Source organism: uncultured Maribacter sp., from assembly GCF_963974015.1.
Classification (GTDB): Bacteria; Bacteroidota; Bacteroidia; order Flavobacteriales; family Flavobacteriaceae; genus Maribacter.
Map to the genome: position 1 here is coordinate 57,672 of NZ_CAXBBZ010000008.1, position 57,671 is coordinate 115,342.

Annotated in this window: 48 protein-coding genes (2 of these 48 cut by a window edge); 29 read left to right on the plus strand and 19 right to left on the minus strand. The window is 33.8% G+C overall.

The window, feature by feature from the left end:
- The 8 genes from AACZ41_RS12065 to AACZ41_RS12100 all read left to right on the plus strand — a co-directional run.
- Window positions 1-595: the 3' portion of a chorismate-binding protein gene (locus AACZ41_RS12065; protein WP_339628736.1), read on the plus strand. It extends 518 nt beyond the left edge of the window; the window shows 595 of its 1,113 coding nt (coding positions 519-1,113); its start codon lies off the left edge, out of view; the stop codon is at window positions 593-595.
- Between the two features lie 49 nt (window positions 596-644).
- Window positions 645-2,396, plus strand: coding sequence for a 2-succinyl-5-enolpyruvyl-6-hydroxy-3-cyclohexene-1-carboxylic-acid synthase (menD, locus tag AACZ41_RS12070; RefSeq protein WP_339628737.1), 1,752 nt, complete (start codon window positions 645-647; stop codon window positions 2,394-2,396).
- Window positions 2,397-2,430: 34 nt separating this feature from the next.
- Window positions 2,431-2,775, plus strand: a complete 345-nt coding sequence (locus AACZ41_RS12075; RefSeq protein ID WP_339628738.1) for a DUF2853 family protein — start codon at window positions 2,431-2,433, stop codon at window positions 2,773-2,775.
- Window positions 2,776-2,868: 93 nt separating this feature from the next.
- Window positions 2,869-3,705: a S1-like domain-containing RNA-binding protein gene (locus AACZ41_RS12080; RefSeq protein WP_339628739.1), complete on the plus strand. Its 837-nt coding sequence runs from the start codon at window positions 2,869-2,871 to the stop codon at window positions 3,703-3,705.
- Between the two features lie 170 nt (window positions 3,706-3,875).
- Window positions 3,876-4,484 (plus strand): SPOR domain-containing protein, encoded by a 609-nt coding sequence (locus tag AACZ41_RS12085; protein ID WP_079512071.1) that lies wholly within the window; start codon window positions 3,876-3,878, stop codon window positions 4,482-4,484.
- Window positions 4,484-5,392 carry a 1,4-dihydroxy-2-naphthoate octaprenyltransferase gene (gene menA, locus AACZ41_RS12090; protein WP_339628740.1) on the plus strand — a complete coding sequence of 303 codons (909 nt, stop codon included), beginning with the start codon at window positions 4,484-4,486 and terminating at the stop codon, window positions 5,390-5,392. The genes AACZ41_RS12085 and menA overlap by 1 nt, the downstream gene beginning before the upstream one ends.
- Window positions 5,393-5,425: 33 nt before the next feature.
- Window positions 5,426-6,187, plus strand: coding sequence for a response regulator (locus AACZ41_RS12095; RefSeq protein ID WP_339628741.1), 762 nt, complete (start codon window positions 5,426-5,428; stop codon window positions 6,185-6,187).
- Between the two features lie 407 nt (window positions 6,188-6,594).
- A complete protein-coding gene (locus AACZ41_RS12100; protein ID WP_339628742.1) occupies window positions 6,595-8,565 on the plus strand; it encodes a histidine kinase dimerization/phosphoacceptor domain -containing protein in 1,971 nt (656 codons plus the stop codon).
- A 1-nt stretch (window position 8,566) separates the two neighbouring features.
- Here AACZ41_RS12100 and AACZ41_RS12105 read toward each other — a convergent pair whose 3' ends face one another.
- On the minus strand, window positions 8,567-9,370 hold the full coding sequence (locus tag AACZ41_RS12105) for an SDR family oxidoreductase (protein WP_339628743.1): 804 nt from the start codon (window positions 9,368-9,370) through the stop codon (window positions 8,567-8,569).
- A 36-nt stretch (window positions 9,371-9,406) separates the two neighbouring features.
- Here AACZ41_RS12105 and AACZ41_RS12110 point away from each other — a divergent pair, with 36 nt between their 5' ends.
- The 6 genes from AACZ41_RS12110 (at window position 9,407) to AACZ41_RS12135 (ending at window position 18,741) form a co-directional block, all read left to right on the plus strand.
- Window positions 9,407-10,459: an o-succinylbenzoate synthase gene (locus AACZ41_RS12110; protein ID WP_339628744.1), complete on the plus strand. Its 1,053-nt coding sequence runs from the start codon at window positions 9,407-9,409 to the stop codon at window positions 10,457-10,459.
- Window positions 10,450-11,382, plus strand: a complete 933-nt coding sequence (locus tag AACZ41_RS12115; protein WP_339628745.1) for a type II CAAX endopeptidase family protein — start codon at window positions 10,450-10,452, stop codon at window positions 11,380-11,382. The genes AACZ41_RS12110 and AACZ41_RS12115 overlap by 10 nt, the downstream gene beginning before the upstream one ends.
- The gene (locus tag AACZ41_RS12120) at window positions 11,375-12,445 is read left to right on the plus strand and encodes an AMP-binding protein (RefSeq protein ID WP_339628747.1); all 1,071 of its coding nucleotides are present in this window, start codon (window positions 11,375-11,377) and stop codon (window positions 12,443-12,445) included. The genes AACZ41_RS12115 and AACZ41_RS12120 overlap by 8 nt, the downstream gene beginning before the upstream one ends.
- Before the next feature lie 93 nt (window positions 12,446-12,538).
- Window positions 12,539-14,626, plus strand: coding sequence for a von Willebrand factor type A domain-containing protein (locus AACZ41_RS12125; RefSeq protein WP_339628748.1), 2,088 nt, complete (start codon window positions 12,539-12,541; stop codon window positions 14,624-14,626).
- A 94-nt stretch (window positions 14,627-14,720) separates the two neighbouring features.
- The gene (locus AACZ41_RS12130) at window positions 14,721-16,067 is read left to right on the plus strand and encodes a M24 family metallopeptidase (RefSeq protein WP_339628749.1); all 1,347 of its coding nucleotides are present in this window, start codon (window positions 14,721-14,723) and stop codon (window positions 16,065-16,067) included.
- 49 nt (window positions 16,068-16,116) lie between these two features.
- Entirely contained in the window at window positions 16,117-18,741 is a 2,625-nt protein-coding gene (locus tag AACZ41_RS12135) for a carboxypeptidase-like regulatory domain-containing protein (RefSeq protein ID WP_339628750.1), read from the plus strand.
- An 11-nt stretch (window positions 18,742-18,752) separates the two neighbouring features.
- On the opposite strand, the gene AACZ41_RS12140 is transcribed toward AACZ41_RS12135, so the two are convergent.
- Window positions 18,753-20,381, minus strand: a complete 1,629-nt coding sequence (locus tag AACZ41_RS12140; protein WP_339628751.1) for a carboxyl transferase domain-containing protein — start codon at window positions 20,379-20,381, stop codon at window positions 18,753-18,755.
- A gap of 72 nt (window positions 20,382-20,453) precedes the next feature.
- Between AACZ41_RS12140 and AACZ41_RS12145 the strand changes: the two genes are divergently transcribed.
- The 3 genes from AACZ41_RS12145 (at window position 20,454) to ettA (ending at window position 23,446) form a co-directional block, all read left to right on the plus strand.
- Window positions 20,454-21,425 carry a Gfo/Idh/MocA family oxidoreductase gene (locus AACZ41_RS12145; RefSeq protein ID WP_339628753.1) on the plus strand — a complete coding sequence of 324 codons (972 nt, stop codon included), beginning with the start codon at window positions 20,454-20,456 and terminating at the stop codon, window positions 21,423-21,425.
- 76 nt (window positions 21,426-21,501) lie between these two features.
- Window positions 21,502-21,678, plus strand: a complete 177-nt coding sequence (locus AACZ41_RS12150) for a CAL67264 family membrane protein (RefSeq protein WP_200811599.1) — start codon at window positions 21,502-21,504, stop codon at window positions 21,676-21,678.
- A gap of 76 nt (window positions 21,679-21,754) precedes the next feature.
- A complete protein-coding gene (ettA, locus tag AACZ41_RS12155) occupies window positions 21,755-23,446 on the plus strand; it encodes an energy-dependent translational throttle protein EttA (RefSeq protein WP_339628754.1) in 1,692 nt (563 codons plus the stop codon).
- Between the two features lie 47 nt (window positions 23,447-23,493).
- Here the strand turns inward: ettA and AACZ41_RS12160 are convergent, their stop codons facing one another.
- Window positions 23,494-24,315: an MBL fold metallo-hydrolase gene (locus tag AACZ41_RS12160; RefSeq protein WP_339628755.1), complete on the minus strand. Its 822-nt coding sequence runs from the start codon at window positions 24,313-24,315 to the stop codon at window positions 23,494-23,496.
- Window positions 24,316-24,325: 10 nt separating this feature from the next.
- Window positions 24,326-24,784, minus strand: coding sequence for a GNAT family N-acetyltransferase (locus AACZ41_RS12165; RefSeq protein WP_339628756.1), 459 nt, complete (start codon window positions 24,782-24,784; stop codon window positions 24,326-24,328).
- Window positions 24,785-24,934: 150 nt separating this feature from the next.
- On the opposite strand from AACZ41_RS12165, the gene AACZ41_RS12170 reads away from it, so the two are divergent.
- Window positions 24,935-25,822 carry a hypothetical protein gene (locus AACZ41_RS12170; RefSeq protein WP_339628757.1) on the plus strand — a complete coding sequence of 296 codons (888 nt, stop codon included), beginning with the start codon at window positions 24,935-24,937 and terminating at the stop codon, window positions 25,820-25,822.
- A 62-nt stretch (window positions 25,823-25,884) separates the two neighbouring features.
- On the opposite strand, the gene fumC is transcribed toward AACZ41_RS12170, so the two are convergent.
- Window positions 25,885-27,285 (minus strand): class II fumarate hydratase, encoded by a 1,401-nt coding sequence (fumC, locus tag AACZ41_RS12175; protein ID WP_339628758.1) that lies wholly within the window; start codon window positions 27,283-27,285, stop codon window positions 25,885-25,887.
- Between the two features lie 170 nt (window positions 27,286-27,455).
- Here fumC and AACZ41_RS12180 point away from each other — a divergent pair, with 170 nt between their 5' ends.
- On the plus strand, window positions 27,456-27,632 hold the full coding sequence (locus AACZ41_RS12180; RefSeq protein WP_339628759.1) for a hypothetical protein: 177 nt from the start codon (window positions 27,456-27,458) through the stop codon (window positions 27,630-27,632).
- Between the two features lie 49 nt (window positions 27,633-27,681).
- On the opposite strand, the gene AACZ41_RS12185 is transcribed toward AACZ41_RS12180, so the two are convergent.
- From AACZ41_RS12185 to AACZ41_RS12215, 7 genes are all read right to left on the minus strand, one after another.
- Window positions 27,682-30,192 (minus strand): TonB-dependent receptor, encoded by a 2,511-nt coding sequence (locus tag AACZ41_RS12185; RefSeq protein WP_339628761.1) that lies wholly within the window; start codon window positions 30,190-30,192, stop codon window positions 27,682-27,684.
- Window positions 30,193-30,196: 4 nt separating this feature from the next.
- Window positions 30,197-30,709, minus strand: a complete 513-nt coding sequence (locus AACZ41_RS12190) for a hypothetical protein (protein WP_339628762.1) — start codon at window positions 30,707-30,709, stop codon at window positions 30,197-30,199.
- Between the two features lie 92 nt (window positions 30,710-30,801).
- Window positions 30,802-31,146: an arsenate reductase (glutaredoxin) gene (arsC, locus tag AACZ41_RS12195; RefSeq protein WP_339628764.1), complete on the minus strand. Its 345-nt coding sequence runs from the start codon at window positions 31,144-31,146 to the stop codon at window positions 30,802-30,804.
- Window positions 31,147-31,217: 71 nt separating this feature from the next.
- Window positions 31,218-32,319, minus strand: a protein-coding gene (gene prfB, locus AACZ41_RS12200) for a peptide chain release factor 2 (protein ID WP_339628766.1) whose coding sequence is annotated in 2 segments (ribosomal slippage) — window positions 31,218-32,252 and window positions 32,254-32,319 — 1,101 coding nt in all. Because the reading frame shifts where the segments join, the coding sequence is not laid out codon by codon here.
- A gap of 56 nt (window positions 32,320-32,375) precedes the next feature.
- Window positions 32,376-33,227 (minus strand): transglutaminase family protein, encoded by an 852-nt coding sequence (locus AACZ41_RS12205; protein WP_091624706.1) that lies wholly within the window; start codon window positions 33,225-33,227, stop codon window positions 32,376-32,378.
- Between the two features lie 29 nt (window positions 33,228-33,256).
- Window positions 33,257-34,204, minus strand: coding sequence for an alpha-E domain-containing protein (locus AACZ41_RS12210; protein WP_091624709.1), 948 nt, complete (start codon window positions 34,202-34,204; stop codon window positions 33,257-33,259).
- Window positions 34,205-34,212: 8 nt separating this feature from the next.
- A complete protein-coding gene (locus AACZ41_RS12215; RefSeq protein WP_339628767.1) occupies window positions 34,213-35,679 on the minus strand; it encodes a circularly permuted type 2 ATP-grasp protein in 1,467 nt (488 codons plus the stop codon).
- A 194-nt stretch (window positions 35,680-35,873) separates the two neighbouring features.
- Between AACZ41_RS12215 and AACZ41_RS12220 the strand changes: the two genes are divergently transcribed.
- Window positions 35,874-38,279: a zinc-dependent metalloprotease gene (locus AACZ41_RS12220; protein ID WP_339628768.1), complete on the plus strand. Its 2,406-nt coding sequence runs from the start codon at window positions 35,874-35,876 to the stop codon at window positions 38,277-38,279.
- Between the two features lie 20 nt (window positions 38,280-38,299).
- The gene (locus tag AACZ41_RS12225) at window positions 38,300-39,322 is read left to right on the plus strand and encodes a GntG family PLP-dependent aldolase (protein WP_339628770.1); all 1,023 of its coding nucleotides are present in this window, start codon (window positions 38,300-38,302) and stop codon (window positions 39,320-39,322) included.
- Window positions 39,323-39,324: 2 nt separating this feature from the next.
- Here the strand turns inward: AACZ41_RS12225 and AACZ41_RS12230 are convergent, their stop codons facing one another.
- Entirely contained in the window at window positions 39,325-39,639 is a 315-nt protein-coding gene (locus AACZ41_RS12230; protein ID WP_339628772.1) for a YegP family protein, read from the minus strand.
- Window positions 39,640-40,312: 673 nt separating this feature from the next.
- Complete coding sequence (locus AACZ41_RS12235; protein WP_339628773.1) at window positions 40,313-40,639, minus strand: YbaB/EbfC family nucleoid-associated protein; 327 nt, start codon at window positions 40,637-40,639, stop codon at window positions 40,313-40,315.
- Window positions 40,640-40,765: 126 nt separating this feature from the next.
- Between AACZ41_RS12235 and AACZ41_RS12240 the strand changes: the two genes are divergently transcribed.
- From AACZ41_RS12240 to AACZ41_RS12250, 3 genes are all read left to right on the plus strand, one after another.
- The gene (locus tag AACZ41_RS12240; RefSeq protein ID WP_339628774.1) at window positions 40,766-42,823 is read left to right on the plus strand and encodes a S9 family peptidase; all 2,058 of its coding nucleotides are present in this window, start codon (window positions 40,766-40,768) and stop codon (window positions 42,821-42,823) included.
- Between the two features lie 78 nt (window positions 42,824-42,901).
- Window positions 42,902-43,942: a cysteine synthase family protein gene (locus tag AACZ41_RS12245; RefSeq protein ID WP_339628775.1), complete on the plus strand. Its 1,041-nt coding sequence runs from the start codon at window positions 42,902-42,904 to the stop codon at window positions 43,940-43,942.
- 114 nt (window positions 43,943-44,056) lie between these two features.
- Window positions 44,057-45,316: an aminotransferase class I/II-fold pyridoxal phosphate-dependent enzyme gene (locus AACZ41_RS12250; RefSeq protein WP_339628776.1), complete on the plus strand. Its 1,260-nt coding sequence runs from the start codon at window positions 44,057-44,059 to the stop codon at window positions 45,314-45,316.
- A gap of 62 nt (window positions 45,317-45,378) precedes the next feature.
- On the opposite strand, the gene AACZ41_RS12255 is transcribed toward AACZ41_RS12250, so the two are convergent.
- Entirely contained in the window at window positions 45,379-46,500 is a 1,122-nt protein-coding gene (locus AACZ41_RS12255; RefSeq protein ID WP_339628777.1) for a GTP cyclohydrolase, read from the minus strand.
- Between the two features lie 86 nt (window positions 46,501-46,586).
- A complete protein-coding gene (locus tag AACZ41_RS12260; protein WP_339628778.1) occupies window positions 46,587-47,669 on the minus strand; it encodes a transporter in 1,083 nt (360 codons plus the stop codon).
- An 87-nt stretch (window positions 47,670-47,756) separates the two neighbouring features.
- Between AACZ41_RS12260 and AACZ41_RS12265 the strand changes: the two genes are divergently transcribed.
- Genes AACZ41_RS12265 through AACZ41_RS12280 form a run of 4 tightly spaced genes read left to right on the plus strand, consistent with a single transcriptional unit; the run spans window position 47,757 to window position 53,204 of the window.
- On the plus strand, window positions 47,757-48,011 hold the full coding sequence (locus AACZ41_RS12265; protein ID WP_339628780.1) for a DUF4834 domain-containing protein: 255 nt from the start codon (window positions 47,757-47,759) through the stop codon (window positions 48,009-48,011).
- Window positions 48,012-48,043: 32 nt separating this feature from the next.
- Window positions 48,044-50,479 (plus strand): YfhO family protein, encoded by a 2,436-nt coding sequence (locus AACZ41_RS12270; RefSeq protein ID WP_339628781.1) that lies wholly within the window; start codon window positions 48,044-48,046, stop codon window positions 50,477-50,479.
- Window positions 50,479-51,750: a glycosyltransferase family 4 protein gene (locus AACZ41_RS12275; protein ID WP_339628782.1), complete on the plus strand. Its 1,272-nt coding sequence runs from the start codon at window positions 50,479-50,481 to the stop codon at window positions 51,748-51,750. The genes AACZ41_RS12270 and AACZ41_RS12275 overlap by 1 nt, the downstream gene beginning before the upstream one ends.
- On the plus strand, window positions 51,750-53,204 hold the full coding sequence (locus tag AACZ41_RS12280) for a lipopolysaccharide biosynthesis protein (RefSeq protein ID WP_339628783.1): 1,455 nt from the start codon (window positions 51,750-51,752) through the stop codon (window positions 53,202-53,204). Before AACZ41_RS12275 ends, AACZ41_RS12280 begins: the two co-directional genes overlap by 1 nt.
- Here the strand turns inward: AACZ41_RS12280 and AACZ41_RS12285 are convergent, their stop codons facing one another.
- Complete coding sequence (locus tag AACZ41_RS12285; RefSeq protein WP_339628784.1) at window positions 53,205-54,242, minus strand: AI-2E family transporter; 1,038 nt, start codon at window positions 54,240-54,242, stop codon at window positions 53,205-53,207. It abuts the gene before it with no gap.
- Window positions 54,243-54,387: 145 nt separating this feature from the next.
- Here AACZ41_RS12285 and AACZ41_RS12290 point away from each other — a divergent pair, with 145 nt between their 5' ends.
- Complete coding sequence (locus AACZ41_RS12290) at window positions 54,388-55,269, plus strand: RluA family pseudouridine synthase (RefSeq protein ID WP_339628785.1); 882 nt, start codon at window positions 54,388-54,390, stop codon at window positions 55,267-55,269.
- A gap of 66 nt (window positions 55,270-55,335) precedes the next feature.
- Here AACZ41_RS12290 and AACZ41_RS12295 read toward each other — a convergent pair whose 3' ends face one another.
- On the minus strand, window positions 55,336-56,523 hold the full coding sequence (locus AACZ41_RS12295; RefSeq protein WP_339628786.1) for a hypothetical protein: 1,188 nt from the start codon (window positions 56,521-56,523) through the stop codon (window positions 55,336-55,338).
- A 134-nt stretch (window positions 56,524-56,657) separates the two neighbouring features.
- Window positions 56,658-57,671 carry part of the coding region annotated (gene uvrA / locus AACZ41_RS12300; RefSeq protein ID WP_339628787.1) for an excinuclease ABC subunit UvrA on the minus strand (this coding region is incomplete at its 5' end). The annotated region continues 1,739 nt past the right edge of the window, so 1,014 of the 2,753 annotated nt are shown.

A 57,671-nucleotide genomic window follows, 5' to 3' on the forward strand; every position in this document is an offset into this window, starting at 1 on the left:
ACAGTTTACTACGATGTCCTTAGCGGGAACGCAAAGTTCGAAAGAATTTTCAAAACCAAAATGGACTACGAAAGAATTAAATGAACAACAGGTAGTTACCAATTACATACTTGAAACCTTAAAAAACCAGGTGGTTTCATTAAAGGCTTCTGGAGTAGTATCTGTTGAAGCAGGTCAACTTTGGCATTTACGAACAGAAATTAAAGGAGTATTTAAACCTGGTAAATTTGGTGAAGTATTAAGAGCATTACATCCAACACCAGCAGTATGTGGAACGCCTTTGTCAAATGCTAAAAGATTCATTGTTGAAAATGAAAATTATGACCGGTCTTTTTATACTGGTTTTTTAGGGGAGTTGAACTTTTCTACTGAGTTGGCGAGAAATAAGAATAGGCGAAATCAAGAAAATAGTGCCTATAGAAGTGTAGTTAAAAAATCTGAACTTTTTGTGAACTTAAGGTGTATGCAAATATGTAAAACCGTTATTAGCATTTATGTTGGTGGCGGTATTACTAGTGATTCAATACCTGAAAGTGAATGGAATGAAACTGTATTGAAAAGCAATACCATGTTTCGTGTTCTGAATCATAAATAGCTTTAAGACATTTGGGTAATAAGCTGCTTAGGTTGTATTTTTGAAGTACATGAATTACTCTCTCATACCTACTGCACAAACTATCGTTCAGCATTGTCAGGCAAACGATATTAATAATATTGTAATTTCCCCTGGTTCTAGAAATGCTCCTTTAACCATTTCCTTTGCAGAGAATCCTTTTTTTTCTTGTTTTAGCATAGTCGATGAGCGTTGTGCGGCTTTTTTTGCATTAGGTATGGCACAGCAATTACAGAAACCGGTAGTAGTGATTTGTACATCGGGTAGTGCACTTTTAAATTATTATCCTGCAGTAGCAGAGGCTTATTATAGTAATATTCCATTAATAGTTATTTCTGCTGATAGACCGATTTATAAAGTTGGAATAGGGGATGGGCAAACTATTAATCAGAAAAACGTATTTGAAAATCAAATAGGGTATTCGGTTAATCTCAGGCAAGATGTGAGTCATGCTACCGATAAAATTCTGCATTACAAGAAAGAATGGATTAAGGGTGGAAATGTAGATAAGATTCAAAATGAAGTTCAAGCATATAACGATGCCGAATTAAATGCAGCTTTTAATATAGCCTTTTCTTCTCAGAGCCCTGTTCATATAAATGCGCCTTTCGAGGAGCCGCTATATAATACAACAACAGAAATTGTTGTAAAAGCTAGAATAGGATCGATTTCTAGTCAAGAAACGAATCCATCTTCATTTCAAAGAGAGAAGGATATTTGGAACAGATCAAAACGTAAAATAGTTTTAGTTGGAGTTAACAAACCAAATAGTATTCAAGAAAAAGTACTTCAGAGTTTAGCCAATGACCCTAGTGTATTGGTTTTGACTGAAACTACTTCAAACTTAAATCATCCTGTTTTTTTCAATAGTATAGATTCAATTATCGCACCTATTGAAATGAATGTTGATAGAGATATGTTGTTTGAAAATTTAAAGCCAGAGGTACTAGTGACTTTCGGTGGACTTATTGTCTCAAAAAAAGTAAAAGCTTTTCTAAGAACTTTTTCTCCTGAACATCATTGGCATATTGGAGGCGTGAAAGCAAATGATACTTTTTTTTGTTTAGAAAAACATATTAAAGTTCCAGTAAATAGATTTTTTCAAGAAATGTACTCGGATGCTAAAACTGTAGAAAGCGACTATTTTAGTTTTTGGCATCAAGTAAAGAAGGAATATGTTTTAAAAAGGTCTGCTTATTTAGCTAAAATACCTTTTTCGGATTTTTCAGTCTTTGGTCAACTGATGCAATCGATACCAAATAATTATCTTTTACAACTTGCTAATAGTTCTACGATAAGATATACTCAATTGTTCGACATGAACCCTACGCTAAGCGTGTATTGCAATAGAGGAACTAGTGGAATTGATGGTAGTACTTCGACAGCTATCGGTGCTTCTATAGTTAGTGAAACTCCTACTTTGTTAATCACAGGAGATCTTAGTTTTTTCTATGATAGTAATGCCTTGTGGAATAATTCAATTAAAAATAATTTTAGAATCATTATAATCAACAATAAAGGCGGTGGCATATTTAGAATTCTACCTGGTAAAGAAAATACAGATGTTTTTGAAACTTATTTTGAGACACGTCATAATTTAAGTGCAGAACACCTTTGCAAAATGTTTGGTTTTGAATATAGAACGGCTAACTCCACAAAGGTTCTTGAAGAGGTATTAAGTGACTTTTATAGAGAATCGATTCGTCCCATATTACTGGAAATTGCTACACCTGCATTAATAAACGATAAAATTTTGATTGATTATTTTCGTTTTATATCTTAGAGGTGTATTAACCATTAATTATAACACATTTAAGATGAGTAAAAGAGACGATTTAATTGAAAAGTATGCTGAAGACATCAAAGATAAATTTGGTGAAAGTGCAGATATGGATTTACTTAAAAAAGTAACTGTTGGTTTAGGACCTTCTATTTACAATATCGATGCTTCAAAAGTATCAGGTACTGATCAGAAAGAATTGGATACTGTTAAGAACAATTACCTAATCAAAAAATTAGGTCTTGCAGATGATTCTAAATTAGACGATGCTATTAAAACTGTAATGGACAAGTATGGTTCATCTAACAGAAATAAGTATAGAGCCGTAATCTATTATAAGCTATGTCAACATTTCAAGAAAGAATCCGTTTATAATAAATAAACATTTTCGAACTTATAGTATAGACCGTTACCAATTTGGTAACGGTCTTTTTTTTTACCCTCATTTTCTAAATTTTAAATGTAATTTTGTAGCATGATAGAATTGGGACGTATAAACAATTTAGAAATTTTAAGAGATACCAGTGTTGGGCTATTTTTGGGTGATGACGAAGGCAATGACGTGTTGTTACCTAATAAATATGTGCCTGCCAATTATGAAATTGGTGAGAGTGTAAAGGTTTTTTGTTATTTGGATTATGATGAGCGACCTGTGGCAACTACCTTAGAGCCAGACATCATGTTAGGAGAGTTTAGATTATTGCAGGTAGCTGAAGTAAATGAATTTGGGGCGTTTATGCAATGGGGTCTTGAAAAACACCTATTAGTTCCATTTAGGGAGCAGCGTGACAAAATGAAAGAAGGCCAATGGTATGTGGTACATTGTTATTTAGATGAGCGTTCTGGTAGATTGGTCGCTTCGAATAAAATAGATAAGTTTTTAAGTAATGATAGTGTAGAACTTAAAGAATGGGAGCAAGTCCAGTTAGTAGTCACTAGACAAACCGATTTGGGATGGGAAGTAATTGTGAATGAAAGACATAAAGGCCTGGTATATTTTAATGAAGTTTTTAAGCCAATAAATATTGGTGATGTAATACCTGGTTGTATTAAAACAATAAGAAAAGATAACAAACTTGATATTTCTCTTCAACCGTTAGGAGCGAAAGTGTTGGAACCAGCTGCTAAAAAGATTTATGAAGTGCTAAAGGAAAATAGCGGATTTTTAGGACTGCATGATAAATCTGCACCTGAAGAAATTAGAGATGTTTTTCAAATGAGCAAGAAAACGTTCAAGAAAGGATTAGGGACATTATACAAAGAGAGAAAAATAAAAATTGAAACAGACGGAATCACTTTAATAGAAGAATAAGGCGGTAATGTCAGAAAATTCTTAAAATATTGATTTGCAGAATTATATCTCAATTTAAGAGGCGTATTTTTGGAGCCCTACTCAATTAATTCTATTTTTGTATGAAATAAAAAGTTATTAATATTTTTTATCTTACATTTAGATTTTAAGCATCATAATTATATTTAAGTATGCCTTTTATAGAAGAGAGTGATTTATTAGAATTACATAAAGATGTAGATAAAGCTCAGATTATTAATGAGCGTCTTCTGGATCAGATAAAATATAAAAACAAGGAATTAAAAAAAAGTAAGATTCAGCGAAACATATTTGCTGGTATAACAACCCTATTTTTAATAGGTGGTTTAGCTTTTACTTCATTTACGGCAGGTTTATCAAGTTCAGGCGGATTCAATAGAAAGGCATCAAATGATTTAGTCTTGACTTCTATTGATAGTGTAGATGCTATAAGAACCCGATTGGAAAGTTTAAAAGAACAGAATGAAGAATTAAGTCTTGTAAAAGAGTTTTACTTGGCCAAAGAGTTCTTGCAGAAAGAGAAGATTTATTCCGTTCAAGTAAAGTCGTTCGTAGATAATAATGTAACCTTGGCTTCTGAAGCACTTACGAACACACTTTTTGTTAAAACAAACCCATTTTACTCATATTCTCTAGGCAATTTTGAGACCTTACAAGAAGCTCAGTCGTTTAGAAAGCAATTGGTAGATATCGGTTTTGGAGATGCTTTCGTCGCATCTTACCAAGATGGTAAAAGAATTCAAATAGAAGATCCTTATTAGTGACTAAAGTTAATGCATGGCTAAATGCAGCAAGGCTTAGAACACTTCCCCTATCTATTTCCGGCATACTTGTAGGCACAGCAATTGCGTCCTTTTATGGAGTAACAAATACACTGATTTTTATATTAGCGTTATGTACTACCGTAGGGCTTCAAATTACTTCTAATTTCGCCAATGATTATGGTGACGGCGTAAAAGGAACGGATAATGATTCAAGATTAGGCCCGAAAAGAGCTTTACAAAGCGGAATTCTAACAGCAAAAGAGTTAAAGCGGGGAATCTATATTAGCATTGGTATTAATAGTGTTCTAATCGTATTATTAATAATAACCTCCTTTGGATTAAAAGAAATTCTATTTCCAGTAGTATTTTTAATTTTGGGAGCCTTCGCTATTTGGGCAGCTATCAAATATACCATAGGTAAATCAGCTTATGGGTATAATGGGTTTGGTGATATTTTCGTTTTTATTTTCTTTGGATTGGTTAGTGTTCTTGGTTCAATGTTTTTGTATCTGAAGGCTATATATTTTATCACTTTTCTACCGGCTATAACAATTGGGTTGTTAAGTGTTGGCGTTCTTAACCTGAATAATATGCGAGATATTAAATCAGATAAATCGGTAGGTAAAAATACTTTGGTCGTTAAATTAGGACTACAAAAAGCTAAGATGTATCATTACACCTTACTATCAATTTCATTTCTATGCTTGTTTTATTACTTGTCTACAACAAATGGATCACTAATTCGTTATGTAAGTCTTATTGGGTTCGTGCCTGTATTTATTCATATACGTAAAGTGGCAGTGACGATCAATGAGGCAGAACTTGATCCTGAGCTAAAAAAATTGGCCTTAAGTACCTTTTTTACTGCTCTTGTGTTTTTTATTAGTTATTATTATTTTTTGTAATTTTGAATGTAACCTTCTAAACCATTTTACATCTTGGAACAACCCATTAAAATTCTTATTGTAGAGGACAACGTGATTATCGCTGATGACATGCAGTCTATGTTAGAGGAAATAGGATATGAAATTGTTGATAATGTTATTGTCTATGAACAGGCAGTTGAAGTGCTAAAAACACAACAAGTTGATTTAGTTCTTATCGATATTATTTTAGCGTCTGATAAGACTGGAATAGATTTAGGGAAGCACATAAGAGAGAATTACGATATTCCTTTCATTTTTGTTACTTCCAACTCGGATCGTGCAACTGTTGAAAATGCAAAAACGGTAAAGCCAAACGGTTATTTGGTTAAGCCATTTGAACAACAAGATTTATACACATCTATAGAAATTGCACTTTCAAATTTCATTTACGGAAAGCAAAATGTTGCTAAAGGTATTTCTAGCGAAGATGTAAATGAAGATGTGCCATTGTCAAATTCAATTTTAAAGGATTCGATATTTGTTAAAAAACAACATTTATATTATAGAATACAGTTTGGTGATATTCAATTTATAAAAGCGGATAACGTTTATTTAGAAGTGAACACAATCGATAAGAAGTTTTTGGTTCGTTCGCCTTTAAAAGATTATTTAGAGAAATTACCTCAGAACAAGTTTTATAGGGCTCATAAATCTTATATTGTGAATGTAGATCATATCGATGCTATAAATTCAAAAGATATAATGATTAATAATACCCTAATACCGATATCTAAAGATTTCAAAGATTTTATAATTTCAGCTATGAATTCATAATTCAATGCTTCAAAAATTAAGAACACCTTTTTTTAAGGTGTTTTTTTTGATTTAAGCCTAGATGAAAGGTAAATATTAATCGATAAAGTGAATGGTGTTTTCGATGTAATACACTGTTTAGGTTTTAGAAATGCTTTCACAACAACTATTGGGGTTTACACAACAATTTATGCGAAGCCGTATGGCTAATTTTTAAATTTGTTTAATTAGAAATTTATACTATTCTAAGTGATAGAGTGTTCTATGAATACGAAATAGAGTACGTTTTCTAATTGTTTTATAAAAAGTGCGTAGAACACGCTTTTAGAGTTTCAAGGTATTTGATGATCTTAACTTACCTAGCTCGCAACAAAAGTTTAGTAGAATCGGTTTTTAGTTCTAAGTTTGATTCTGTTTTTAAATATGTTATGAAAAAAATAGTTGTTTTGAGATTCATATGTTTTTTCTTCATAGGTGCATTTTCATGCCTTCTTGTTGCACAGGACAGTTTGCCATCTCAAGATGAAGATTATTATAAGCAGTTTCAAGATTTAGAGAACGGAGAACTTCGTTCTTTCTTCTTTTTCAATACTCCTAACCGATACAATCAGAACTCTCCTTACGATTGGTTAGATACCGTCAACGTTTATTTAAATAGTTCTGAGAAGACAAAAGATTCAACCTCCATAAGAAATTATCAATTAATTCAGGCTCAAATTTATTATGATTTAGGCAACTACGAAAAGAGTTTGGCTATATCTAGGTCTGTCTATGATTATATGGACACATTGGATAAAGATGTAAAAAAGACCATTTTAGAGTTGATGGATGTTAATTACGCAATGCTACAATTGTATGATAAGCAAATAGAGATAAGAAGGGTTAAACGTGAATTAGGTTTTAATCAAAACGTAGCTTTCTATGATATTTATGCAAGTCTAGGTCAATATCGAAAGGCTATGCGTGATTATATGACCGAAGAAAAGAAAGAATTAAAGGATGACGATTATTATGGTCAGGCCATATATAACAATACTATTGGTGATTATTTAAGACTTGATAAATCGACACCAACTGCACTTAGTTATTTTAAAAAGGCCGAAGGCCTAATAAAGGTGTTTTTAAGTGACGTTACCAATCAGAGAACGGATAAAGAAATAGCTGATGGTAGAATTTTAAACGGAATTATCATAGGTAATATTGGTAAATGCCATGTTCAATTAAATGAATATCAAAAGGCCATTCCCTTTCTTGAAGAGAGTAGAGATCTCATTAAGAAATACAATAAAAGTAAGTTTTCATCAGATTTGATAGAAAACACGTTAGCGCTTGCAGAGTGTTATCTAAAATTGGATAATTATAAAAAGGCGACCGATTATTTGAGCGATGATTTAAACCCGATCAAGCCTGATAATATTCTAAAACGTAATAGGATTTATGCAGATTACTATTATAAAACAGGAGATTTCAAAAACTCTACCGCGTATTTAAAGAAGAATATAAAAATAAGAGATTCTATAGATGCTCAAGCATCGAATATTAAAAATCAACAATTGACTTCTGTTGTTACTCAAGATTTGGAGAATTCCAGAAAAATGATGGAGAAGCAGAAGGCTCAATTAGAAGAGTCTAGAAAAGATATTAAAGCTAGAGATGATAAGATTAGTTTGGTGTTTATATCGTTAATATTTACATTAATGGGATTCGCTGGTTTGGTTTATGCTTATTTAAAGAGTATAAAGAACCAGAGGCTTATTGCAGAACAGAAGTTTATCATTGAAAACTCATTGGTCGAAAAAGATTCTTTGCTAAAAGAAATACATCATAGGGTTAAGAATAATCTTCAGATGGTTTCTAGCCTATTAAGTCTTCAAACTAAAAACACACGTAGTAAAGCCGCAATAGAGGCTTTAGAGGAAGGTAAGAGTAGGGTGAAAGCAATGGCTTTAATTCATCAAAAATTGTATCAGAACGATGATTTGTCGGTTATTGAAATGCAAAGTTATATAGAGAGCTTAATTAATAGTATACAGTCTGTTTACAAAAAAGGGGGGCATAATATTACGATTACAATTGATGCCGAAGGCGTTGAATTAGATATTGACAGAGCGATACCTTTCGGATTAATATTAAACGAATTGGTTTCTAATTCCTTTAAATATGCATTTCCACAAGATGATGGTAATGGTAAAATTTATATTCATTTGCGTAAAATAGCTGGTCAAGAAGGATTTTTTGAATATACTGATAATGGCATTGGTTTACCTGAAGATTCAGAAGAACGGGCAAATTCTTCTATGGGAATTCGCCTTATGAATAGATTGGCAAATCAATTGCAGACTTCTTTGAATACAGATAGAACTACTGAAGGGGTACGTTTTTGGTTTAATTTTAAATAGTCTACCTAACCTTACTTTTAAGAACAATTTTATGTAATAATTTCGGAAAAAATCGTTTTATATAAATTCCATATTTTTCTTTTCCGCCAATATAAGTTTCTAATTTTTTCTTTTTAATAGCAGTAATAATTTTCTCAGAACATTGGTTTACTGGCATACCATTTTCGGTAGCATTATCTTCTTTCATTAACGCACTGCCATCTCCTGTTAATGCATTTTTAGCTACGTTGGTTTGAATAAACCCGGGGCAAATTAATGAGACATCAATATTATCTTTTTCATGCTCCATTCGTAGGGCATCGAAGAAGCCATGTAGCGCATGTTTTGCCCCACAATATCCAGAACGATAAGGTGATGAAAATTTCCCCATTAAACTAGTGATAGTGACAAAATGGCCGCTTTTTTGAGCAATAAAAAAAGGGAGTAAGTGTTTGGTTAATTTTATAGTGCCCAGATAATTAACATCAATCATTTGTTGGTAAACTTCAAACTTGGTGTCGATTATCAATGAACGTTGGCTGAGCCCACCATTATTGATTAAAATATCGATTTTACCATATAAGGATATGGCATTTTTGGTAATACTTTCCAATGATTCGAAATCAGTTAAATTTAATGGAAGAACCAGCGCATTTTCTGAAAATTCACATTTGTTTTTGACTTTTGTTAGTGCCTCTTTTCGACGAGCTGAGAGTATTACTTTATCACCTTGTGCATTCAATTGGTATGCTAATGCTTCACCAATACCTGATGATGCTCCCGTAATCCAAATCACTCTATTTCCCATACTTTCTAATCCGTTCATATTAAAGTGAAAATATAACTAAATTTGAAGGATTATATGAAAGCAACTTTTAAAAAGTATCTACTCAATTTTAAAAATCCCAGTGGTACGTCTAGAGGAATTCTACGAACCAAAGAGACTTGGTTTTTGATTTTAGAGGATGAAGGGAAGTGGGGAATTGGCGAGTGCGGACTTTTTAGAGGATTAAGTTATGATGATGTTCCTGAATATGAGGAAAAGTGTTCTTGGGTTGCTAGGCATATAGATTTAGGGGAATTGGAATTATTGAACCAGTTAACGGATTATCCTAGTATCCAATTCGGATTGGAACAGGCATTTTTATCGCTTCGCTCTCATCATCCTTTCGAACTTATTGGGTCTTCATTTTTAAATGAACACCAACCCATTTCAATTAATGGTTTGGTTTGGATGGGAGATAAGGATTTTATGCACCGTCAAATAGAGGACAAGCTTAACGATGACTTCACTTGTATTAAAATGAAAATTGGGGCTATAGATTTCGACACCGAAATAGAACTGTTAAAATCGATTCGTAAACGGTATTCAAAGAATGAAATTGAATTGCGTGTCGATGCCAACGGTGCTTTTGCACCAAGTGAAGCTCTGGATAAATTAGAACGACTTTCAAAATTAGATTTACATTCTATTGAACAACCAATTAAGCCAGGTCAAACGACAGAAATGTATAAGCTATGTCGAAATACACCTTTGCCAATTGCCCTTGATGAAGAATTAATAGGTATAGTAGATGTAACGAAAAAGAAAGAATTACTACAAACTATACAACCACAATATATTATCTTGAAACCAAGCTTAGTAGGTGGCTTTGCAGGAAGTATGCAGTGGATTGGTTTAGCGGATACGAATGGAATAGGATGGTGGATTACCAGCGCATTAGAAAGCAACATAGGGTTGAATGCCATAGCGCAATGGACTGCCACCTTAGGTAGTAAAATGCCTCAAGGCTTGGGCACTGGTTCATTGTTTGCCAATAATATTGAAAGTCCATTAGAAGTGGCTAAAGGCGGCTTATTTTATGGCAAGTCAAAAAAATGGAAAAATAATTTAATTGAAAGTTTATGTATATAGAACAAGGGTATAAAGGAGATTTAGGTTTATGGAAATATTTGATTATCCCCGGATGTTTTATTGGTTTAATGATTGTTAATTATATAGCAATACTTTATTCACCAGTAAGTGTAGAAGATACGATGGCGCAAATGGTTAAGGCCTTAGGGTCTAATGTGGTACTGATAATATTACTTGCCCCACTTGCTGCAGGGCTGTTTATGGTACTTGGTTGGACCAAATTAGTTCATTCTCAATCTATAACATCTTTGACGACCTCTCGAAAAAAAATAGATTGGAAAAGAGTGTTTTTTGCGTTCTTTATTTGGGGACTTGTTACTGTAGTCTTAACTTTTGTTAGTATTTACTTTTCACCAGAAGATTTTAAATTTAATTTTAAGTTAATACCATTTCTATCATTAGCGGTTATTGGGATTTTGCTTATTCCTTTGCAAACAAGTTTCGAAGAATATTTATTTAGAGGATATATGATGCAAGGCCTAGGTATTTTTGCGAAGAATAGGTGGTTTCCTTTATTGGTAACTTCTGTATTATTTGGATTGATGCATTTGGGTAACCCTGAAGTTGAAAAACTAGGGCATGGTATAATGGTATATTATATAGGTACTGGTTTTTTCTTAGGTATTTTAACTTTAATGGATGAAGGTCTTGAGTTAGCTCTAGGATTTCATGCTGCTAATAATTTATTTGGAGCTTTATTAGTTACTGCAGATTGGCAAGCATTTAGTGTAGAATCTTTATATAGGGATGTTTCACGACCTGTTCTTGGATGGGATGTTTTGGTGCCTATTTTTGTTGTGTTTCCAATCCTATTAATTGTATTCTCAAAAAAATATGGTTGGACCAATTGGAAAGACAAGCTAACGGGTAAGGTGTTAAGTAAAGAAGAGTTCTTGGCTACCCAAAAAGAAGAAATTGAATAAAGTCAATATACATCCAAGCTTTTGTATTAATGGGAAAGGACTTTTAGTGGATGACCTTTTAGAATTCGGTTACAGCTATATTAAGGAAGGTGAGGAGTTTGAAAAATACATAGGGGAATTCATTTTAGATTGGATTGATAATTCGTCAACAGTTACTGTACATACTTCTGGATCGACTGGTACTCCTAAAACGATTACACTAAAAAAAGAACTGATGGTGAATAGTGCCATGGCAACAGGGAGCTATTTTAATATTTCCTCTGGAGATTCTGCATTACTTTGTTTACCTACAACATATATTGCAGGTAAGATGATGCTGGTAAGGGCTATGGTGTTAGGGCTTGACCTTTATATTGTTCCGCCAACTTCAACTCAATTAAAAGGCATCAATAGAACATTTGATTTTGGTGCCATGGTGCCTCTTCAGGCTTTGAACTCCTTATCATCTTTACATCAAGTTAAAATCTTAATTATAGGTGGAGCTTCCATTTCGAGCGATTTAATAGATAAATTGAAAGCTATTGACAATAATAGTTTTGAAACTTATGGTATGACCGAGACGATAACTCATATTGCGGTTAAACCATTGAATAAGCTGAATACGTCAAATGTTCCTTTTAAAACCTTACCAGATGTTGAAATATCAAAAGATGATAGGGATTGTTTAGTGATTAATTCCCCAAAAATATCTGAGGAAATCGTAATAACCAATGATGTTATTGAGTTAGTTTCTGACAATGAATTTAGATGGTTGGGGCGATATGATAATATGATAAATTCCGGTGGTATTAAATTAAACCCAGAGCTAATAGAATCCAAACTTTCAGATATACTACATGAAAGTTTTTTTATTGGTTCCTTACCAGACCCGAAACTAGGCGAGCAAGTTGTGTTGATTTTAGAAGGTGAGGTTGATAAGGGGAATATAATGAAACAACTTATCTCAAGTAATGCCATGAAAAAGTATGAGCTGCCCCGACTTATAAAAGCTATTCCAGAGTTCTTACGGACAGATAGCGGTAAGATAAAAAGAAAAGAAACTATAGACTTATTAAAATCATAGTTTCCCTAACCAAAACGTAAGTTTCCCTAATTCCTCATTTTTTTCATACTACTTCTTTTTTAGGTTTATCACTCAAACTTAAAACCGACAGTTATGAAAAATGCAACATTTCTATTTCTTCTTTTCAGTAGTTTCTTTTTATCCGCCCAACAAATGATGATAAACGGTACGGTTACAGATCCCGATGGTTTTCCATTACCAGGCGCTAATGTTTTAATAAAAGGTACTTCGAATGGCACGCAAACCGATTTTGATGGTAACTATTCTATCATGGCTTATAAAGGAGCCAAATTGGTATATAATTACATTGGTTTTAAAACCAAAGAAATTGAAATTCAAGATTTGGCAATTATACATGTATCTCTAGAGGAAGATTATGAAGCCTTAGAGGAAATTGTTGTAATGGGTTATGGTATTAGCTCAAGTGCATATGCAGTTGGGACAGTGTCTAGGCTTAATAAAAGAGAATCTCAAAAAAACAATTTACAACTCGGTATTAGTAGACAATTACAAGGCAAAGTGAGTGGTGTAGCTATAGGAGTAATAGATAAAAAAAATAACGAAACTAAAGTTGAAAGGCCTCTATATATTGTTGATGGAATTCCTATTGAAAAGGAATATAACACAATTGTCGAGAGCTTGGATAGCGATGATATTGCAGATAAAAAAATATTTAAAGGTGGCAAAGCTAAAAATATATACGGCAATGTAGCTCAACACGGTTGTGTTGTCATTACGACGGTAAACGGTAATTATACTGTTTCGAAAGATGAAAACTATGCAAGAATCACTGAAAATCAATTTCAAAAAGTTGAAATTAATCCATTATCTACTTTTTCTATCGATGTAGATAAAGCGGCGTATAGTAATATTAGAAAATTCATAAACAATGGGCAGGAAGTTCCAGTAGATGCGGTCAAAATAGAAGAAATGATTAATTATTTTGACTATGACTACCCTCAACCAACAGGTGATCATCCCTTTTCTGTAAATACGGAAGTTGCTCAAACACCTTGGAATACTGACACCAAATTGGTTCGAATAGGTTTACAGGGCAAAGAATATAAAAATGAAGAACTACCAGCCTCCAATCTTACTTTTTTAATCGATGTTTCCGGGTCAATGTCAGACAGCAATAAATTGCCCTTACTGAAGTCTGCTTTTAAACTTTTGGTAAATCAATTACGAGAAAAGGATAAGGTGTCGATAGTCGTTTATGCCGGTGCGGCAGGTGTAGTGTTAGAGCCCACTTCAGGTAATAATAAAATGAAAATTATGAATGCGTTGAACAAGTTAGAGGCAGGTGGTTCAACGGCAGGTGGTCAAGGTATTGAATTGGCCTATAAATTGGCTGAGAAACACTTTAGAAAGAATGGTAATAACAGGGTTGTACTTGCAACCGATGGGGATTTTAATGTAGGGTTATCTAATGATAAAGACATGGAAGATCTTATAACTGAAAAAAAAGAGTCTGGTGTTTTTCTTTCCGTCTTAGGTTTTGGCATGGGTAATTATAAGGACTCAAAATTGGAAACTTTAGCAGATAAAGGCAATGGTAACCATGGTTACATCGATACCATGCAAGAAGCGCAGAAATTATTTGGTGAGGAATTCGGTGGTACATTATTTACCATAGCAAAAGACGTTAAAATACAGATTGAATTTAATCCTAATAAAGTAAAGTCTTATAGATTAATTGGATATGAAAATAGATTGTTGGCAGATGAGGATTTTATTGATGATACAAAAGATGCCGGTGAATTAGGTAGCGGACATAAAGTTACCGCGTTATATGAGATTATAGAAGTTGGTGTAGACTCAGAATACGAAAAAGAAGTGGCTGATTTGAAATACACGAATAGTGAAGCAAAGGTTGGGTTTTCTGATGAATTATTTACAGTAAAATTCAGATATAAAAAACCTGATGGTTCTAAAAGTATCGAATTGGTTCATGTTCAAAAAAATGTTACTAAAGAAATGTCAGTAGATTTTCAGTTTGCTTCTGCAGCTGCGTTATTTGGCCAACAATTAAGAAAATCAGCTTTTACAAATAAAACTTCCTTTATTGATGTCATTGTATTGGCAGAAAAGGGTAGAGGTGAAGATGATAATGGTTATAGGGCAGAATTTATACGATTGGTTAAAAGTGCGAATGAGAAATTAGTAACAGTTAGATATTAAATAAATATAGACTTCAAATTGTAGTTTTTTTTAAGGAATAGGTTATTTCAAATGTTGGTTATTTTGTATTTTCAAGCAATATAATTTAACACTCATGAGAAAACTATTCCTTTTAGTGTGCTTGCTATTTATTGGTAAAACATATGCACAGCAAATTCTTTCAGAAAAAGAACGTGCCATTGTAATCGATGAAATCTTAGATGACCGATTTAATAATCTTTTACCTGACCTTATGGATTCAGCTGGTTTAGATATGTGGGTGATTATTTCAAGAGAGTATAATGAAGATCCAGTTATTAAGACAATGTTACCTGCTACTTGGCTAAATGCTAGAAGACGAACAATTCTGCTGTTTTATAGAAATAAGGAGAAAAACACTATAGAGAAACTAGCAGTTGCCCGTTACAATGTGGGTAAAAATATAGTGTCTGCTTGGGATAAGGAACAAGAGCCAGATCAGTGGAAGCGTTTAGTGCAATTGATATCAGAAAGAAATCCGAATAAAATAGGACTTAACTTTTCTAAAGATCACAACATTGCTGATGGCTTGGTAAAAACCGATTATGAGGAATTCATGGAGAATCTTCCAAAAAAATACACATCTAAAGTAGTTTCTGCGCAGCAACTTGCTGTTCGATGGATTGAGACTAGATCAGAGCGTGAAATGGTTATCTATGACCAACTAGTAGATATTACCCATGATATTATCGCAGAAGCTTTTTCTGAAAAAGTAATTACTCCGGGAGTAACAAGAACATCAGATGTTGTTTGGTGGATGCGCCAAAAGGTAACCGATTTGGGGTTGGATACTTGGTTTCACCCCACGGTTGATGTTCAAAGAAGTGAAAAGGATAATGCTAGTAAATTCTACTCCTTTGCAGATAAACCAGATGACATGGTAATTCTTCCCGGTGACTTAATGCATTGCGATTTCGGAATTACTTATTTGCGTCTAAATACAGACTGCCAAGAATTAGCATATGTTTTAAAACCTGAGGAAACTTCAGCACCTGATTTTTTAATCGACGGACTTAAAGACGGTAATAGGGTTCAAGATTTTTTAACGACAAATATGAAAAAAGGCAAGAGTGGAAATGATATTTTGGCGAAGTCATTAAGTGAAGCAAAGGCAGCTGGTTTAAAACCTTCAATCTACACTCATCCTTTAGGTATGTATGGGCATTCTGCAGGTACCACAATTGGTATGTGGGATTCTCAAGGTGGTGTTATGCGCGATGATGGTGAAAACTATTTGTTAAACCCCAATACAGTTTATGCTATAGAATTGAATACCACAGTCAATATTCCTGAATGGAACAGAGATATTCGTATTATGCTTGAAGAAGCTGGTTTTTATGGTGAAGATGGCTTTAGATATGTAAATGGTCGCCAAACAGAACTTTTATTGATACCCAGGGTCAAAGGTCATCAGGGTAATTAAATTCTTAGCTATTATCGGTGCTTTAATAACATAGATGTAAACCAGCTTTATGACAATAAATTTAAATTTTCTTTTGAATAGAAGCCTATTAATAATTGTATGGGTTGGTTTGCTGTTTTTGTCAAAAAGTGTGTTTTCTCAAACAATCTTTAAAGGGGTAGTATTAGATGCAGATACGGGCCTCTCATTGCCTTATGTCAATATCGGTTTTATAGATAAGGGTCTCGGTACAGTTTCAGAAGAAAATGGGGTCTTTAATTTTTCATTTGATACTGCTAGATTATCTTCTTTAGATACGTTAAAAGTTTCTTCAATAGGTTATAAAGAATTTAAAATGTCATTTTCTAACGTTTTAGATCAAGGTCCAAGATCTATTGAGATTATGTTAGAACCCGAAATTGTAAGCTTAAATGAAGTTGTCTTGACCAGTAGTAAAAGAAAGAGGAAAAGCAAGACCGAAAAAATGGTCGGGTATTCTTTTGTGGGCCAGTTGAAGAACGGTTCTTGGGAAGGCGATGGTGCATTAGGTGGTGAGTTGGTTACTAAGATAAATGTTAGCAAGAAAAAAAGGCAGCTCAACGCATTTTACTTTTATGTGTTAAAGAATACATCGGATAGTCTCTTGCTACGTGTGAACATTTATGACGGAACTACCAAGTTTCCTGAGAAAAAATTAACGAGCAAGAATATAAAGTATACTCTTAAGACCAAGATAGGTAAGGTCGGTATTGATTTAGCACCTTTTAATATTACAGTAGAGGATGATTTTAGTATAGGTATAGAATTATTGAAAGTATACGGAGACCAAATAGATCTTGTTGTAGCAGGAGACGATACCCCAGGGGTATCTTACCGTAGATATGTAAGTCAAGGGGAATGGAAAAGATACTCAAAAGATGCCTTGACCTATTTTGTGAGCACCACTTTGTTGGAGGAAGAGGATGAAGAAGATGTTGTTTTGTTAGATGAAAAACTAATTACCCATTATACTAACGAGCAATTGTTGCAAAGCATGGGCAGAAATATTGGGGTAGTTAGCGGTTTTGTATTTAAGGAAGGAGAAAGGGTACAAGGTGTTCAAGTTCAAAATTTAACTACTGGAGAAGTTAACACAAGCGATGATAGTGGTAGATATAGTATAAAAGCTACAGTGAATGATGAATTAGAATTTAGTTATTCAAATTTGGACACTGAAGTGAGAACCGTATTGGAAACTACGTTTGCCATTAATGTAGCGCTAGTAGAAAAAGTTGTTGAATTAGAGGAAGTTACCGTAACAAGTCTAGGAAAGAAAAAAAGAACACAAGAAGAACTTTATGAACAGTATAATGAGGATAAGGGGATTATAAAAACGTCATTTGGCATTTATGACAAGGAAACATCTGGCATTTCTTTAAAGATTCTTGATGAATCGGAATTTGGGAGTGGGGCGTCTTCATTAGGGAATTTGTTGCGCGGTAAGATGCCTGGTTTAAGTATGTTGTCCACAGATAATACTGATGGTTCAACGACGGTCTTTTTGAGACAACAAGGCACCAGAAACCCTATTCCCGCTACTTTTGAGGTTGATGGACTTATTGTATCAGGTTTTCCGACTTTTCTAGACGTTTCCCAAATTAAACGTATTGCCGTTCTCTCGGGTTTGGCATCTGTTGCAAAATATGGTACAATTGGTGCTGGTGGTGTTATCATTATTAACACTAAACCAGCTAATTTTTCAGGAAAAATTTCAGGTTCATCTAAGAAGGGGATGGCGTATACCCAAGAAATGGATAAGGGAGTGATAACGGAAGAAGAGGCTCGTCGTAATTGGCCAGATTTTTTACAGGAACTATATGTTAGTAAAAATTTAGTGGCCGCTCAGACAATATATAATACTTACGAACCAAAATACGGTACAAACCCTAATTTTAATATCGATGCCAGTAATTATTTTCTTGAGTTTTGGGCCAATGAATCGTTTACAAAAGAGTTGATATCTAAGAATTTAAATCGTTTCAATAGCAATGTAGAATATCTAAAGGCATTGGCTTTTGTACTGGATAAAAATAAAAAATACGACCAATCTGTAGATTTATATAAGCAAATACTACTATTGAAATCGAATTCTGTAGAATCTTATAGAGATCTTGCGAATGCCTACGTAAAGAATGGAAAGAGCGACCGAGGGGAGAATCTATATGCTAGATATTTCAATTTATTGAAAGAAGGTTTCTTTTCAAAACAACCTGAAGCGCTTCAAAATGTAATAAATTCAGAAGTGAAAACCTTACTTGATATTTCAGAAAATGAACTAGATAGTTCTTTATCGAATTTCATTTCTGAAGATAATGTAAAGACTAGAATTTTATTGGAATGGAGCGATGATGCGGCAGAATTAAATTTTCAGTTCATCTCACCGGACAAAACTGTAAACAGTTGGTCTAACAGTCAAGATAGCGAGTTGAAGGAGAGTCTTATTTCTAAAGGTGTTACCAGTAAAGATTTTTTCATTTATGACAACCAAGGTACTTGGCAAATAAATGCAGATTATAAAGGGAATAAGTCTGGTTTGGCCACCTATTTAAAAGTGACCATTAGTACAGATTACGGTTCTGAAAAGCAAAAGGACAGTATAGAACTATTTCGAATGGATGTTAAGAATGTGAATAGAAAACTTATTCAAGTGCCTTAAAAACTTAAATTCTAAACTTGCAAAATCCCCATATTGAACTGTTTCTCAATAGGAGCATGGTTCGCAGCCTCTATACCTATTGAAATCCATTTACGGGTATCTTTTGGGTCTATAATAGCATCGGTCCATAAGCGTGAAGCGGCATAATAAGGAGATACTTGGTTATCGTATCGTTGCTTTATCTTATCGAACATTTCCTTTTCCTTTTTATCGGTAATGGTTTCGCCTTTCTTTTTAAGAGATGATTTTTCAATTTGTAAAAGCACTTTTGCTGCAGAATTACCACTCATTACTGCAAGTTCTGCACTTGGCCAAGCAACGATTAATCTTGGGTCGTAAGCCTTTCCGCACATAGCATAATTTCCTGCACCATAACTATTACCGATTATGATAGTGAATTTTGGTACAACTGAGTTACTAACTGCATTTACCATTTTGGCACCATCTTTTATAATACCACCGTGTTCACTTTTACTGCCAACCATAAAGCCGGTAACATCTTGTAAAAAGACTAACGGTATCTTTTTTTGGTTGCAATTGGCTATAAATCGGGTGGCTTTATCAGCTGAATCGGAATAGATAACCCCCCCAAATTGCATTTCACCTTTCGCAGTCTTCACTACTTTTCTTTGATTGGCAACGATACCAACCGCCCAACCGTCAATTCGGGCATATCCAGTTAGTATGGTTTGTCCGTAACCGGCCTTGTATTCCTCAAATTCAGAATCATCTACCAATCGTTTAATAATTTCCATCATATCATATTGCTCCGATCTACTTCCGGGAAGTATACCATAGATATCCTCAGGATTTTCTTTCGGTTTAATGCTTTTCTTGCGATTGAATCCCGCTTTAGGGAAATTACCGATCTTGTCCATAATGGTCTTAATGGTATCCAAAGCTGCAGCATCGTCTTTTGCTTTGTAATCGGTAACACCACTAATTTCGCAGTGCGTAGTTGCCCCGCCTAAGGTTTCGTTATCAATACTTTCACCAATAGCAGCTTTTACTAAATAACTGCCTGCTAAAAATATACTTCCGGTTTTATCAACGATTAATGCTTCATCGCTCATAATGGGTAGATAAGCTCCACCTGCAACACAGCTACCCATAACAGCAGATATTTGTGTAATTCCCATGCTGCTCATTATGGCATTGTTTCTAAATATGCGTCCGAAATGCTCTTTGTCCGGAAAAATTTCATCCTGTAGCGGCAAATAAACTCCGGCACTATCCACTAAATAGATAATCGGTAATTTGTTTTCAATGGCAATTTCTTGGGCTCTTAAATTTTTCTTTGCAGTGATAGGAAACCAAGCTCCGGCTTTAACTGTAGCATCATTAGCAACAACAATGCATTGTTTCCCTTGTACATAGCCTATTTTAATGACAACACCTCCAGATGGGCACCCACCATGTTCTTCATACATACCGTCACCTACAAATGCGCCTACTTCTATTCGTTCTGAATTTGTATCCAAAAGGTAATCAATACGTTCTCTTGCGGTCATTTTACCTTGGTCATGCTGCTTAGCAATTTTTGCTTTACCGCCACCTAAAGAAACCTCGGTAAGTTTGCGCCTAAGGTCTGATAATAATAACTTATTCCTATCTTCGTTTTGATTGAATTTCAAATCCATTCCTTCTATTTTCTTATCTACGGATAAAGATAAGAAGTTAATTTTGGTGTTCGTGCAACAAAAATAAAAAGTATGATTAAGTGGGGTATAGTAGGGGCAGGTAACATTGCCCATAGTTTTTCAAAAGATTTGTCCTTAGTAACTGGCGGTAAATTAACCGCTGTAGCGTCTAGAGATTTAGAAAAGGCACGGTCTTTTGCTAATGAGTATGATGCGCCAATTGCATTCGGTAGTTATGAAGAATTGTTTGCGAGTGATGCTGTCGATGTAATTTATATTGCTACACCACATACCACTCATGCAGAGTTGAGTATTGCTGCAATGAAGGCAGGTAAAAAAGTACTTTGTGAAAAACCAGTGGGAGTCAATAAGGGTGAGGTAGAAGCGATGATTAAGGTGGCCAAAGAAAACAATGTTTTTTTTATGGAAGCCTTATGGACGCGTTTTAACCCGACAATTAAAAAGGTGAAAGAACTTGTAGATAATGGTACTATCGGCGATATAGGTTATTTACATGCAGATTTTGCTTTTTATGCTTTAGATCGTGACGAAAGTGGAAGACTTTTAAATCCCGCTCTTGCAGGTGGTTCATTGTTAGATATCGGTATCTATCCTATATTCTTATCCTATTTAATGTTGGGTATGCCAAAAGATATTAAGGCAACTGCAAATTTTCATAAGACAGGAGTTGAGTTGCAGATAAGTATGATTTTCAATTATGAAAAGGCACAGGCAATTTTGTATAGTGGTTTAAATTCTAATTCAGAAATGAAAGCTGAAATAGCGGGCAGTAAGGGTTCAATTTTTGTGCATCCTAGATGGCATGAAACTTCAGGCTACACTTTGGAGATAGAAGGTGATTCTAGTGTCGTTGAGGTTGGTAAACTTGGTAAGGGCTATACCTATGAAATTGAAGAAGTGCATAAATGTATAAATGCAGGGAAAACAGAAAGTGATTTATGGAGCCATCAAAATAGTAGGGATTTAATTGAAATTATGGATACTGTGCGAAATAAGGTCGGAATTGTGTTTCCCTTTGAATAATAGCCGTATTAAAGTTGGACAAATGTTTTAAAATTTCCGATATTTGAAATTCGCTAAAATTTTAATTGATTCGAAAATGAACAAGAACACAGTGCTCGCATGGGCCACTTTTATTATGATTTTTGTAGGTCTTGCACTAATTGCTTTAGGTGCTTTTCGTTATGATGATGTTGCCGGATGGGGTTTTGCCTCTGTAGGTGTTGGTTTCTTTGCAATTGCATGGGTTTTCAATGCGCTAAAAGGAAGGGTCTAAATAACTCAGAACAAAAACCTAAAACGAATTCTGCACTTAGGTTTAATTATTATTTTTTATTTAATATTATAATTATATGTCAGATGATAAGAAGGTAATCTTCTCCATGTCAGGAGTTACGAAAACCTATAAAAATGCTAATACGCCTGTTTTAAAGAATATTTATCTTAGTTTTTTTTACGGTGCAAAAATCGGAATCTTAGGATTAAATGGTTCGGGTAAATCTACCTTATTAAAGATTATTGCCGGGGTTGATAAGGATTTTCAAGGTGATGTAGTTTTTTCTCCAGGCTATAATGTTGGCTATTTAGAACAAGAGCCAAAATTAGATGAAAACAAAACGGTTTTAGAAATTGTAAAAGAAGGGGTGGCTGAAACAGTTGCTATTCTAGATGAATACAATAAGATAAACGATATGTTCGGTCTTCCTGAGGTCTATGAGGATGCCGATAAAATGCAGAAGTTAATGGATCAACAAGCTGTATTACAAGATAAGATTGATGCAGCAAATGCTTGGGAATTGGATACCAAGTTAGAAATAGCAATGGATGCTTTGCGAACACCAGAACCAGATAAGAAAATTGGTGTACTATCAGGTGGTGAAAGAAGAAGGGTTGCATTGTGTAGATTGTTGCTGCAAGAACCTGAAATTCTTTTGTTAGATGAGCCAACCAACCACTTAGACGCTGAATCTGTACATTGGTTAGAACATCATTTAGCGCAATATAAAGGAACTGTAATAGCGGTAACGCACGATAGATATTTCTTGGATAATGTTGCCGGCTGGATTTTAGAATTAGATAGGGGTGAGGGTATACCTTGGAAAGGGAACTATTCTTCTTGGCTAGATCAGAAATCTAAACGTTTGGCCCAAGAAAATAAAACGGCTTCTAAAAGACAAAAAACATTAGAACGAGAATTAGAATGGGTGCGTCAGGGTGCCAAAGGCAGACAGGCGAAGCAAAAAGCTCGTCTTAATAATTATGATAAGTTAATGAGTCAAGACCAAAAGCAACTTGATGAAAAACTTGAAATTTACATACCTAACGGGCCACGTTTGGGTACTAATGTAATAGAAGCCAGAGGTGTTAGTAAAGCATATGGTGATAAGTTGCTTTATGAAAATTTAAATTTTAAACTTCCGCAAGCTGGTATTGTTGGTATTATAGGACCGAACGGTGCTGGTAAGACAACTATATTTAGAATGATTATGGGAGAAGAAACTCCTGATAAAGGGGAATTTGAAATTGGTGAAACAGCTAAAATAGCTTACGTGGATCAAACGCATTCAAATATCGATTTGGAGAAAACGATATGGCAGAATTTCAGTGATGAGCAAGAACTCATCATGATGGGAGGTAGGCAAGTGAATTCTAGAGCTTATTTGAGTAGATTTAATTTCTCAGGCAGTGAGCAAAATAAAAAAGTTAGTATGTTATCTGGTGGTGAACGAAACCGTTTGCATTTGGCCATGACCTTAAAAGAAGAGGGTAACGTACTTTTATTGGATGAGCCTACCAACGATTTAGATGTAAATACGTTAAGAGCATTAGAAGAAGGTTTAGAGAATTTTGCAGGTTGTGCTGTGGTAATTTCTCACGATAGATGGTTCTTAGATCGTGTTTGTACACATATATTAGCTTTTGAAGGAAATTCAGAAGTTTATTTCTTTGAAGGTTCGTTCTCAGAATATGAGGAAAATAAAAAGAAACGACTTGGCGGAGATTTAATGCCAAAGCGAATTAAGTATAAAAAACTTATTAGATAATAAAAAGCCCGCAATTGCGGGCTTTTTAATTTTATGTTAATTACTATTTAGTACTCTTCATTTGGGTACCAATCTAATTGAACTACTTCAATATCTTGATTACCTGCATCGACCAATTTTTTAAACATTTCAACATCACTTACATCTGGTCGGCCTCTATAGTGATATGGATATACTTTTTTAGGCTTAAAATCTAAAACTGCAGATGCAGCACTTTCAACAGTCATTGTATAGGGTAGGTTCATGCAAATAAATGCCTTATCAATATTTTTTAAAGAACGCATTTCTGGTATATCTTCAGTATCACCAGAAAAATAGATGCGTTGATTATCAATTGTTAATATATAGCCATTGCCACGACCTTTTACATGAAAATCTTTAGCTTCTTCCCTTAAATTGTACATAGGTATTGCCTCAATTAGAATTCCATTAAGTTCTTTACTTGATCCATTGCTTAGAATTTCTAATTTCCCAGCAAATTCATCTGGCATTTCGTCAGCTACTGCTTTCGGTACTACAAACTTAGCTTTAGAAACATCAAGGGCTTCTAATGTTTCTTTATTGAAATGGTCTCCATGAATATCGGTAATCAAAACTAAATCTGGTTTTTTCTGATTTTTAAAGGCGGTTGGTCCACCTGTTGGGTCAATGTAAATGGTAATATCACCCCATTCAATTACTGCGGTGGCATGTTCAATTGGTATGATTTTTATTTCATCGCCTTTCGTTTTTAAAATTTTATTGGCATCGGCTATTTCTTCAACATTCTCAGAAGCTGAATCTATTTTTTTTTCAGATTCCTTTGTATCCTTACACGCAATCGAAAGCGAAAATGTCAATAACAATACGAATAATTTTTTCTTTTTCATCATCTTTTTTTTAAAGTGTTAATTCCATTTTAATATCCGATCTAAGATAGAAATTATTATTCTCTAATGATACCTCTTTAAATCCTAATTTCTTATATATATGCAGCGCCGTTTCTAGTTTAGTGCTTGAATACAATATAATTTTCTTCCAATTTTCATTTCTTGCAAAATCAATGGCAAAAACTAATAATTCTTGTCCGATTTTAAGACCTTGGTGCGATTGGCTTACGGCCATTTTCCCTAGCTCAAAATTAAATTCAGATATTTTCAGGAGAGCAAAGCATCCAACGGGCACATTGTTCCATAAACCTATAAAAATATATCCGCCTTTTTCGATTATTGAAGATTCACAATTGTCTAATAGTTCTCTGTCTTTTTCTTCTACGAAAAAATATTCGGTAATCCAAGCTAGGTTAAGCTCCTTAAAGTTTTGGGCATATTTAGGCTGGTAAGGAACTATAGTTAGCATGGTCAATTTTTAAACAATTGATGGTTCTAAGTTATACTATTCTGAATAATGAAAAATCGATGTTAAAATTAATTTAACAGTAAAAAATCTAAAAGTTAAAACTTAACGTATATACACTGAACAAACAGACACTTTATTAAATTTTACATTATGACTGAAACAAAAAATAACAATGGTTTAAAGGTTTTGACCGCACTTTTAGGGGTTGTACTTTTAGGTACTATCATTTACACCGTTAGTCTTTATCAAGATAAGAAGAAGACTGAAGTTGTACTTACCAAAGAAAAAGAATTAGTAGTTGAAGATTTAAATAGCTTAAAATCAGAGTATGATAAAGCTATATTAGAGAGTAATGCTACTAACGAAGAATTAGTTAGCGCTAGAGACAATATTGCGAAATATATTGATTCTGTAAAAACAATGAAAGCAGATATAGGAACTTTGTCAAGATATAGAAGACAAGTTGGTGTTCTTAAGGCTGAAAGAGAGCAATTATTAAAACAAGTAGATTCTTTGACTCGTTCTAATACTATGATTGCTATGCAACGTGATAGTACGTATGTTGAATTAGAAAAGCAAACTGTTTTTAACGATTCATTGGTGGTGCAGAATACGAACTTAGCTCAAGTAGTTGAAAAAGGTTCGGCGTTGAATTTATCTAAATTCAACGTGGATGCTGTTAAAGAACGTAGCAGTGGTAAATTGGTTTCTACTCAAAGAGCTAAAGCTACAGACAAATTTAAAATTTGTTTTACGGTTGCAGATAATGTAATAGCTCAAGCTGGAGATAGACAATTTTATTTAGAAGTTTTAGATCCACAAGGAAATATTCTAGGCGGAAGTAATTCTAAAACTAATGAAAATGGTGCCTCTATTACTTATAGTAAAGAGACTAGCTTCTATTTTGAAAACAAATCATTAGACGTATGTGATTATATCAATAAGCCATCTAGTGATTTTAAAGATGGCAACTATATGGTAAACGTTTACGATGACCAATTAAAGTTATTGGGTACTTCTAAATTCGAATTGAAATAGAAGTTCTAGAATTAATATAAAAATGGCGGCCAATTTGGCCGCCATTTTTTATTTTATAGAATTTAGTCTTTTAAACTACCGACCATATTTTCTGGTTTTACCCAGTCATCATAATCTTCAGCGGTAACATATCCTAAATTAACAGCTTCTTCTTTTAAGGTTGTACCATTCTTATGTGCCGTGTTTGCAATCTCTGCAGCTTTATAATAACCGATTTTAGTGTTTAACGCGGTTACTAGCATCAAAGAATTATTTAAAAGTTGTTTAATTACTTCATGGTTAGGTTCTATACCTGCAGCACAATTTTCTTCAAAACTCACGCAAGCATCCCCAATCAATTGGGCTGATTGTAAAATGTTAGCCGCCATCATTGGCTTAAATACATTCAATTCATAATGACCTTGAGTACCACCAACACTAATAGCTACATCATTACCCATTACTTGAGCACATACCATTGTCAATGCTTCAGACTGTGTTGGGTTTACTTTACCGGGCATAATAGAGCTTCCTGGCTCGTTTGCAGGAATGATAATCTCTCCAATTCCTGAACGTGGACCAGAGGCCATCATTCTAATATCATTAGCAATTTTATTTAATGAAACAGCTAGTTGTTTTAAAGCACCATGGGTTTCAACGATAGCGTCATGTGCAGCCAATGCCTCGAATTTATTTTCGGCAGTGATGAAAGGTAATCCTGTAAAATCTGCAATATATTTTGCAACTAGTACATCATAACCTTCAGGTGTATTCAATCCCGTACCGACAGCAGTGCCTCCAAGTGCTAATTCACTGAGATGTTCTAAAGTATTTCTTAATGCTTTTAAACCATGGTCTAATTGAGATACATACCCTGAGAATTCTTGACCTAAGGTTAGGGGAGTGGCATCCATAAGGTGTGTACGTCCTATTTTAACCACGTTTTTAAATTCTTTGCTCTTCTTGTTTAAAGTGTCTCTTAATTGAGTGACGCCTGGTATAGTGACTTCTACAATCTTTTTGTAAGCAGCGATATGCATACCTGTGGGGAAAGTATCGTTTGATGATTGTGATTTGTTTACATCATCATTTGGTTGGATTGTTTTTTCACCTTCACCAATAACGTTACCTGCAAGTTCATGCGCTCTATTGGCAACAACTTCATTTACGTTCATGTTACTTTGCGTACCAGAACCTGTCTGCCATATAACTAAAGGAAACTGGTCATCATGCTTACCTTCTAAAATTTCATCACATACCTGTGAAATTAAATTTCTTTTCTCTTCTGCCAATACACCAAGTTCACAATTAGCATATGCCGCCGATTTTTTTAAATAGGCGAATCCGTATACGATATCTAAAGGCATTGATGCAACCGGACCAATTTTAAAATTGTTACGAGAACGCTCAGTTTGCGCACCCCAATATTTATCTTGGGGAACCTCTACATTCCCCATAGTATCTTTTTCGATTCTATATTTCATGGTTTTATATTTTAATGAATCTTAAGTTAACTTATTAAATAGCTTCAAAAATAAGGTTTACATTTATTTTTATGGCGACAAGATTGTTTAGAATATTGAAATTAATTTTGCATATCGTTTGCAAAAAATAATTCGTTTATGGTATCTTTGCAATATATAAGTATAAGGATATGTTTGATTTTGACCAATATTTAGGATTTTTAGCTTTCTTGACCATTTTAACAATAGGTTTTTGGCTAATGATGTTTTTGTTATTATTTGTTGTTCCTTACTGGTTAGGAGGAAACATAATTGAATTGTTGAAAGAAAGACGCGACAAAAAGAAAGCCGCAAGAGAAGATAAATAAAAAAAGAAGCCAATTGGCTTCTTTTTTTATGTCTAATATATTTTAGAGCTTAGAACTCTTCATCGTCTCCACCGCCATTATTTCCTCTTCTTTCATTTTTCTTTTTCTCATTAATTCTGTAAATGAAGGCTAAGGTAAACTGTCTTTGTCTCCATTGAAATTCGCTATCTGATGTGAAATAAGAATCGTCGTTTAAACCATCCATAGTATCTGTAAAGGATCTTCTTTTTCTTGAATTTAAAAGGTCGCTTACATTAAACGATATTGTCCCGTTGTCTTTAAACACATCTTTACTAAAGGCTAGGTCTAATGAGAATATTCCTTTACTTTCAGTTTGAGAATTTTGAGACGGACCTCTATAGAATCCATTTGTTTGCCAATCAATTTTGCCTGGTAGCGTGACTTTAGAACTGAATCTAGAAAACCAGCTAGTATTTTTTGCACCATAGTCGATACCATTAAAAGTACCCTCGGTTTCAAATTGAAAGAAGTTGAAACTACCATTTAATCGCAACCATTTCTCAGGGCTATACATTAAACCTAATTCTGCACCAATTCTTTGATTTGTAGATAAATTAATAGGTAATGTTCGTATAATATTAATTCCATCCGATGTTACTTGCCCGGTTTCTTCTTGAATACGTTCAAAAGAATTGGTTTCTTTTTGTAAATACACCGATGAGGTTAAGGTTAGTTTTTCCCATCTTTTTAAATAACCCAAGTCATAGGCATTAGCAAATGCAGGGTCTAAATCTGGATTACCTTGAAAAATATTTGTTCGGCTTGATCTTGACGGAAATGGATTTATGAAGAAACCACGTGGTCTATTTATTCTTCTATTGTATCCTATGCTGAAATTTTCCTTTTCGCTTAATTCATAAATCAAATTTAAGGTTGGGAATAAGCCTAAATAATTTTTATCAAAATCAAGTTCGATTTCGCTGCCAAGTAATTCTTGAAGCTCTGTTAAATCAACTGTAGCATCAACGACTCCTTTTAATTGGGTGTTTTCTAATCGTAATCCTAGTAGATATGAAAATTTTCCGTATTTGTTACCATACTGCGTGTAAAGGGCATTTATATTTTGAGTATAAGTGAAAATATTTGTAAGTCCTAAATTGGTTTCAAATTCTCCTGTATTTAGATTTAATTGGTCTAATTGATAATCATTTGAACTTTCCTCAAAATTACCACGATAACCTGCTTCAAACTGTGCGTCACCAATAGGGAGTACGTAATCTGCTTGAAGTAAAAATTCATTTTGTAACTGTGTTTCATAAATATTTTCACGGGCCAGTAATTCAGTATCTGGAAAAGTATTGTTCTCTGAAATAATAGTGGGTTGAATTTCTTTGTCGTAAGAATATTGAAAATCTGCAGTTAATTTTTGACCAGCCTCGTTAAAACTATTGGTGTAGTTTAATGAGACTTGATAGCTTTGGTCATCTTGGTTTTCCTCCTCATTTCTAAAGGTATTACTGTTAATAACCGTTTGGTTATACCTTGTAGTATTGTTTTCTGTAATATCTTGTTCATCAGTAAAGCGACCAAATACACTACCTGTAATAGAAGATTTGTCGGTTAAAAAATATTCCATTCCTAAATTAATATTGAAACCTTTATCGTTTCTTTTGATCTTTCTATCCTCTATAATTCTATCAAAATTGTCTGGAATGGTGTCAAAATAATTATTATCAAAATAACCATTTCCTGGGGCGGCTCTATAAAAGTAGCCAAGGGTGTTAAAGATGTTGAATTTATCTGTTCTTAAATTAAGATTAGCGGTTATAGAACTTGAGGTAGGATAACCAACAGTAGTATTTATAGTTCCGTTAATACCTAAAGTCTTTTCTTTTTTAAGAATTATGTTGAGTATACCTGCAGTACCTTCAGCATCATAACGAGCGGAAGGACTTGTAATTACTTCTACTTTCTCAATGGCATCGGCGGGTAATGATCTAAGTGCGTCAGTAGAACCAAAACCTGCCATTGCAGAAGGTTTACCATTAATTAAAATTCTGACATTATCATTTCCGCGTAAAGCGATTGCACCATCAATATCTACGGTTACAGAAGGTATATTATTTAGAGCGTCACTTATATTGGCGCCACTAGTAGTTAAATCTTTACCAATATTATAGATTTTTTTATCTAAGCGAACTTCTACCGTGGTCTTTTCGCCGACTACTTCAACAGCGTCTAATTGTGCAACATCTAAAGATAATTTTGTGATACCTAAGTTGGTATTTTCGGAAAGTAATTGATTTGCTTTTTTATAAGTTTTGTAAGAAATATATTCAATACTCACATTATAGTTACCTGGGTTGGTTTCTACACTATAATTACCATCTATATCAGTAATGCCCCCTGTAATTATTTCAGGATTTTTTACACTTTGTAAAACTAGCGTTGCATATTCTAATGGTTCGTTAGTTTCTTGGTCTAAAACCTTTCCTGTTATTACAATTGAGCTCTTTTCCCGGTCTCCTCCCGGTCTTTGACTATATGTGTAATTGATAGATAGTACTAGGAGTAAGAGTAATGGGAAAAGTTTTTTCATTAAGTTAGTTTTTAGATTTCTTTCGTTTTTCTTTTTTCTTTTTTTTCGACTTTTTTAGTGTTTTCGCAACACCTTCTTTTTGCAATGCAACAAATGCATCATATTTTTCTATAGGCAAACCAGCTTTTAATTCTTCATCTTGCCTTTTTGTAATATTGTCATAAACCTCAAGCATTTTTTCGGGAGGTAATTTTAATATTCGAGCTTCAATACGTTCTTGCACATACTTTTTTAATACCGAACTTAAAACAGCTTGTTCAAAATCATTTAAAGCTAGGGCCTCAGTAATTCTAGGCATTTCACCATCAACTAATTGCTCAGCAGTTTTAGGTTCAGGCTCTTTTTGAGTTTCCTGAGCTTGCGGTATAGAACTTCTTTGGCTACCATACCCATAGTTTCCTCTTCCTCCATAGCCACGACCGCCGTAGCCATATTGCGCGTAAATTTCAGAACCTCCTAAAAGTATTGACAGTACTATGAAAAATTTGATACTACTGCCTTTTAATCCTTTTTTCATATGCTTTGATTGTAAATTTAAACTTTGGTTTAACTGCGATTGGTTAATTCTTTGTTAATATGTTTAATTTATTTTAATTTTGATTAAACATTTTAATTTATTAAAGAATCTATATTTGAAGATGGCCTACCTATTACCGCACTATTCCCATTGATTACAATAGGTCGTTCTATTAATTTTGGATAGGCTATCATGGCGTCTATAACTTCTTCATCTGATAATTGTTCGCTTTTGAATTTTTCTTTCCAAATAGCTTCAGATTTTCTTATCAGATTTATGGGTTCTATATTTAAACAGCTTATTATATTTTTAAGTTCATCTTTAGTAGGTATATCTTCCAAATAATTTACAACTTCAAATTTCTTGCCAGAATTTTCTAAAAAAGCAAGACCCTCCCTAGATTTTCTACATCTTGAATTATGGTATATTTTAATCATAATAATACACGGTGTAATTTAAATATATAACTTTTCCTAATTCTCGAATTAAGAAGTAGGAAAAGCTAATGCTATTCTTCTTCTTTTTGGCCCATCATCATTAGAAATGCTTTTAGAAACTGGTCTATATCTCCGTCCATAACATTATCAACGTTTCCTGTTTCTTCACCAGTTCTTACATCTTTTACAAGTTTATATGGATGCATTACATAGTTCCTAATTTGAGAACCCCATTCAATTTTCATCTTAGAAGATTCAATTTCTTGTCTTGCTTCCATTTTCTTGCGAAGTTCAATCTCATATAATTGAGATTTAAGCATTTTCATTGCCGTAGCTCTATTATCATGCTGACTTCTACTATCTGAACATGAAATTTGTATACCTGTGGGGTGGTGCGTCAATTGAACCTTGGTTTCGACCTTATTTACATTTTGGCCACCTGCACCGCTAGACCTTGCTGTAGTAATAGTAATATCAGCAGGATTTATATCAACTTCAATACTATCATCTACTAATGGATATACATATACAGATACAAAAGATGTATGTCTTTTTGCATTACTGTCAAACGGGGAAATTCGCACCAATCTGTGTACGCCATTTTCTCCTTTTAACCATCCAAAAGCAAATTCGCCATCAATTTCTAACGTAACTGTTTTAATACCCGCTACATCACCTTCTTGGTAATTTAGTTCTTTAATTTTATAACCATTTTTTTCTGCCCACATCATATACATGCGCATAAGCATTGCAGCCCAATCACAACTTTCTGTACCGCCAGCACCTGCGGTAATTTGTAATACTGCTGGCAGTTCATCACCTTCCTCAGAAAGCATATTCTTAAATTCCATCTTTTCAATGGTATTCAAAGCTTTCTCATATTGTTGTTCGACTTCTTCTTCTGTAACTTCTCCCTCTTGTTGAAATTCTATTAATACTTCCAATTCGGAAACAAGCGTTTCTGCCGCATTATAATCATCTACCCATTGCTTTTTCGATTGGATGAATTTCATATGCGCCTGTGCTTCCTGCGGATTGTTCCAAAAATCAGGTGACAAGGTTTTTTCTTGTTCGTTCTCTATTTCTATTAATTTGGCATCAATGTCAAAGATACCTCCTCAACGCACCAAGGCGATCTAAAAGACCTTTGTAGTGGTCTGTACTTATGTTCATATATTTAAATTTTGGTAAAAATAATACTCTTTTGAGTAAACTGGAAAGTTATTTTACTACTGTTGACTTTGCACTTTTACGCTGTATTTAGTTTTGTTTTGCCCTTGGGAATAAATGATACCTTTTAGAGGAGAACAATCTTTATAGTCTTTACCATGGCATACCTTTATATGGTTAGTGTTCGCCATGATATTATTGGTTGGGTCAAATCCTTTCCAGCCTACTAGGGGAATGTAGACTTCTGCCCATGCATGCATTTGCGAATCCCCAATGAGTCCATGTTCTTGATTTAAATACCCTGAAACATAGCGTGCAGGTATACCATTCTTTCTTGACATTGCGCAAAAAAGATGTGTAAAATCTTGACATACCCCTTGGCGTGTAGCAATAACATCTTTTAATTCTGTGTCTACTTGAGTGACACCTGCTTTAAATTGAATATGATTAAAAGTCCAATGATTTAAATTCTGTAAATTTTTAAATATGGAGTTTGAAGGGTCAAATATAAAAATAGAAGATGTTCCATCAGGTAATGTTGTTAGCGGTGTTCTTTTTAAAAAGGACTCAAAGTCTATTTTGAAATCAAATTCTTTTATTTTTTCATTCGCTAAGGTATCGTCTAAATCTAAGGGAAAATCAAAAGGATCTATATCATCCTTTCTAAAACTGAATTGTGCCTCAAAATTTATTTGCTTGAATTTGATTTTGGGATGAACTCGAATAGTTTTGAATCCAAAGCCATTTATAGAGTATTCATTATCAGCAAATAATGAATTGGAAAACTCAACATTGACATCATGTTGAGTATTATTTTCCATTGGTATGATCAAGAATTGCCAATAGGCATTATTTACCCAATTATCATAGGTATTTTCAGTCTTATAGGTGATTTTGTATTCATTTGACATAGTAGCCAAAGATACCTTAATTAAAGGTTTTAATAGTTAAAAAATTCTTCGTCAACTTTGTCGCTTATTTTTACGAGACTGTCCAGAATATTTTCAATAAAAGCTTTAATGTCCTCTTCTATTTCTTCTATATATTTAAATTCGTATTCGGCGCGTACCCTTCCTATTAAAAAACCTGTAGATTCCTTATTATATCTCTTTTCAGGATTTAGTATGCGTACATGTTCATTTACCTGATTTAAAGAATTCATAACTGATCTTGGGCAATTTGGATTCAGAATTAAAAACTCTAAGGTAGAAATACTTGTAGGGGTTTTTTTGTAAAACCTACGCATCATATCATAAGATTCTGCGCATTTCAATAAGGTTGTCCATTCAAAACTTTTACTGAATTTATCTCCATAACTACCTTGTGATAATAATGCATCGTTATACTTGGAGTTGATCATCCGGGTTATCTGTGTTGCTCTTTCAATATTTATCCCCATCATTATAATAGCATATACTGAATCATGGAGCAAGGTCCCTCTTATTTTTCCTCGTAAAATTGCGGTCATTTCAGCAATATTACTTGTGAAATCATGAAGTCCGTTTTTAACAAAGACATCCTTAGGGTAATTAAGAACAAAATGATAAAACTTGTTTATAGCTTCGTATAATTCGGTCGATATTAAATCTCGTGCACTATTAGCGTTTTCCCTAGCAAGCTTTACGGTACTAATTATAGAAAAAGGGTTGTTTGTATCTAATCCAATACTAAATAGAACTTCTTCTTCTATCAATATTTTCTCATCATCTTTTTCGGGATCCCCAAGCATAAATAACATCGATCTCAAAACGAACTGTCTATCTTGTGATTTTACGTTTGGCGCATCTAAAGATGAAAAATAATTCACGTTCAAATAACGTGCAATGTGTTCAGAACGTTCAATATAACGTCCCATCCAGAATAAATTATTGGCTACTCTTGCTAGCATATGATTTTTTATTGTTTTTTTAGTACCCAGGTATCTTTAGAACCACCCCCTTGTGAGGAATTTACAATTAAATTTCCTCTTTTCAACGCCACTCGCGTGAGCCCGCCTTTTAGTACAAATTCTTTGTCTTTTCCTAGAATAGTGAATGTTCTTAAGTCTACATGTCGCTGTTCAAAAGATTCTGTTTCATCTATATATGTAGGATGAACACTAAGAGACATTATTGGTTGTGCTACATATTTTCTAGGACTTTCCTTGATTTCTAGTTTAACCTTTTCTATTTCTGCTTTGGTCAAGGTATTTCCAATTGAAATTCCGTAGCCGCCAGCCTCATCTACCGGTTTAATTACAAGCTCGTGAATGTGTTCTAAAACATACTTTAATTCATCTGGTCTGCTACAGTGATAGGTATGTACATTGTTTAATATAGGTTCTTCGTTTAGATAGTATTTTATAATCTGAGGCATGTAGGTATATACTGCCTTGTCATCTGCTACGCCAGTACCAGGTGCATTTGCCAATGTTACATTACCTTTTTTGTATGCAGCGAATAAACCTGGTACACCTAGTGCAGAATCGGGTCTAAATTCTAAAGGGTCGATAAATTGGTCGTCTATTCTTCTATAGATAACATCTACCTTCTCAGGACCTTTTATTGTTTTCATATAAACAAAATCGTTTTCAACAAAAAGATCACGACCCTCTACTAACTCTACACCCATTGTTTTAGCAAGGTATGAATGCTCGTAAAAGGCAGAGTTGAACATACCTGGGGTTATAACCACAACGTTGGGAACATCAACCCCTTTAGGTTTTACCGATTCTAAAAGCTCTAAAAGATTTTCAGCATAATTGGTTACGGTATGAGTTTGGTAATGATTAAAAACGCCGAATAATGCTTTTTTGAGGGCAGTACGATTACAGATTACATAGCTCACCCCAGACGGACATCTAATATTATCTTCTAAAACATAATACTTACCATCTTTATGTTTAATTACATCAGTGCCTGATATATGATTATATATTCCACCAGGAGGATTAACTCCGTTCATTTGATCCAAATAATTGGCAGAAGAGGTGATTAAATCTATGGGTACCACTTTATCTTTCAATATTTTTTTATCGTGATAAATATCCCATAGAAATAAATTTAAAGCTTTACTTCTTTGAATAGAACCTCGTTCTATAATATCCCATTCATCGGGATCTATAATTCGCGGAAACAAATCAAAAGGAAAAATTTTCTCTTGAACATCGTTGTCGCCATAAACTTGAAAAGTAATTCCCTGATTGAAAAAAGAGGATTTTGCTTTCGAATTTAGGTTTACATAATCACTTATAGAATGTTCACCATACATATCAAATAATTTTTGATATACCTCTTTAATTTTTCCTTCACCATCATATATTTCATCGTATAATTCTGGGTTTTTTTGATAAGAAGAAAAGATTTGATTTTCAATGTTGGCCATAGACATAGTTTTCTTAAAAGGTACATGATAAATTGTATATTATTACTATCATATTAATATTAATCTTTAATTTTTTCCCCTATTCCGTAATAATTCGATAGCTTTTTTAACAAAAATGATATTTATTATCTTGATTGTAAGTTGGTTTTATCGTTACTTAGTTTTTATATACTTTTAGGAGAAATTAAAATAGAATGAAAAAATATTATGTGCTTCTCGTAGCATTTGCCTTGCTATCCTTTAATATGATATCCGCCCAGTTCACCGAGAAGAAAAAAGACTTTGTGAAATATGAAGGACTTTATAACTTTTATTACGATGAAAGCCAAGATAAAATCTACCTAGAAGTTAATGATTTAAATAAAGAATTTTTATATGTATACTCTTTAAGTAGTGGAATAGGTAGTAATGATATAGGTTTAGATCGTGGTCAATTAGGTAATGAACAAGTGGTTTTCTTTAAAAAAGCAGGCAACAAATTATTGCTTGTGCAACCAAATTTAAAATACAGAGCAATTACTGATAATGATTTGGAACGTAAATCTGTAGAACAGGCATTTGCTAAATCGATTTTATTTGGTTTTCCTATTGAAGAGGAGAAAAGTGGCGTTTATATTATTGATATTACCGATTTCTTAATGCAAGATGCCCATGGGGTTTCTGAGAGGTTAAAACGAGCCAAGCAAGGTTCATATAGTTTAGATAAATCAAAAAGTGCATTTGCTTTAGATAGAACAAAAGCTTTTCCGAAAAATATAGAATTCGATGTTACATTGACATTTAAAGGAGAAACTGCAGGTGAGTATATTAAAAGCGTTACGCCAAATGCAAGTTTAGTAACAGTGGCCGAACATCATTCTTTTATAGAATTACCGGATGATAAATTTGAAAAACGAGCGTTCGACCCAAGAAGTGGTTCATACCCATTTTCTTATTATGATTATGCCACACCAGTTGAATCTCCAATTCTTAAGCAATTTATTACAAGACATCGATTATCAAAAAAGAATCCTGATCAGGAAATTAGTGAAGCGGTAAAACCCATAATTTATTATTTGGATAATGGAACACCAGAACCGGTAAGGTCTGCTCTTTTAGAAGGTGGTCGATGGTGGAACCAAGCATTCGAGGCAATAGGGTATAAAGATGCTTTTCAATTGATTATGTTACCAGATGATGCAGATCCTTTAGATGTACGTTACAATGTAATTCAATGGGTACACCGGTCTACAAGAGGGTGGAGCTATGGTAGTAGTATTACCGACCCTAGAACGGGTGAAATAATTAAAGGTCATGTTAGTCTTGGTAGCTTACGTATTCGACAAGATTTTTTAATAGCGCAGGCTTTATTGAATAAACCATTCGCTGAACGTGATGATAATTACCAGCCGATGTTAGATATGGCGATAGCCCGAATTCGTCAATTGTCTGCCCACGAAATAGGTCACACGCTTGGCTTTGCTCATAATTATGCGGCGAGTACTACAGATAAATCATCCGTTATGGATTACCCTCATCCCCAGTTTTCATTGGTTAATGGTGAAATAGATTTTTCTAAAGCTTATGAAACAGGAATAGGTGATTGGGATAAGGTTACTGTAGCTTATTCTTATCAGAATTTTTCCAAGGATGAAGAGAAGAAAGGTTTGAATGCTATTTTGGACAAGGCCAAGGTAGATGGGCTTCGATATATTACCGATCAAGATGCTCGACCTCAAGGTAGCGCTCATGTGTTGGCACATTTGTGGGATAACGGAACCAATGTTAGTAAAGAATTAGATGCGATGTTGAAAGTTCGTAAAAAGGCTATTGAGAATTTTTCAGTGGATAATATACAAGAGGGTACTCCGTATTCAGTTTTAGAAGATGTATTTGTGCCCCTTTATTTCTTTCATAGATATCAAACAGAAGGTGTATCAAAAATTATTGGTGGATTAGAATATAATTATGCAGTAAAAGGCGACGGACAACAAACGGTTGCTATTGCAGATAAGGCTTTGCAGCAAGAAGCTTTAAAAAGCGTTTTAAAGACTTTAGACGCTGCTGAAATTGCGATACCAAAAGATAAATTGAGTTTGTTTCCTCCACGTGCTTTTGGAACGCCAAGAACTCGCGAATCGATAAATGGAAAAACAGGTGTTTCTTTTGATGCCTTGTCGGCGGTAGAAACAGCATCTGATATGACATTATCGTTTTTATTACACCCAGAGCGAGCTTCTAGACTAATTCAGCAAAAAGCAATTGATGGAAATAATTTGGGATTAGAAGAGGTTATCATTGAGTTGATTTCAACTACAATTAATAAAAAGAATAAAGATGCCTATTTAAGTGAAGCCCAAACTACGATTAATTTCAGAGTACTGTTTCATATCATGAACTTGGCAGGTCATACAGAAGTACATCCTCAGGTTAATGCAATTGCATCACAGAAATTAAAAGAATTGAATTTTCAATTAGCTAAAGATTCAGGAAGCAATGCAATTCATGCTGAAATGATTAAAAGAATAAAAGAATTTAATGATCATCCAGAATTGTTCAAAGTGATACCTTCACCTAAAATTCCTGATGGTTCTCCTATAGGAATGGGTTGTTTTCACTAATATAAAAACACAAGGTTACAATGCAAATAAATCTTATAAGTGATACCGTAACAAAACCGACACCTGGTATGTTAGATGCTATGATGGCAGCAGTTGTAGGTGATGATGTGTTTAAAGAAGACCCGACGGTTAATGCTTTAGAAGAAAAAGTAGCAAATCTTTTTGGTATGGAATCTGCTTTATTTTTTCCAAGTGGTACTATGACAAACCAGACGGCTATAAAATTACATACACAGCCTGGTGAACAGCTTATTTGTGATAAATATGCCCATATCTACAATTATGAAGGAGGTGGAGTAAGTTTTAACAGTGGAGTATCTTGTAGACTGGTCGATGGTACTAGAGGTACAATGACAGCTGCTCAAGTAGAATCAGTTATTAACCCACCAGATTTTTATCATAGTCCGCTGACTACCTTAGTTTGTGTTGAAAATACTGCAAATAAAGGCGGTGGTACATGTTGGGATTTTCAAGAACTTCAAAAAATAAGGAAAGTTTGTAACGAACACCATTTAGGATTTCACTTAGATGGTGCTCGTTTGTGGAATGCTATGGTTGAAAAGAATGAGACTGCTCTTCAGTACGGTCAACTGTTCGACACTATTAGCGTATGTTTAAGTAAAGGGCTTGGCTGCCCAGTTGGGTCATTGTTATTGGGAACAAAAGATCAAATAGATAAGGCAATTCGAATTCGTAAAATTTTTGGTGGTGGAATGCGACAATCAGGATTTTTAGCGGCTGCGGCTATTTATGCCTTAGATAATCATATTGAACGATTAGCGGAAGATCATAAAAAAGCCCAAGAGATTGGGAAAGCTTTGTTAGCAAAGCCATTTATAAAAAAGGTGGAGCCGATAGAGACTAATATTGTCATATTTGAAATAGATGAGTCATTTATGACTAGCGATAAATTTGTTAATAAACTTAAGGAAAAGGGTATCTTGATAATTGGTATGGGACAAGGCAAATTGCGTATGGTCACTCATTTAGACTACACGGACGCAATGCACGATGAATTATTAAATCAACTGGCTGCGTTCTAAGCTTATTGAAGATTTAGCTCAAGACTATTAGAAATATTTAAAATACCGTTCTCCATTCCTGCCTCCGAAGTATAAAGTCCGCTAGATCCTAAAGTCTGCCCATTTTGGTTTTTTAACTCTACAAGAAATTTACCTTCGGTATTTGTCTTCCTTTCAAAAAAAATCGTTCTAGTATCTTTTAAATCCTTAAAATCTTTTAAGGTCTTATCTAATTCTTCTTTACTCGAAAATGAAATACTTTTAAGCAAGGTTTTGCCATTGGTTGATTTTAATTTAAACTCAAATTTGCCGTCTTTTTTTTTATTAATCTTTATCATATCCTTAAAGATATATAATAATTTCTCTGAATTTAAGTGACTCTCTGAATAATAGTGTGTCTTAATAGTTGCGGTGTTTGTGCAGTTGGTTTAAAATTGGATTTTAATTTTTTGGATTAATTAAGAACTAACATTGTTTTTAGACAAAGTAAAAAAGGCTTACACAATTGTATAAGCCTTTTTTGTACTTGAAAGACAATTTCTTAAATATTTTTTTCAGAAGTCGGAGGTGTTAATTTACCACTATATTCATACTATAACCAGATACTTCTTTAATTTCCTTTCCTTTAGAATCCAAAACTTTTAATAGCGGGAAAACCTTCCTTTTTATTTAATTTGATAAGCAATTCTTTATTTTGAAGTAGCTGCTTTTCTGATAATAAATCTTTGATTTTTAGATATATTGACATAGAGAAGTATTTAATTCTTGTAATTGGCTTGTGTCGATCAAATCAGTTTTCAGCATTTTACATGGGGGCAACCGTCTTTAACGTTAATGAAGACTAGTACATTTTTCTTTTGTTTCTTCGCTTTTGAAATAACAGAATCCGTAATCCTTTAACCATTTTGTATCATCTAAGCTAGCATAATCTGCCTGGGTGGTTATAAATAGGTGTAGTATAAATAAACGGATAACATATTTTATTGGTTAATTATAAAAAGCATACCAATGTTACTTGAATAACGAATCCATACCAGGAATATTGGGCATTCCTTCTTTTGCTACAGCCGCTAATTCTGCTTCATTAACGTTTGTAGCGTTTTGTATGGCTTTGTTTAAAGTCATGATGAGGTAGTCTTCCAATTGTTCTTTGTCTTTCAAAAGACTATCATCTATTGCTATTTTCTTTATCTGTCTATTGGCAGTTATAGTTACTGATAATAAGTTGTCATTTGATTTTTCTTCAAGTGTAACCGTATCCAATCTTTTTTTAGTGGCTTCTACTTTTTGTTGGGTTTCTTTAAGTTTACCCATCATTCCCATCATATCTCCGAACATAATTTAATATTTAGATTTAAAATGTAAAAATAATGAAATTGGGAGCCATTTTTGTTTTTAAGTATTCTAAAAGAGGATCTGTGAATTAGTCTTATTTTTACATGCTTATCAAATAATGAACTTAATATGAGTCTTAAGTATCCGCCAATAGCGAAAAAAGTAGAAAAGAAATTAATCATTCATGATGATGTTCGGTTTGATAATTATTACTGGCTTAATGACAAGGAAGATAAAGAAGTTATTTCATACCTAGAAGCTGAAAATTCATATTACGAAACGCTAACGGCACATACCAAAGAGTTTCAAGAAAATTTATTTCAAGAAATGAAAGGTAGAATTAAAGAAGATGATTCTTCCGTGCCTTATAAATTGAATGATTATTGGTATAGTACGCGATATATAATAGGGGGCGAGTACCCCTTGTACTCAAGATTTAAGCAGCATTTAAACGCTGAAGAAGAAATAATGTTCAACGGGAATGATATGGCAAAAGGGCATGATTATTTTAGTCTTGGTGGCATTGCTATCAGCCCTGATAATAAATTGGCTGCATTTGGTGTCGATACTGTTTCAAGAAGGCAATATACTTTACAGGTTAAAAATCTAGAAACTGGAGTTATTTTAGAAGATAAAATAGAGAATACTACAGGTGGTGGTGTATGGGCTAATGATAATAAGACCTTGTTTTATACAAGAAAAGATCCGGTAACACTTCGTTCTGATAAAATTTACAAGCATATGTTGGGGACGCCAACTTCTGAAGATGTTCTTATTTTTCATGAGGATGATGATACATTTAGCACATTTATTTATCGTACCAAATCGAAAAAGTATTTGGTAATAGGTTCATTTAGTACATTGACTTCTGAATTTCAAATTTTACCTACCGATAATCCTGATGGTGAGTTTGTAGTTTTTTCTCCACGAAAAAGAGGTCTAGAGTATACCATCTTTCATTATGAGAATTACTTCTACATTTTAACGAATAAGGATAAGGCAGAGAATTTTAAGTTAATGCGGACTTCGGAAGAAGAGACTGCATCTGAACATTGGCAAGAGTTTATTACCCATCGTGAAGAAGTGTTATTAGAAGATATCGATATTTTTAAAGAATACTATGTGCTTTCTGAGCGGGAAAACGGACTTAATAAGATTCGAATAATTAAATGGGACGGTACCGAGGAATATTTTTTACCATTTCAAAGTGAAACATATACTGCCTACGTTGGTAGTAATCCTGATTTTGATACCGAGATTTTAAGGTATTCTTATAATTCAATGTCTACTCCAAGTTCGGTTATTGATTTTAATATGCGAACAAAAGCGAAAGATGTCAAGAAAGAACAGGAAGTGCTTGGTGGTAAGTTTGACAAGGAAAATTATAAAGAACTTCGTTTGTGGGCTAAAGCTCGTGATGGCGAAAAGATACCTATGTCATTAGTCTATAGAAAAGATACGGTCTTAGATGAAAATACACCATTATTGCAATATGCATATGGATCTTATGGCGCTACTATAGACCCTTATTTTTCTACTGTTCGTTTAAGTTTATTGGATCGTGGTTTTGTTTACGCCATTGCACATATAAGGGGAGGGGAGTATTTAGGGCGAAGATGGTATGAAAATGGTAAACTTCTGCAAAAGAAAAACACCTTTACCGATTTTATAGATTGTTCTAAATTTTTAATCGAACAAAAAATGACCAGTGCTCAGCATTTATATGCTATGGGAGGGTCTGCAGGTGGCTTGCTAATGGGTGCTATTATCAATATGCAACCTGAAATTTATAAGGGCATAATTGCAGCTGTACCCTTCGTTGATGTAGTAACCACAATGTTAGATGATTCTATACCTCTAACAACTGGTGAGTATGATGAATGGGGAAATCCGAATGAAAAGGAATATTACGATTATATGAAGTCTTATTCGCCATATGATAATGTTGTTGCACAAGAATATCCAAATATGTTGGTGACTACTGGTTTGCATGATTCTCAAGTGCAATATTTTGAACCTGCTAAATGGGTAGCTAAATTAAGGGATTTAAAAACAGATAGTCATCAATTACTTCTTAATACCAATATGGAAGCTGGCCATGGAGGTGCTTCCGGAAGGTTCGAATCTTTGCGTGAAGTCTCTAAAGAATATGCCTTTCTTTTAGATTTAGAAGGGAAAATCGCATAGTTGAAAAAAAATAGTAGATTTGCATCAGAAATTTTAACAAATTTCGTTTATAGAAACAACTAAACTTTGAACCCCCTTATGAAAAATGAGATCAGGGCTTACAACAATATATTGGAATTAGTAGGTAATACACCGCTAGTTAAGTTGAATAAAATTGCTGAAGGTCTAACCGGTAATTTTTACGCAAAGGTCGAGGCTTTTAATCCAGGTCATTCTTCTAAAGATAGAATTGCGATTCATATTATTGAGCAAGCGGAAAAAGCAGGTTTACTTACAGAAGGTAGTACTATAATTGAGACAACTTCTGGTAATACTGGTTTTAGCATAGCTATGGCCAGTATCATTAAAGGTTACGATTGCATTTTGGCGGTAAGTTCAAAATCATCTCCAGATAAAATTGATATGCTTCGCTCTATGGGCGCAAAAGTATATGTTTGTCCTGCGCACGTAAGTGCAGATGATCCTAGATCTTACTACGAAGTAGCTAAAAGATTACATAAAGAGACAAAAGGCTCTATCTATATCAATCAATATTTCAACAAATTGAATATGGAGGCGCATTATAAATCTACCGGTCCTGAAATTTGGGAACAAACAGGTGGACAAATAACACATTTAATTGCGTGTAGTGGAACAGGTGGTACTATTTCTGGCACGGCACGTTACCTGAAAGAACAAAATCCTAATGTTAAAGTTATTGGTGTTGATGCTTTTGGTTCTGTATTGAAGAAATATCATGAAACTGGAAAATTAGATACAAATGAAATTTATCCTTACCGTATTGAAGGTTTAGGTAAGAATTTGATTCCAGGAGCGACCGATTTTTCAATTATAGATGAGTTTATAAAGGTTGCCGATGCTGAAAGTGCACATACGGCTAGAGAAATTTCTAGAACAGAAGGTATTTTTGTCGGTTACACAAGTGGTGCGGTAATGCAGGCAATTAAACAATTAAATGAATTGAATACATTCGATAAGAATAGTAATGTTGTTGCTATTTTTCCTGATCATGGTTCTAGATATATGAGTAAAATATATAGTGATCAATGGATGGAAGATCAAGGGTTCTTAAATACAAATACTGTAGAGGAAACACAAGAGATTCAATTTATAAAATAATACAAAGTAAATAATTTTAAAAAAGTGGGTTTATAGCCCACTTTTTTGCGTTGTAAATAATTTATGTTACCTAATCAAAATTATTTACTTTTGTAGACAGAACTGAATTAAGCAATGAGAGACTTATTTGATAGAATTATAGAGAATAAAGGTCCTTTGGGTAAATGGGCTTCACAAGCTGAAGGATATTTCGTTTTCCCTAAATTAGAAGGCCCTATTTCTAATAGAATGAAATTTCAAGGTAAAGATGTTATTACCTGGAGTATCAACGATTATTTGGGCTTGGCAAATCTTCCTGAAATTAAAAAGGTTGATGGCGAAGCTGCGGCAGAATATGGTGCAGCTTATCCAATGGGCGCAAGAATGATGAGTGGTCATACTGAATTTCATGAGCAATTAGAGCAAGAATGTGCGGCCTTTGTCGAAAAAGAAGCAGCTTATTTATTGAATTTTGGTTACCAAGGCTTTATGTCTGTAATAGATGCACTTGTAACAAAAGATGATATTATTGTATACGATGTTGATTGTCATGCTTGTATTATTGATGGTGTGCGTTTGCACATGGGTAAACGATTCACATTTGTTCACAACAATCCTGAAAGTCTTGAAAAGAACTTAGAGCGCGCCACCAAAATGGCAGATCAAACTGGAGGAGGTATTTTGGTTATATCTGAAGGAGTTTTTGGAATGCGTGGAGAACAAGGTATTCTTAAAGAGATTGTTGCTTTAAAGGATAAATATAATTTCCGTTTGTTAGTTGATGATGCTCATGGTTTTGGAACTTTAGGAAAGACTGGTGCTGGAGCAGGGCAGGAGCAAGGTGTGCAAGATGGCATTGACGTTTATTTGGCAACTTTTGCCAAATCAATGGCTAGTATAGGTGCTTTCGTTGCTGCAGATCAAGGAATTATTGATTACTTAAAATATAATCTTCGTTCACAAATGTTCGCTAAATCATTACCTATGGTTTATGTGAAGGGGGCATTAAAACGATTAGATATGTTACGTACTCAACCAGAGCTTAAAGCTAAGTTATGGGAGAATGTTAATGCACTTCAAAACGGTTTAAAAGAGAACGGTTTCGATATAGGTACCACAACAAGTTGTGTTACTCCTGTTTACTTAAATGGTAGTATTCCTGAGGCAATGGCATTAGTTAAAGACTTACGTGAAAATCATGGTATTTTCTGTTCAATAGTGGTGTATCCGGTAATTCCAAAAGGACTTATCTTGCTTCGTTTAATTCCAACAGCTACACATACTTTACAAGACGTTGAAGAAACTTTAACAGCTTTTTCATCTATTCGTGAGCGTTTGCAAAATGGAACGTACAAAAGACTTTCTGCTGCAGTTGCAGCGGCAATGGGAGAGTAATCTCCGGTTATTATAATTTAAAAGGCCAGATTCAAATTTGAATCTGGCCTTTTAATTTGTGCTTAGCTTAGTGATTTTTTATAGGTTCTTCTGCGTTTATAAATCACTGGGTCGAAATGTTTCCACATTTGTTTGATGGCAAGATTCTCTTCTAATTCGGGAGTTCTATAGCACATATCGATACCTTTCTCAGTAAATGTTTTATAGTACTCATTAAAAATTACAGCAGTTACCCCTTTGTTTTGATATTCAGGGTGAATGCCTACTAGATAAAAGATAACATCTTTACTATTCTTTTTAGCTTTTAAAAGGTGGTATAGACCAAAGGGAAATAATTTACCGTTCGCTTTCTGTAGGGCTTCAGAAAATGAAGGCATTACAATGGCAAAAGCAATTAATTTATCTTCCTTGTCTTTTATGAATTTTATATATTCAGGATTTATGAAACTTATATATTTTTTCTTGAAATAAGCTTTTTGTATTTCGGTAATAGGAACGAATGAAGAAAGACTAGCATAGGTTTCATTGAATAAGTCGAACATTTCGTCGGCCAAAGGCATAACCTCTTTAGTTTTTGTGAAATTTATCTCTTTTAATCCGTAGCGTCTTTTTATTAAGTCATTCAGTTTTGAAAAAAGTTTTGGATCAGCATTTTTAGCCGGAAACTTATTTTCCATGTATTCCTTCTCCTTTACAAAACCTAAATTTTCATAATGGTCTTTGTAATAAGGGTGGTTGTACCAAGTAATCATCGTACCTATATGGTCGAAACCTTCAACTAAAACACCTACTTTGTCTAAATTAGAAAAACCGACAGGGCCTTCCATGTATTCTAGGTTGTGTTGATTACCAATTTCAGCCACCTTGTCTAAAAGTGCTTTTGACACTGCGGGATCATCAATAAAATCGAACCATCCAAAACGCATTTTTTTTACATTCTGTTGATTAACTTCTAATTGATTAATTACTGCGGCAACACGACCTACTAATTTATCCCCATCATAGGCAAGAAAAAACCAAGCTTCAGCATCTTTAAAAACAGGATTTTTATTCTTGTCAAAACTTTCCAATTCATCATTGATTATGGGTGGTACCCAATATTTATTATTTTTGTATAACGAAAAAGGAAAGGTTACAAAGCGTTTTAAGTCTTGCTTTGATTTAGCTTCATGTAGTGTAATCATTGAACTTCTTTAGAAGTATCAATATTAGGAATATTAATTAGAACTGAAAAGGGGTATAGAATGAAAATAATTTAGATATTTAAGTATTAAAAGTCTATTTCGTTACTCTCTTTCTTCTTCTCTGCCTTCTTTAATTTTTTAAGCTGTTTTTTAGAAGGTCCAAGGTCAATGTCTTCAGCTCCGCTGCCTTTGCCTTTCTTCTTTTTGTTTTTTTCTTTTTTCATCGCATCCTTATCAATGGCCCCACCATTTTGATCAGCATCTTGATCTTCAATTGCAATTAAGCTATCTTTATGAAAATCCATTCTATATGAACCTCCTAGTCCTATGAAAATTCGGGAAGGTGTGTTTTTTAAACTAGCCCCCATATTAAAATCTAACTGTAAGTTTTCTTTCAGTAAATGTGCAATTCCTCCTCTAATCAATAAATCGGCATATCTATCACTTTGTATACCCTGGTGTTCAATAAATACACTCCACTTTGGGTTTCTAAAAGCGTGAGACAAGGAAATTAAGTAACTTAATTCAGGGTCATCAGAGCTAATACGGTCATAAGCAGTATTAGTAATCAATACAAATCTTGGAGTTATACGACTTTGAGTAGCGATCATACCTCGGTAGGACAGTGTTGGTTCACCAACATAAAAAGGATTGTCACCAATAACGAAATTGGCTCCACCATATAATGAAACAGCCGGGATTAAATTTTTAAACTGAAATTTATTATTTGCTCGCCAGCTATATAAATTTGGTTTATTCGCCTCTGGATTTTTGAACGGATCATAAATTAAATATTTTAGACCCAATCGGTTTCTTGAAAAATCTCTACGCTTTGCTAAGAGATTAAAATTTGAGTAGGTGATATCTTGATCTTGAAAAGTACCTTCAAAATTAATTTCTAATCGTTCAAATAATAAGCCGTAACGTAATGATATGTCACTCGCCCAAATATCAGATTGGGTGTTTAGTAAAGAGTGGTCGCGCTGTTCATAGAATACACCTAATTCTGCTTGGACCACATTTTTTCCTACGGCATAAGCACTAACCGAAAGGCCTGGTCTGTTAGAATTTATAACATCTGTGTATTGTGAAATACCAGCTAAGGGTAGTAATAGTAGAATGCTTAATACGTATTGATAGGATTTTGAGTAGACAAATAGACTATTCATGAACACGATTTTATAATTATTTTAATATTATGATTCTATTTATACAACGTGATAATTGTATTTTTGATATACATAGACAGTAATAAAATGGCTTTTTTAAAAACTATATTGATAATTCTTTTGGTGTATTACTTACTAAAATTTTTAGTAAAGTTATTTGCTCCAAAAATTTTAAGCTACGCAGTAAAGAAAACTGAATCGCATTTTAAGCAAGCTTTTGATAATGAACCTGCTTCAGATAATGAAAACATTGGAGACGTTATTATAAATAAAAAAACTTCAAAGAAGAAAGCCGATTCAGAAAAAGTAGGCGAATACATTGATTTTGAAGAGCTAGACTAGTTATCTTTGCTAAAACACTACTTATTTAGCACATGAAGCAAGGCTTAAAATTCTTTTTCATCCATTTTTTTGTTACTGTATTTTTTATCATTGCTGCTTTGGCATACTTCAGCCCGGTGCTTCAAGGTAAAGTAATGTACCAGCATGATATTGCCCAATACATTGGGATGGCAAAGGAACAGAACGATTTTAGAAAATCTAAAGACCAAGAACCATATTGGACAAATAGCGCATTCGGTGGTATGCCCACTTATCAATTAGGCGCAAATTATCCTCATAATTATATTAAACAATTAGATCGATTAATTCGATTTTTACCAAGACCTGCCGATTATCTATTTTTATATTTTATAGGATTTTATATTCTTCTTTGTTGTTTGAAAGTCGATTATCGTTTAGCTATAGTAGGAGCTTTAGCTTTTGGTTTTTCAACTTACCTTATAATTATTTTAGGTGCTGGGCACAACGCAAAAGCTCATGCTATTGCCTATTTGCCAGTTCTTTTGTCTGGTATTATTCTTGTTTTTAGGAAAAAATATCTTTGGGGTTTTGTTTTAACGGCTTTGGCAATGGCTTTAGAAATCACTGCTAATCATTATCAAATGACCTATTACTTTATGCTACTTGTGCTTGTTTTGGGTATGGTGTATTTAGTTTATGCAATTAAGGAAAAGCAAATCAAACATTTTTTTATTTCTGTGGGAATCTTATTGCTGGCAGTTACTCTTGGTATCGCGGCAAATGCTACGGGCTTAATGGCTACTAAAGAATATGCGGATTGGAGTACACGTGGTAAAAGTGAATTGACCATAAACCCAGATGGTTCTGCAAAAGAAGATTCAGGTGGTTTAAGTAAAGGATATATAACGAATTGGAGTTACGGCATTACAGAATCATTGAATTTGTTTGTGCCTCGTCTTTTTGGTGGAGCAAGTCAAGAAAACTTAGGCGAAGATTCGAAATCTTTCAATTATTTAATTGACAAAGGCTTGCCAAGATCAAGTGCCTTAAATTTTGTTAGTGGATTGCCATTGTATTGGGGGGATCAACCAGGTACATCAGGTCCGGCTTATTTAGGTGCTGTACTATTTTTTCTTTTTGTTTTAGGATTATTCTTGGTAAAAGGAAAACATAAATGGTGGCTTTTGATTGGTTCTTTGGTTTCGCTGGTTTTATCATGGGGTAAAAATTTTAGCACGCTTACCGATTTCATGATCGACTATTTTCCGTTATATGATAAGTTTAGGGCGGTTTCTTCCATTCAAATTGTATTAGAGCTTTGTGTGCCTATATTGGCAATGTTAGCTTTGAAAAAGTTGTTTATGGATAAAGTTCCGCAAGCCGATAAAATTAAATCTTTGACTTTAGCTGCTGGAACTGTTTTTGGCTTAGGTATATTATTATTTGTATTTAAGGGAGCTTTTAATTTTGTGGGTGCTACCGATGATAATCTTCGAATGACCGGGTTAGAAGAGCTTCCTGAGATGTTACGTTTAGATCGTAAAAGTGTTTATACTAGTGATTTATTACGTTCGCTAGGTTATGTTTTGGTTACCACATTATTGATATGGTTTTATTTGAAGGAGAAATTGAAGATAAATACCGTAATTATTGCCATCGGTGTACTAGTCGTGGTTGATTTGGTCGGAGTCGATTTACGCTATGTCAACAATGATAACTTTGTTTCTAAACGTAAAATGTTAGAGCCTTTTCAAGAATCTGGTGCCAACAAGTTGATTGCTAAAGATGATGGAGTATTTCGTGTTTTTGACCAAACCGATGGTTTTGATTCAGCGAAAACAGCATATTTTCATCAGAGTATAACTGGCTACCATGCAGCCAAACCTGCAGGCATGCAAGATTTATTCGATTTTCATGTATACAATGGGAATTTGTCGGTCTTAAATATGTTGAATGTAAAGTATGTAATTAGGCAAGATCAGGAAGGTAATTCATTTCCAATCGAAAATCCGAATGCAAATGGCAATGCTTGGTTTATAAAACAGCTTGAACTTGTTGAAAATGCGAACGCAGAGATTATGGCGTTAGACAGTTTAGATACCAAGAATGTTGCAGTTGTAAATACATCTACATTTAAAGATGTTATTCAATTACAATTTCAAGTTGATTCTATAGCATCGATTTCTTTAATTGATTATGAGCCCAATCATCTTACCTATGCATCAAAGAATAGTAATGAAGGCGTTGCTGTTTTTTCAGAGATGTATTATAAGAATGGATGGAATGCTTATATAGATGGTGTAGAGAGTGATTATTTTAAAGTTGATTATGTGCTAAGGGCTTTAAATGTTCCTTCAGGAGCGCATAAAATAGAATTTAAGTTTGAACCTGAAGTTGTTGTTCAGGGTAGTAAAATAACCCTTGCAAGTACTATTTTACTAGGTCTTGTAATCGTTGGCGGATTAGGTTTTTCTTTTTGGAAGTCTAAAAAAGAAGAAGAGAATTAATGAGAAAAGTTCTGGTCATTACGTATTATTGGCCACCCGCTGGAGGACCAGGCGTACAACGTTGGCTCAAGTTTGTAAAGTATCTTAGAGATTTTGATGTTGAACCGGTATTGTATATTCCTGAGAATCCACATTATCCACTTACTGACAGCACATTTTTAAAGGATATTCCGAGCGATTTAATTATTTACAAGCATCCTATAAAGGAACCATATCGATTGGCTTCCTTATTTTCTAATAAGAAGACAAAACGTATTAGTTCAGGTATCATTCAGTCTAAAAATCAGTCGTTTATTGAAAAAATATTTTTATGGATCAGAGGTAATCTCTTTATTCCCGATGCTAGAAAGTTTTGGGTAAAACCATCGGTGAATTATTTAAAGGGTGTGTTAGAAAAAGAAGGAATAGATACAATAATTACTACTGGCCCACCGCATAGTGTTCATCTTATAGGGTACTATTTAAAGCAAATAAAACCTGTAAGTTGGATTGCAGATTTCAGAGATCCTTGGACAACTATTGGCTATCATAAAAAATTAAAGCTCACTTCTTCTGCGAAACGGAAGCATAAACTGTTAGAATCCAAAGTTCTAAAATCTGCCGATAAAATTATTGTTACCAGTGCCACGACCAAAAAAGAGTTTGAACAAATTACCGAGCAGCCCATAAAAGTAATTACAAACGGATTCGATAGTGAGATATCAAGTACTCAAAAGCTTGATAAAAAATTTACTATTTCCCATATAGGATCTATGCTTACAGGGCGTAATCCAGTTAAATTATGGCAAGTTTTATCCGACTTATTGAAGAATAATGTTGATTTTAAAAATGCCCTGCATTTACAATTTATAGGTGTAATCAGTAATGATGTATTACAGTCGTTGAATGATTTGGGTTTACAGGCCCACTTTGAAGTTGTTGGATACGTTTCGCATGAAAAAGCTATTGAATTTCAAAAAGCTTCACAAATTTTACTTCTTGTAGAAATTGATTCGCAAGAAACTATTGGAATTATTCCTGGGAAATTATTTGAATATATGGCGGCCAAACGACCTATTTTAGGGGTAGGACCGAAAAATTGGGAAGTTGCAGATATTATTACCGATACCAAATCAGGTTACATATTTGAATATTCAGATGACATTGCCCTTAAAAACGTAATTTTAGATTGGTTTGCTCAATTTCAGAAAGGGGAATTATCAGTATCCTCCAAAGATATTGAGCAATATAGTAGAAGAGAACTCACTCGAAAATTGGCCGAATATATTTAATGGGAATCGTACTAAAACAATCATTGAATAATACTATCGTCACCTATATTGGTTTTGCGATAGGAGCGGTAAATACCTTGTTTTTGTACACCAATTTTATGCGGCCCGAAAATTACGGACTTATTCAAGTTATTTTATCTGTTTCTGCTGTACTGATGCCGATTCTTGCATTTGGGGTACCTAATAGTTTAGTGAAATTCTACTCTAATTTTAAAAATGATAGTTCTCAAGACGGATTTTTGACCTTAATGTTATTACTTCCTTTAGCACTCATAATTCCTATAGGTATACTTAGCTATTTTACAAATGAAGCTATTGGTAACCTGCTTTCAAAAGAAAATGATATCGTTAGAGATTACATATGGCATATCTTTATTGTAGGTATGGCCATGGCCTATTTTGAAGTGTTTTATGCTTGGGCAAGAATTCGAATGAAATCTATGTTCGGTAATTTTATGAAAGAAATTTTTTGTAGAATTGCTCAAACTATATTGTTGCTGCTATTATGGCTTAAGATTATTGAAATTGAGTTCTTTATTAATGGTTTGGTTGGCTGTTATGTGATAAGAACGGTAATAATGAAAATCTATGCTTACCAATTACGTAAACCTAAACTTAATTTTAGTTTTCCAGATAACTGGCAGAACATTGTAAGATATAGTGCTTTAATAATTTTAGGAGGTTCTACCGCCATTGTTCTTATGGAACTTGATAAGGTTATGTTGAATAATTTTCTAAAAATTGAGAATGTAGCTTACTACGCTGTTGCCGGGTTCATTGCTTCTACCATTGCGGTACCATCTAGAGCGATGCATCAAATAACTTATCCGTTAACGGCAACATATTTAAATGATAAAAACAAGTCAGCATTGAAAGGTCTATATCAAAAAAGTTCATTGACTCTTTTCATTATTTCAGGTCTACTTTTTCTATTAATTCTTGTTAACCTAAGCGAATTATATGAATTGCTTCCTGAAAAATATTCTGGAGGTTTTATGATTGTTTTTTGGATAGGATTGGCAAAAGTTTACGACGCTCTTTTGGGTAATAATAATTCCATATTATTCAATTCAGACTACTACAGGTCAATATTGTTTTTTGGAGTTTTATTGGCTGCCTTGGCAGTATTATTCAACTTATGGCTTATACCGACTTATGGAATAGATGGTGCTGCTATAGCCAGTTTTACTGCGTTTTTTATATACAATACGTTGAAATTAGTTTATGTGAAGGCAAAGTTTGAAATTGTTCCCTTCACCCATGAAACTTGGAAAGTTTTTGCCTTATTGATTGTTGTCGGCGTATTATTTTCTACATTCTCTTTTCCTTTTCAACCTATCATAAATATTGCAGTTAAGAGCATATTGATGATAATTATGTATGTAGGTGTTCTGTACAGATTTAAGATATCTGAAGATGTATTTGGTTTTTTGAGTAAATACTTAAGTAGATAATTACATTTTAGTTTCTACCTTTTTACGGGAGGTTTGTATACCGTATTGTTGTTTATAGATTTTAACTATAATTAAGAAAAGACTTATGATTAGTGGACCAAATATAAGACCTACAAATCCGAACAGAGGAATACCAATTAATACCCCGATTAATGTAATTAGTGGATGAATACTATCTAGTTTTTTTAATACAAATAGTCGAATAAGGTTATCTGTCATACCAACTACTAAAATTCCGTATAGCAATATTCCCCAAGCTTGAAAATCGTTTCCGCTAGCCATACTTAAAACAAATACCGGAAATATACCAATGAACGTTCCAATAAATGGAATCATAGATCCTATGGTTACGATAACGAACCAGAATAAAGGATTTTCAATTCCGAAAATGAAAAAGCCAATAAGAGCAATTACACCTTGTGCCAATGCAACTAGAGGAATTGCTATTGCATTTGATCGTACAACACTTTCTATTTCCTTACCCAATATCACCAATGTGTTATTGCTCAAAGGAAGATATTCCAATAGTGAATCCTTTAATTGCTTCGGACTTTTTAACATGTAGTACAGTAAAAATAGAAGTATGCCAAATGAAATGAACATATTGAAAGTTCCGCTCGCGAAACCTTGAAGATTTTCAGTTAGCCAACCTGATGCTTGTTCAGGATCTATTGTAGAGGATACATCATACTGTACATATTTTTCAAGTTGAAATATTTGTTCTTTAAGTGCCATTGTTACTTGTTCAGATTTATCGGCTAAATTTCCTAGTTCTGAACTTAACATGAAAACTGCACCTGATAAGGGTAAAAAAATACCGATAATCGCAGCAATAATAAGTAGTAAGGCCGCCCATGTTCTTTTCAAACCTTTATTGATTAGCTTTAACATCCACTTTCTTAGAATTACATATAGAGTAAGTGCCCCAAGAACCCCAGAGATATAAGGAAGCATATATTTTATAATTAATCCTCCTAGAAATATGATAAGCAACAGAATTATAAGCTGTCTAATAATCTTGTGATTTATCCTTTTCATATTTGGGGCTTTTCTAGAGAATTTAAAATTGGGTGAAAGGTATATGTATAATGCTATTTTAATTAACTCACATCCTTAATTTTGTGATTCAAAAATTACTTGATAGCCTAAATAGCAAAAATAATTACAGTACAGACAATCTTATATGCAATTCGTAGAAACCCATATCGCAGAAATTAATTTAGAAGCAAAAAGATTGCAAGAATATGGGGTAGGGGTGTTTAAAAGAATTACATCAAAGTCTGCATTAAAAAAAGCTATTAAAAAGGAAATGGTTTTTGTTGACGGTAAAGTTGCTTCTACCGCTACTTTTATTAAGGGAGGGGAAAGAATTGAATATTATTATTACGCAGATAATAATTTGAACAAGCGACTCAAATTAAACCTAGGGGTTATTTATGAGGATGATTACTTAGCGGTAATCAATAAGCCAGCTGGTATTTTGGTAAGTGGAAACAGCTTTAAGACAGTCGCGAATGCTTTAAGCCAAAACTTAAAGACAAGCCCTATTTTCGATGCTGTACAACCACAACCTGTTCATCGTTTGGATTATGCAACTACTGGTTGTCTTTTGGTAGGTAAAACGAATACTGCAATAATTGCATTGAATCAATTATTTGATAACAAGAAAATACATAAAATTTACCATGCGGTCACTATTGGAAGTTTGAAACCATTAGGTACTATAGATATACCTATAGATGGTAAAAGAGCTATTTCAACCTATAAAGTTATAAAAACGATTACTTCTCAAAGATTTAAATTTTTGAATTTGGTAAAATTAAGCCCTAAAACAGGTCGTCGGCATCAGTTAAGAAAGCATATGTTAGCAATTGGAAATCCTATCTTAGGTGATGCAACTTATTTTTTAGAGGATTTACTTTTAAAAGGAAAGGGACTATATCTACATGCGCATTCTTTGGAGTTTATTCATCCTATTTCTGAAGAAGAAATGTTTATAACAGCCTTAAGCCCTAAAAAAATTATAAAGCTATTTCCAAATTATATTTCTGAAACAAAAGGTTAATATAGAAAGCGCCGTAATGAACGTATTCATTACGGCGCTAAACAACTAACCAACCTAAAAACTATCTTAATTACTTCTACTACTTCTAGTTGTAGCTGATCTTGAAGTTGTGCTTCTTGAAGGAGCTTTACTTACTGATCTTGATGTTTTACTTCTACTTACAGTTCTTTGAGTTCTAGCAGGGCTTTTGGTAACTGTTCTAGAAGCTGTGCTTCCACGTTGAGTTCTTGTATCTGTACTTCTAGCTACAGGTTTTTTATACGTAGTAGTACTTCTTTTTAAAGTTGTACTTCTAGGCGTACTTGTCACCTCTCTCTTAGTAACTGTTCTACCTTGACCGCTACGTGCCACAGAATTATTTGCTCTGTTCACCGCACCATTGTTTCTACTAGTTCTTGTATCCTCTCTTTTGCTAACTGTTCTACCTTGATTGCTACGTGATGTAGCAGATCTAGTTGAAACAGCATCTCTATTAGATCTAGTTTTATTATTAGAAGCTAATGTTCTGCTAGTTCTTAAACCATAATCTCTTTTTGCTACAGTTCTATTGCTCCTATAAGAATTATCTCTAACAGCAACTCGCTTGTCGTTTCTGTAAACAGTAGCTCTTTCATTTCTTACCTTGTTATATCTATACTGCTTACCAACATTAACATAAGCTCTTCTATGATTATTTCTATAAGGACTGTAGTAAGAATATCTAATAGGTGTATAATATCTTCTATAAGGACTATTGAATACAAAGCTAAAACCTAATGCTGGTCTTACAAACCATCTGTGAAATGGTTGGTACACATAGTTTCTATTGTAAATATTGATATAACCCGTGTGGTAATCGTAAAAACCACGATTATTATAGTAAACATTCATACCACCGACTCTACGTACACGATTGTTTAAGTAATTGATATCTACATCTCCAATTTGATTTACACGACCATAATAGTCATAGTAAATTGGAACATTTTCAACCTGTATTACCGCTCCGTAATCATCATACTGAGCATATGGGCTGTAATCATAACCAGAGTTAAAGGTTATGCCATTTCTTCTACCGGATACTTGATTCTCTATATAAAAATCAAATTCCCCGTCAGGATATACAGAAAATGTAATTCCATTTTCTACAAAAATAAATGAGTTGTCGTATCTATAAGCATTGCTCGAAGCAACCTTATTTTCGTTAATACCTGTAGCGAAAACACCTGTGGTGCCAAAAATCATCGCTGTAAAAAGGAGTACTAAGTTCTTCATGATATAAGGTTTTAAATTCTGAGTATAAATATTCATACCCGATTATCATATTACAAACAACGTGCCAAAAATACAAGAAACTAATTATTGTATTGATAATCAGTTTATTATATTTTGTTTTGGTGTTTGAAGAACTAATGTAATTTCTCCATTAAGTACCCGGCAGTAAAAGATTTTTTACTTTTAACTACCTCTTCTGGTGTGCCTTCTGTCAATAAATGTCCGCCATTTTCACCACCACCTGGACCAAGGTCAATGATATAATCGGCACATTTTATTAATTCGATATTATGCTCTATCACCACAATTGAATGTCCTTTTTTAATAAGAGCATTAAATGATTTTAATAATTTTTGAATATCATGAAAGTGTAAGCCTGTTGTAGGTTCATCGAAAATGAATAGCGCTTTATCTTTGGTGCTTCCCTTAATAAGGAAAGATGCTAATTTAATACGTTGAGCTTCACCACCTGAAAGAGTAGAGGATGATTGCCCCAATGTTACATAACCTAGTCCTACATCTTGTAATGGTTTAAGTTTGGTTACAATTTTAGTTTGTTCTCCTGTTTCAAAAAATAGAATTGCATCGTCGATGGTCATATTTAAAACATCATCGATGTTGGCATTGTTGAAAGTAACTTCTAACACTTCTTTCTTAAAGCGTTTACCGCCACATGTTTCACATTCTAAATGAACATCGGCCATAAACTGCATCTCTACAGTAATCTCACCTTCGCCCTTGCATTTTTCACAACGCCCACCATCAACATTAAAAGAAAAATGTTTGGCCTGATAATTCCTGATTTTGCTTAATTTTTGACTAGCATATAAATTTCGAATATCATCGTATGCTTTAATATAGGTGACGGGATTAGAACGTGAAGACCTACCAATTGGGTTTTGATCTACAAACTCTACATGCTTGATATGTTTGTATTTGCCTTCTACAGAAGTAAATTGGCCTGCTTTTTCACCATAGCCACCTACTTCTTTTAATATAATTGGATAAAGCAATTTTTTTACCAACGTACTTTTTCCACTTCCTGAAACTCCCGTTACTACGGTAAGCATATCAAGTGGAAAGGTTACATCTATATTTTTGAGGTTATGTTCCCTAACCCCTTTTATAGTAATATGATTTTTGGAAGT

Bases quoted from the DNA above. Each gene is read 5' to 3' on its own strand.
- menD (WP_339628737.1), top strand. From the start codon at position 645: ATGAATTACTCTCTCATACCTACTGCACAAACTATCGTTCAGCATTGT.
- AACZ41_RS12075 (WP_339628738.1), top strand. From the start codon at position 2,431: ATGAGTAAAAGAGACGATTTAATTGAAAAGTATGCTGAAGACATCAAA.
- AACZ41_RS12080 (WP_339628739.1), top strand. From the start codon at position 2,869: ATGATAGAATTGGGACGTATAAACAATTTAGAAATTTTAAGAGATACC.
- AACZ41_RS12085 (WP_079512071.1), top strand. From the start codon at position 3,876: ATGCCTTTTATAGAAGAGAGTGATTTATTAGAATTACATAAAGATGTA.
- AACZ41_RS12100 (WP_339628742.1), top strand. From the start codon at position 6,595: ATGAAAAAAATAGTTGTTTTGAGATTCATATGTTTTTTCTTCATAGGT.
- AACZ41_RS12105 (WP_339628743.1), bottom strand. From the start codon at position 9,370: ATGAACGGATTAGAAAGTATGGGAAATAGAGTGATTTGGATTACGGGA.
- AACZ41_RS12110 (WP_339628744.1), top strand. From the start codon at position 9,407: ATGAAAGCAACTTTTAAAAAGTATCTACTCAATTTTAAAAATCCCAGT.
- AACZ41_RS12115 (WP_339628745.1), top strand. From the start codon at position 10,450: ATGTATATAGAACAAGGGTATAAAGGAGATTTAGGTTTATGGAAATAT.
- AACZ41_RS12125 (WP_339628748.1), top strand. From the start codon at position 12,539: ATGAAAAATGCAACATTTCTATTTCTTCTTTTCAGTAGTTTCTTTTTA.
- AACZ41_RS12130 (WP_339628749.1), top strand. From the start codon at position 14,721: ATGAGAAAACTATTCCTTTTAGTGTGCTTGCTATTTATTGGTAAAACA.
- AACZ41_RS12135 (WP_339628750.1), top strand. From the start codon at position 16,117: ATGACAATAAATTTAAATTTTCTTTTGAATAGAAGCCTATTAATAATT.
- AACZ41_RS12140 (WP_339628751.1), bottom strand. From the start codon at position 20,381: ATGGATTTGAAATTCAATCAAAACGAAGATAGGAATAAGTTATTATTA.
- AACZ41_RS12145 (WP_339628753.1), top strand. From the start codon at position 20,454: ATGATTAAGTGGGGTATAGTAGGGGCAGGTAACATTGCCCATAGTTTT.
- AACZ41_RS12150 (WP_200811599.1), top strand. From the start codon at position 21,502: ATGAACAAGAACACAGTGCTCGCATGGGCCACTTTTATTATGATTTTT.
- ettA (WP_339628754.1), top strand. From the start codon at position 21,755: ATGTCAGATGATAAGAAGGTAATCTTCTCCATGTCAGGAGTTACGAAA.
- AACZ41_RS12160 (WP_339628755.1), bottom strand. From the start codon at position 24,315: ATGAAAAAGAAAAAATTATTCGTATTGTTATTGACATTTTCGCTTTCG.
- AACZ41_RS12165 (WP_339628756.1), bottom strand. From the start codon at position 24,784: ATGCTAACTATAGTTCCTTACCAGCCTAAATATGCCCAAAACTTTAAG.
- AACZ41_RS12170 (WP_339628757.1), top strand. From the start codon at position 24,935: ATGACTGAAACAAAAAATAACAATGGTTTAAAGGTTTTGACCGCACTT.
- fumC (WP_339628758.1), bottom strand. From the start codon at position 27,285: ATGAAATATAGAATCGAAAAAGATACTATGGGGAATGTAGAGGTTCCC.
- AACZ41_RS12180 (WP_339628759.1), top strand. From the start codon at position 27,456: ATGTTTGATTTTGACCAATATTTAGGATTTTTAGCTTTCTTGACCATT.
- AACZ41_RS12185 (WP_339628761.1), bottom strand. From the start codon at position 30,192: ATGAAAAAACTTTTCCCATTACTCTTACTCCTAGTACTATCTATCAAT.
- AACZ41_RS12190 (WP_339628762.1), bottom strand. From the start codon at position 30,709: ATGAAAAAAGGATTAAAAGGCAGTAGTATCAAATTTTTCATAGTACTG.
- arsC (WP_339628764.1), bottom strand. From the start codon at position 31,146: ATGATTAAAATATACCATAATTCAAGATGTAGAAAATCTAGGGAGGGT.
- AACZ41_RS12205 (WP_091624706.1), bottom strand. From the start codon at position 33,227: ATGTCAAATGAATACAAAATCACCTATAAGACTGAAAATACCTATGAT.
- AACZ41_RS12210 (WP_091624709.1), bottom strand. From the start codon at position 34,204: ATGCTAGCAAGAGTAGCCAATAATTTATTCTGGATGGGACGTTATATT.
- AACZ41_RS12215 (WP_339628767.1), bottom strand. From the start codon at position 35,679: ATGGCCAACATTGAAAATCAAATCTTTTCTTCTTATCAAAAAAACCCA.
- AACZ41_RS12220 (WP_339628768.1), top strand. From the start codon at position 35,874: ATGAAAAAATATTATGTGCTTCTCGTAGCATTTGCCTTGCTATCCTTT.
- AACZ41_RS12225 (WP_339628770.1), top strand. From the start codon at position 38,300: ATGCAAATAAATCTTATAAGTGATACCGTAACAAAACCGACACCTGGT.
- AACZ41_RS12230 (WP_339628772.1), bottom strand. From the start codon at position 39,639: ATGATAAAGATTAATAAAAAAAAAGACGGCAAATTTGAGTTTAAATTA.
- AACZ41_RS12235 (WP_339628773.1), bottom strand. From the start codon at position 40,639: ATGTTCGGAGATATGATGGGAATGATGGGTAAACTTAAAGAAACCCAA.
- AACZ41_RS12240 (WP_339628774.1), top strand. From the start codon at position 40,766: ATGAGTCTTAAGTATCCGCCAATAGCGAAAAAAGTAGAAAAGAAATTA.
- AACZ41_RS12245 (WP_339628775.1), top strand. From the start codon at position 42,902: ATGAAAAATGAGATCAGGGCTTACAACAATATATTGGAATTAGTAGGT.
- AACZ41_RS12250 (WP_339628776.1), top strand. From the start codon at position 44,057: ATGAGAGACTTATTTGATAGAATTATAGAGAATAAAGGTCCTTTGGGT.
- AACZ41_RS12255 (WP_339628777.1), bottom strand. From the start codon at position 46,500: ATGATTACACTACATGAAGCTAAATCAAAGCAAGACTTAAAACGCTTT.
- AACZ41_RS12260 (WP_339628778.1), bottom strand. From the start codon at position 47,669: ATGAATAGTCTATTTGTCTACTCAAAATCCTATCAATACGTATTAAGC.
- AACZ41_RS12265 (WP_339628780.1), top strand. From the start codon at position 47,757: ATGGCTTTTTTAAAAACTATATTGATAATTCTTTTGGTGTATTACTTA.
- AACZ41_RS12270 (WP_339628781.1), top strand. From the start codon at position 48,044: ATGAAGCAAGGCTTAAAATTCTTTTTCATCCATTTTTTTGTTACTGTA.
- AACZ41_RS12275 (WP_339628782.1), top strand. From the start codon at position 50,479: ATGAGAAAAGTTCTGGTCATTACGTATTATTGGCCACCCGCTGGAGGA.
- AACZ41_RS12280 (WP_339628783.1), top strand. From the start codon at position 51,750: ATGGGAATCGTACTAAAACAATCATTGAATAATACTATCGTCACCTAT.
- AACZ41_RS12285 (WP_339628784.1), bottom strand. From the start codon at position 54,242: ATGAAAAGGATAAATCACAAGATTATTAGACAGCTTATAATTCTGTTG.
- AACZ41_RS12290 (WP_339628785.1), top strand. From the start codon at position 54,388: ATGCAATTCGTAGAAACCCATATCGCAGAAATTAATTTAGAAGCAAAA.
- AACZ41_RS12295 (WP_339628786.1), bottom strand. From the start codon at position 56,523: ATGAAGAACTTAGTACTCCTTTTTACAGCGATGATTTTTGGCACCACA.